Raw genomic sequence first — 57671 nt, forward strand, 5'->3', positions numbered from 1 at the left:
AAACCAGACTTAAATCTATAGTATTTTTTTAATAAAAATGACACATTTATCACAAATCACCCCTTGAAACCAAGAATATCAACCCTTAAATGTACTAAAAATATATTGTTCCGTACGGACTTACAATAGTATCATCGTCTTTCTATCACATAAATAATTAACTATCAAATATTAGCAGTAAAAACACTTTAAATTGGTTACAACAAACAAATGTTAAATTTATTGAGATTCAAGGCTAGGCGAAAATGGCACTAGTATGGCTTCTATGAAAAAAACAGATAATATATTCAGAGACTGGATAATATGAAAAAACTTAGCCCCCCTTTATAAATAAAAGAAGAACCACATTATCTACAATCTTTCTACCAAGAAAGCGCCATAGACTTATTCCCACAAGGCTTGAAATCCAATAAGGCATTACCCGAAACAGAGTCTCTGATGACACTCTTCACCCATCACTCTAACACAAGCAAGTCTTCTGCTTAGAATAATACCGATTTATTTGGGGTTAGATCCTATCAAAACATTCAATATACAAACATAAGATAAACTGGATAAGGGCGGGCAAACCCCGCCCCTACCATGCTACCAAGATAATTTTATAAACTTATTCTCCCACGGAGCGAAACTCAACGGATTCCCCGAAACTGGGTCTCCTACGACATCACAAACCGTAGTTTTCACAAAATTAATTTTATCTGAAGCTACAGAGAAAGTAGCGGACTTCCCGCCTATCTCACGCAATTGAAGCATAACAGCGTTCTCGCCTTCTACAGGCCTCATGTTTACCAACAACAAGTTCTCCGGTACGATCTTGAAAATGGAAGCCGATCGGAGAGGCTCCACCTTTTTATCTCCAGCAGGCAAAACACGGGTCAAGAACGGAATTCGGTTTTCCCAAGCGAACTTAGTCGCATACTCAATGGAGTTGTCTTTCGAAGAGTTGATGAAGTAACTCCATTGCATCTCTCCCATTTGGTCCGCATTGAAATTGGTTACCCAATAGTTGTTCATCGGCCATGAATACATATTCGTGGACTGAGGTACAGCTCCGGCTTTATACCGCCCCGTATTGATCGCCCCAAATTGCATTAATGGTATTTCTTGGCTACCCATCACGACCTGTGACTCTCCATTACGAGCCGTAGCGAAGTTTTGCACCGTGTACCAATCGTTAGAGGAGCCCGGGATTTGGTCTACACCCGCCTCAATCGATCCGCCGGGTACATCCAAATGGATCTTACCGCCTTCAACCTCAAACGGGAAAGCGATATAAACCGCTTCCGGATCTGTTACCGCTTTTTTACGCAAGCGATAAACTACCTCGATTTTCTTTGTTACGTTAAATACACGGAATTCCACCATCAAATTATTCGGCTCACGTCCCGCTACAGTCTCTCCCCGAAAACGATATGTATCCCAAACATCGCCTTTCTCATATTTCTCGAAACGCATCTTCTCGGGACGACGGCGGAGGAATTGGGGAGCACGATATTGTTCCATCGGATGACGACTATCGATAATCTCATAAATAAACTCTCCCATCTCCCATTCCGCATCCGGCGTAACCAATTGTTTGTTCAAATCCTTATCATATAATTTACGAATCGTACCTTTACGGGTATTGAAGTCGATGGCATACCAAGGATTCTCCACATGTGTTTCTTTTAATTCCGTTGCGCCCTGTATTTCCGGACGTGGCGCATCCTTCACCTTTATATAATACTGTGCGTATCCCAAAGCCGGGACTTCTTTCACGTAAAAGTTCCAATAAGTACCATCGGAACGGCTTTCGCCAGCTTGTGCGGGAATTACGTTGCCAGCCGCATCCACGATCTCGAAAGCCTTGTCTTTCGGAAGAATCTGATGATCGACATAAGCTTTAGCGATACCACTATAACTCCAGTTGAGCGTATTGAATACAGCGATAGACGGAACGTCGCTTTTAGGCACGAATGATTGTAATATACCCATAGTAGCCTCTCCCAGCAAACCTGAATGGCGATAGGCTTCCCACGCATACGATTGTTTCAAGGAGCGTTGTTCCCAAGTTTCCAGTCCATAAGCGTTACGCACGCTCTCACTATGCCCGAAAGTATGCTCATCATAGAACAAAAGAGCTTTGTTGATGTCCTGAATCCGATCATTGATGTCTGTCGGCAATTGAGCGCCTAGCATTTTGGCGAATGACAATCCGGCTTGATTCGCAATAATATCCGAGTGAGTCACACGAGATATGGCGGCTTCACGGGCACCGGAAGCGAAACCATCCGTCCACCAATCCGGCCAAGCTCCACGAATAGTCTGAATATGATCCGCATATTGGCTCTCTACCGTCTTAAAAAACTCACTGGCTACCGCCGTGCGTAATTTCGGCCATTCATACTTCTCATTCCATTTCTGTAACATCTCACAACTCTTCGTGGATGGAGGCGCATTATCCGTAAGATATCCCGAATGCTGCACCGCTAATATATCATACGGATAATTTTTCGCTTCCATTTCACCTAAATAAGTTAAAACACGCTCCTCAAACTGGTCAAAGTTATCTGTATGAATCCCGAAAAAATTACCATAGTGATAATGCTCCGCACGATAAGTCAAGACCTTCTTCCCAGAAGGTGATTCCCACCAAAACACCGTAGGTTTATCAAAGCAGATCAACGCCCGATGGCCATGGGTTCCCATATTCACATATTTCACGCCGGCATCTGCGAAATACTCGCTGAAACACCAACCGATACCATTCACGTCGTCTTGCATCGCAACCTCGGCACGCATCCCATTTTCTCTAAATTGCTTGATCGGATAAAGGGAAGCGGCAAGTGTCTGCTCATCCGGTAATTCGTCAAAATTCAAGAACATCGTAGCTAATTCAATACGGCCCTCTTTTACCCGTTGCTTCAGGCGAGCGATCTGTTCCACAGGACGACATTTCAAATATTCGCTAACCGCCCAAGCGATCTCGCAAGTCCAACGGAACTTAGCGAAATCCGGATAATTATCCGTAGCGTCACAATAATCCAACGCATAATCAATGTATCGAAGCTGTTCTGCCAAGATTTCCATTTGGGAACGGGTATAACCGATATCCGTATGGGTGTGTTGCACCATATTCATCTGCCAATGTCGAATCGGTTTTACGGTCACCGTAGTTTCCTCTTTCTCTTTCCCACTTGTCAACGTCAACGGTAATTGGCGAGTCGTGCTAACCTCGGGTATCTCGATTCGGAATACATTATCCCCGGACACCAGTTTCTCTTTATGGCTTTGCTCGCCTAAACGGATCGTCACTGTAGAAGGTTCTCCTTCATGTTTTACGGAGATCTCGACCTTTTGGGTCAGTCCGTTTTTCGATTTATAAACCGCCGGTAATACACGGCTCTTGATATCCGATAATCCCGGAGACGCATGAACCGACAATGTCCCGATCAACAAAGCCAATCCTGCTGATAAATAAGTTCTTTTTTTCATCTTATCGTGTTTTTATTGATATAAGTCCTATATACAACATACATATTAATAATAGCATCAAGCCGGCTACCTGTCCGAACATATCGGCTATGCCTCCCATACAAGGCGTAATCAAAGCGCCTCCTGATACACCCATAATCATCAAGGCCGAGACCTCGTTCGATTGCTCCGGCCGATGTTCCAACGCAAAAGAGAACAGGATCGAAAACACATTCGAGCAAGCTAAGCCAACCAGTACGATCATAACGCCCATGCCCCACAAGCTATCCGAGATAAGCAATCCTACGAAAGCAAGGATAGCGATAAGCATGCTTCCCCTTAAGAAGGGTCGTGACGAGATCCTCGCCAGCAATATAGCCCCCAAGAAAGAGCCTCCGGTACGAGCGGCGAAATAAAGGCTACTCCCTAATCCAGCCTCTTGCAACGGCATGGATAACTTTTCCATCAATAGCTTAGGGATCGTCGTATTCAGACCGACATCGATCCCGACAATACACAGAATCCCCAAGAAAAGCATCCGTATCCTAGTATCTTTACATAAAGCTAACGTAGAGGCGAACGAGGCTTCTTGCTCCTCTCCTTCCTCTTTACCCGGAATAGTCGTTATCAACCAGATGATAGATAACAAGGTAGTCACCGAATAGACAATGAATATCAACTTCCAATCTCCCCAGAAAGAAGAAGTTACACCTGCGATAATCGGCCCTAAGAAGGAAGATACCGCCTTAATAAACTGCCCTAAAGTAAGCACGCTCGTTACTTTATCCGGATTTACCACCCGCGCTACCATCGGATTCAAGGACACTTGCAAGATCGTATTTCCAATTCCCAGCAAAGCGAACGCAAACAAGATACAAGCAAAGTCATAGAAGAATAGAGGTATCAGCATCGCCAAGGTTGTGATAGCCAAGGCTACGACTACCGTATTCCTACGCCCGTGCCGTCCCATCCAAATACCGGTAGGGACAGAGAACAGGGCGAACCAAAGAAAGACCATCATGGGCAATAGGTTCGCCAACGTATCGGACAAACCAAAGTCCATCTTCACATAATTCGTGGCAATTCCCACGACATCCACGAATCCCATCACGAAAAAGCCGAAAAGGATCGGGAATATAGCGGAGTTCGTACTTTTAGTTTTCATATCGATCTTTTGGTTGGTTACCCATTTCTAAAACTAAATGTCCACCTTGAACAATCTCCAAGAAAGGAATACGAGTATCCGTCAATGGTTTCCCGTTTAAGTCCATGGATTGCACGTAATCATTTTGCTTACTATTATTACGAGTCTCGATCACGAATTCCTTCCCTTTATAATAGCGGTCATTCAGCTGGATCGTAATCTTATCGAACAAAGGACTACCCAAAGCGAAAGAAGGCGCTTGATCCGTCAAGCCTTTCATATCGAATAAGCCTAAGGAAGAGATCACGTACCAAGCCCCGAGCTGGCCTTGATCCTCATCTTGTCCGTAGCCATAACCGTGGATGCCATCCGTACCATAGAACTCATTCAAGATCGCCCGCACCCATTTTTGCGTAAGCGAGGGACGACCAGCCTCGTTGAACATCCAAGAGATATGCAAACATGGTTGGTTTCCTTGGTTATACAAGGTCTGCAAACCGGCGAAAGCCCCTACTTCCGTGCCTCCGCTAAAGATTAATTTACGAGACACCGTGAAGATGCTATCCAACCGATGGTTAAACACGTCCGCACCAACTTTAGCGACCAAGCCTTTCGCATCGTGCGGTACATAGAATGTATATTGCCAAGCGTTACCTTCTTGGAATCCACGCCATACTTGCATCGGATTGAAGTCCTCGATAAACGTACCATCCTTCTTTTTAGGACGGACAAAATTACAGGAAGGGTCATAGACACGCTCCCAGCCTTTCGATAAGTCCATCAAACGGTTATAATCGTCCGTCTTACCCAGTTGCTTCGCCCATTGGGCCACGGCCCATGCGCTATAAGCATATTCCAAGGTATGGGAAGCGGAAAACATGAAAGCCTCGTCCGGCCCGGCCCCTTTATCCAAATGAGGTACATAACCATATTCCACGAAATAACGGGTATCGATCTTTCCCGCGCCCAACGGACGATTCTCCCCATCCAACTCATTCTTCAAGCAAGCCTCATAAGCCGTATTCACATCGAAATCCCGGATGCCACATTGATAAGCGCCAGCGATAATCGTACTTAATAAATTCGTACCAACCCCGGAGACATAACGGCTATTAGCGATTCCATCCGCCAGCCAGCCGGCGTCCTTGTACACCAACAAATGGCTACTTATATAATCCGAATAATATTCCGGATAGGCCAAAGCCCAAACCTGTGTCAGATTCCATTGCGCTCCCCAAGCGGCATCGGTATTGTATAAGTTATGTACCGGTTTCCCATCTTTCAAAGGGATTTGTCCTACCGAGCCATCATTTCTCGGATAAGCGCCATTCACATCGCTAGCCAATCCACGCCCCAATAAAGCGTGATACAAACCGGTATAGAATTTCACCTTATCCTCTCGCACTGGAGTCTCTACCCGGATACGTCCCAAATATTCTTCCCATGTTTGGCGAGATATTTCCCTTGCCTCGTCAAACGAAAGGGTAGCGGCCTCAGTCTCCCTATTTAACCGGGCATTCTCCACGGATGTATAGGAAAGACCTACTTTAGCGGTTACCGACTCTTGGTCTTGGGTACGGAAGGTCAGATAAAGTCCGGCCCCCACACCCGTCGCTTTTCGCTCATCCGGACGGATATCCGCTCCATTGAAAGCGCCATATCCAACGGGAGCCTTATCCAGCACCGCCGAGAAATACAAAGGAACCGATGCTCCGGGTTGATATTTTCTCACATATTCAGGCTCGGTAATCACCCAGCCCTCAATACGCCCGTCTTCCGTAAAAGTAATTTCCGCATCCCGCACGGCTCCGCTCTCTCCTTGGCGGTTTCCTATATCGAACAAGATACGGCTATCCTCTCCGGCCGGAAACGTATAACGCTGAATAGCGACACGAGGGGTAGCGGTAAGCTCCGCACGGATCGAGTAATCTTTCAGAAGGACGGAATAATAACCGGCCGTAGCGATCTCGTCCGCACGATCAAAACGAGAACGATATCCCATACCGGTCGAGTCGTCTACCGCCCCGGGTATCGTTTTCAATGAACCCGTCGTAGGCATCAAAACGATTCCGCCGATCTGGAACTCATGCAAGCAGGGGAAACCCTCGATCGATTGATCCCGATAATCGTAACCGGTAGCCTCCCAGCCGGATTTATTCCCGATATGCCCGTTCGTAGAAGGGGCCGGCTTGGCCATACCGAAAGGCATCGCTCCCGGGGTAAAATGAAACCAACGGCAATGCGCCGTGCCGATCCGAGGCTCTACATACTGGGCTAGCTCCTCTTGCTGGACCTTCTTGCCTTGTGTCACGCAGGATGTGAAAACCCCGCACAGGAACAAGAGGAAACAGACCGGCTTCATACTATACTTTCCCATAATTTATTTAGATAGATGGTTTAACGCAAAAACATAAGCACCCATAGCGATCGAGCGGTTGGCTCCTTGCTTGCTGAAGGTCACTCCTATCCGTTTACAAGGATCGTATCCTACCTTGCGACTCGTACCCGGAACCAGTACCTCGACAGCCTCTCCCCGGGCAAAAGCGGCGAAGCTCTTCTCGTCGTCCAAGTCATACACCTCCTTTTGCAAGCGCCCGAAACGAGTACCGTCCATCATCCCCGTCAGCGCGTTCATCTCCTTCAACAAGGCCGGCAAGATGTATTTAGCGGCACCGGACAAACCACCGCCTATCACGATAAGCCCATCGATCAAGGTAATGGCGGAAGCCAACGCGTCCCCAGCCATCTCACCCAACTCCTCGAATGCGGCGATAGCCGCTTCCCTATTACCCGGACGGATACCCTCGGCAATCTCAAAGATCTCTTTCGGAGTACGCGCTCCCATATCACCGGATCGTTCCGCATAGACACGCATCACCGCTCGTATGCTGACGCTCTCCTCTACGATATACTCCGGGTATTTCTTATTCCGCAGGCACCAGACATATCCTCCCGCCGCGTTATCACCCCGCAAGAGCTCTCCATCGATGATAACCCCGGCACCGAAACCTGTCCCTAGCGTGACACCTAGCAAGTTCTTATATTGTTTCACACTTCCCGCCTCCCGCAAACGGCGGTTGATCTCCGGGAGCACTCCCGTCAACGCCTCTCCGTAAGCGAACAGGCTTCCGTCGTTATTGATAAATACCGGTATCCCGAAGATATCCTCCAGAAACGGGCCTAACGCTACGCCACCCCGGAAAGAGGGGAAGTTGGGTAAATCGCCTATAATACCGGCTTGATAGTCTGCCGGACCGGGAAAAGCGAAACTGATAGCGACCGGAGTTTCCGGCAAGCCTGCTTGAATTGCCTTAAAACCCTCTACCAAATTGCCTAAACACTTATCTAAACAATCCGCACATGCCGGAAGAACTACCGGATCGGCTATCTCTTTTCCTCCTTGGATGGCAGAGAAAACAAAATTCGTTCCTCCCGCATCCAATGTCATTACTATTCTATTGTCATTTGTATACATCATATATTCCTTTTCTTTATTTACCCATGTTCCGCCAGTGCCACCGTGGTGGCACAGTTGTGCGATGCCTATGGCACGGTGATTATTGCCTAAATCGTACGTAAGCTTTTATAGTACCACAGTATTTACCTACGGACGATCCATACGGGCGGATCGTATATTCACCCACGCAAGCCGGAATGATAAAAGTCTCCGCGTAATGAACGATGAATGGTTCAAAAGCGTTTGTCGGACTCTCCACGATCAACTCATCTCCCTTGATTACATTTAGCACTTGCACCCCTCCATTCGTATTGTGAGGCACGATATCCGTGAACCAATGACGGCGGGTCTCGATGAACTCGTTCTCATGCAAGCCGGTCCGCTCCTCCCGCCAACCGTCTCCCTCGGCGATCATCTCCACTTGGTTGATCAAGTTATGACGGACAAACTCCGTTTGCCGCTCCCATTGGATCACTTTCGAGCCGTGGCCGATATTAATAGGTCGAGGCAGTCCGTCCAATCCCAAGCGGCCCCAGTCCCAAAGCTTAAAGGTAAAGATACTTGGGGTAGCGCTAATCTCCAGCACCATGGCACCGGCTCCCGAACAATGGACCGTTCCGGCGGGGATCAGATAATGATCATGGCGTTTGGCAGGCCATTTGTTGACATATTTCTCCGTATCGAAAGGCTTTCCGGTCTGTTGGGAGTCGTTTAGGGCAGCGATCATCTCGTCCGGGTTGACACCGGTTTTCAATCCCAGATAAACGGTAGCGTCCTCCTCGGCATCCAGCAGGTAGTAGCTCTCGTCCTGCGTATAATAAATCCCGAACGTATCCCGGATATATTGGGTGACCGGATGCACTTGCAAACTTAGGTTTCCTCCTCCCATCGTATCCAAGAAGTCGAAACGGATCGGGAAATCTTGTCCGAAACGAGCCTCGACCGGCCCGCCCAGCAAGTCTCTCGTCTTATAGAATACCAAGTCATTGGAAGGGATCTCAAACAGCTCTCCGGCAACTTTCAGGTATAAACTATTTTCCTCGGGCACGCAATCAAAACACCAGCCGAAGTTATCTTGCTTTTTATCCAGATCACAGACCTCTTTCATCCATTGGCCGCCCCAAGGAGCCGGATCAAAGAAAGGTACTACCCGGAACGGAGTATGCGCCGTTTTCTCTAACCCTTCTTTCAAGGTCTCCCCGGAAATCATCTTAGGTGTTCCGACGATATGGGTATCCAACCAATAATCGACCTTGGGAAGGACTTTCTTCTTCAGATTATCGCAAACAATCCAATCAATAAAATATCCTCGCTTATAATGGTACGACGGGGCTTCCTCCCGGTTTTCCACACCTAGCCCGTTCACCTCTTTTCTACGGGAACGCATCTGGATCTCCCAACGAGCCATGTCTGCGTAGATCAATTTGTCCGGAGCGGGAACGATCTCGGCGGCGGCATGGCCATAAACGATTGTCCAGCCTTTTCCATCACGCAAGGACTCCCGGCAGGCGTTCACCTTCTCCTCATCCAAGAAATCCGTATAAGAGAAATGAGCCCGGCGGCCAAACAACCGGTCATCCGTCAGATAAGGATAGGTCATCGCCTCTATATCTTCTGCCGATTTAAATAAATCTCGCGTATTGATAAAACGATCGGGCACGAGCGCTTGCAGTTCACGCATCAACTCCTCGTGATGAACCCCTTGGTAGCATTCCACCACCCAAACTTGTGATCCATTCGTTTCCGCATGTATCTCCGCCAATCGCTTCCGTATCGATTCCCAGCCTTTCCACAAGGTACCGTCTACAACGGTGGCCGGCATTTTATCATAATTACTTTTTCTCATCTCTTTTGATATTTAATATTGCACGCTTGTATTTAACTCTTATTTTTCTCTGCCCAATCCCTTAATAATTCAATCGCCTTAGATAACACTCCGGCCGACCCCTTGAAATTACCAGAGCCACTGGGGACACCGCCTTTGCCATACCATTCGTAGAATCCGTCATTTTGGATCACACGCTCGATCATCGGATGAATCTCCGCATAAGCCTCCTCAACCATTCCATTAACGACAAGCTGCTGGATCATCCGACCGCCAAACCAAGTCCAATCCCCGCCATTCTGATACAGATAAGCCTTTGACATTCCTCCATGGAAAAAACCATCCGGATACACGGGATATAAGGTAAGACCAATGCTTGGCATACCCGACAGGCGAACATTCTCAAGCATCTGGGCATTTACGGTACGTATCTCGTCTTTCGATAATAAGCCGGCCTCTATAGCGATAGCCGTCCCACCATGATAATGAATGGCAAGTTCATCAAAACCTTCCGGAATCGAAGATTTCTCCGGATAAATATGAGGAATGAACTTCTGGCGCTTTACATCCCATAGATGAGCCCGCACATTTCTCTCGATTCCCTCACGCAGACTTTTCCAACGGGAGGCTTGCGGAGAATCAGGAGCCATTTCCAACAAATAATCCAAGGCTATTATGAACATAGCGTTATCATATACATCGATAGCTGGATCCGACAAATCATTCATATCACATCCGAAATCGTCATTCGGCTGTACATCGCCCCAATCAGCGGTCATTGCTCCATAAAGCAATCCATATTTCTCATTATATCGTTCCCGCATCAGATAATCTACCATCGCGTTCATTCGCTCGAGAACGGTCTTCCCGGCAACTTTCTCATTCAATATCTCCCGATCACCCGTCTTACGAATGTATTTACCTACGATCTGAATCAAGGAAGACTCTTGGTCCGTCTCTACCGTATTCTTAAAAGCGACATGTTTCGGAGCGGCATTCGAATAATAAGGCGTATCATCATACCATGTAAAATCTTCTTTCAGCACATAACCATCGATCATCTCATCATTCGGCTGTTGAAGAGCGAAAAACAATAAAATAGCTTCCCGCAGTTCATGCGGATCGCTTTCCTCGCAAGCTACCTCAATAAACGTATTCATATCCCGTGCCCATATCTGCGAATAACCGCTCCCTGCGTTAAAGCCACTACGAATGGTCGCACGAGCCATACTATCCACCTTATGTAAAGCCGTGTCGGACAATATTTGATTGGCCAATCGCTGTTTCTCGGTCAATCCCGTACAGGATAAAAAAGATACAAATACAAAAGAAACTACAACTAGAATTTTATTCATGGCATTATGTTATGATTTATGTCGGCAAAATTATTTCAATAATCCAGAAAGAAATGCTACATTTGTTCCGATTTACTTGTACAATCTTATGATTTATAGATCATGGTCAAGATAAAAGAAGGATTTAAGGGAGAACGGCTCGTTTCTTTACCCGAGGAACTATTGGCAAGCTACCGGAGGGAACCGCTCATCAATAATTTATATGTACGCAAGATAGGTTTCTTCCCACGTGTTAAATATCATTTTCTCCAAAAAGAACATGGCTGTGACTACGCCATGCTTATTTATTGTACGGAGGGAAAAGGATGGTATCGTATCCTCGGTAAACAATATACCGTGGAGAAATACCAATATATCATCATCCCTCCCGGTATCCCCTACTCATTCGGGGCAGACGAGGGAGATCCATGGACTATTTACTGGTTACACTTCCAAGGGAAGCTTTGCGATCAATTCCTGCCGTCGCATCCGGTTCCGGTCACTATTTCGCCGAATGAATATTCCCGTTTACAAGATCGGTTACGGCTGTTTGAGGAGATATATAGCAGTTTCTCCATGGGATATATTAAAGAATATATGATTTATTCCTCCATGTGCCTTTACAATTTTCTGGCCTCTTTCATCTATCTGGAGCAATTCCGCCATATCATGATTCCCTCGCAAAAAGAATATCCGTTCACGGCACGGGTTATTCATTATATGCGTGAGAACATCCAGCAGAATCTTACCTTGAAGGAATTAGCGTCTTATTTCAAATATTCCCCTTCTCACTTCTCGGCTCTCTTCTTTGGCGAGACCGGGGTCTCGCCCATGAATTACTTCATACGCTTGAAAATACAGAAGGCTTGTGAATATATCGAGCTAACGAATATGAAGTTGAATGAGATCGCCACGCATCTGGGATTCGAGGATGCCGCCTACTTCTCGCGTACGTTTACGAAAGTTATGGGTTGCTCTCCTTCCGTTTATCGTAAAAAGGAGATGGAGATATAGAATTCGTTTGGATTTCTAGTATTTCTCATGAGAATAAAATATATTTGTACAATAGATATTTAAACGAACATAAAGTAAGTAGTTACTATGATAGACCTAACACAGTTCACCCCTTGGACTCTCTTTACGGATCTTGGATTCATTTCGATACTTCTATTGGTTGGCAAATTCATACGAGTCAAGGTAAAACTGATACAACAATTATTCATCCCACCCAGCTTGATCGCAGGCTTGCTAGGACTGGCGTTCGGACCTAATGGACTGGGGTGGATTCCGCTTTCCAATGACTTAGGTACTTATGCGGCTATCCTTATCGCCTTGGTGTTCGGCGCGTTGCCTTTATCTTCCCCGAACGTCTCCATGAAAGAAGTAGCGAAACGAGTCGGGCCGATGTGGGCGTACGCTCAGGTGGGTATGTTATTGCAATGGGCATTAGTAGGCTTGTTCGGATTGTACGTGATCAAGCTGATCTGGCCGGACCTGAATGACGCTTTCGGCATTATGCTGCCGACAGGCTTTTATGGCGGACACGGCACAGCCGCCGCTATCGGGTCCGCGTTCGAGGGATTGGGCTGGGACGAGGCACGCAGTTTAGGCATGACAACCGCTACCGTGGGGGTTATTTGCTCGATCATCGGAGGTTTACTGATGGTCAAATGGGCGGCCAAGCATAAACAAACCGCTTTTATCTCGGATTTCGACGATCTACCGGACGAGCTGAGAAGTGGGTTGCTGCCAGAGGATAAGCGGGATTCCATCGGAGAAGCTACGACTTCCTCCATATCCATCGATACGCTGACTTTCCATGTGGCTTTGGTATTTGTCGTGGCTTTTTTGGGATATATGGTTAGCCAAACCGTAAAGGTGTATTATCCGGTATTGGAGTTACCTGTTTTCAGTTGTGCCTTTATCATTGGATTAGTATTAAAGAAATTCTTCGACGCGACAACCATATCCAGATATATCTGCCCGCAGACGACCCAGAGGCTGAGCAGTTCCTTCACGGATATGCTGGTAGCTTGCGGTGTAGCGTCTATCAAGCTAGGGGTGATCGTAAAATATGCCTTGCCGCTTATCGTACTCATCATAGCGGGCGTGGCGATCGTCTGGTGCATAACATTCTTCTTAGGAAGAAGATTAGCCAAGACCTTTTGGTTCGAGCGCATGATTTTCGCTTGGGGATGGTGGACCGGCACGATGGCCATGGGCATCGCCTTGCTGCGGATCGTCGATCCGAAACTTTCCAGCAAAGCGATGGATGATTATGCGATGGCTTATCTGCCTATCGCTCCCATAGAGATCTTATTGATCACCTTCGTCCCCATCCTTTTCGTAAACGGATTGGGAGTTTGGTTGCTATTAGCCTGCTTGGTCCTTTCCCTACTGATCTTGCTACTGGCGTGGAAGATGGGATGGTGGATTACTCGCTCTTGATACTATTTACCGGGTTCTCGTTCGCCGCTTTCCAGTTCTGGAAACTCACGGTCAATAACGTGATTACGGTTACGATCAATAAGGCGATTAAGAATACCCACCAATGAAGCGGAGTCTTATAGGCGAAACCCTCGAGCCACATCCTCACGCCCTGCCAAGCGATCGGCGCCGCTATCACGAAGCAAATACCTACAATCCTCAGATAGGCCTTATTAAACATCAGCAGGATCTCCCCTACCGTAGCTCCATGTACCTTGCGGATACCTATTTCCTTACGGCGGTATTGAGTCTCGAACACCACTAAGCCAAATACCCCGACCAAAGAGATAATAATCGCCAGTAGACTAAAGACCGTAACCAGATCGCGCAGGTTCTCCTCTTTCCGGTAAAGATGATTAAAGATCTCATCATAGAACTCGATATTGAACGGATAGGAAGGGTCTAATTCTCTCATCGTCTCCTGGATGTGTCCTACTACGGCATGAATGTCCGATCCGGCTTTCAAGCGGATATAAGAGATTGGCAAAGAATAACCAAAGTTTCCGACCAAGAAAGCGATATTATCCTCTCCACCACGAAGCGAGGTGAATTTCACATCGTCGGAGAAACCGATAAGATGACCGGAAGAATAGCTATCGAACGCGTCACCCACTTGCATATCCAACCCCTCCATCGCCGTACGATTGAATATATAAGACACATGATCCGAAAGTTCGTCCGCCTTTGAGAAATCTCTCCCTTCTATAACCGGAATCCCCATCACCCGCAAGAAATTGGAAGATGCTATAATTATGAAATACTGAAAGTCCTTACCCTTATAATTACCGCCATTCGTGTTATACCCGTCCTTAGAGCCCACTTTCTCCATAGCGAAAGCTACATCCTCGATCCCCGGATTCTCTTTCAAGCGATTCACATATGTATCGTGATGCTTATTGTACATTGTCTCATTCAGCTCCACGATAGCTACCTGATCCTTATCGAATCCTAAAGAGAAATTCCGCATATAACTATTCTGGATTTGTACAAAGCAAGCCCCGATAATCAACACGATCGAAACAACGAACTGGACACAAATCAATGTCGTACGTAACTTACGCCCGGAAGGAGATAACCCGAAGCTGCCCTTCAGCACCAAGGCCGGAGGAAAAGAAGTTATATAATAAGCAGGATAAATACCCGCCAGCCAACCGATAACTAACGCTACGATGCCACACAAGAAAACGATCGGAAGATTTGAGACCAAACTCAAATCGGCCTCGATAAAAGGTAGCGCTTCCGCCCAATCCAATCCCCAAACGATAACGAGACTTACCAGCCATGCTATAAAACTAATAAGGGCTGCCTCTATCAATAAAGATCTGCGCAACAAAGTATCCGAACTACCCAATACCTTCTGCGTATTGATACTTTTGATTCGCAACGGAGTCAGAGAAGTGCTAAAGTTCGTGAAGTTAATAGCCGCGACAATGACGATCAGAAGGGCTATACCGAACAATAAGGCCGTGACTTCCTTGTTTCCGCTCCGGAATGTACCACCGTCTTGCGTCTCATTCATATAATAAATATCAGTCAGCGGAACGAGCCGGATCTGTTCTCCTTCATGGTAAATCTTCTTGAAATCAAAATGACGGTTGAAATTATCGGCAACCTCATCTGCCATGGCAGGATTATCAAGCAATAAATAACAAACCCAGTTACTTGAGCTAAAATTATTGATATTATAATCCGGATCGATCGCCGTATAGACCACGTTCCGAAGCTGCGTGTTCTCCGGGAAATCCTTATAAACCGCGCCAATCGTAAAGAGCTTAGCCGATTTAGTCCAGATATTTTCTTCCGCTCGCAACGTCTTACCAACCGCAGAGATATCTTCCCCAAACAACTTGTCAGCCAAGCTTCGGGGTACCATTACTTTCTCGGGATCTTTCAAGCAATCGATATCGCCTTCCACGATCGGGAACGCGAATATCTTCGGTAAACTAGCGTGGCAGGTTGTCACGATTTCCTTAAACCCAAACGGTTGCCCGTTTCTATCCACCGAGAGATAAACGCCATTCTGGCCAAAAGAAGGAGTCAACAATGTACCCGCCTCTATATGCGGGGAAGATTGGATGACAGCCTCCACAAAGGCACGGGGTAATATTGTCCCGAAAGTACCCGGAATGGTCAAGTCCACCCTAAAAATCCGCCCGGACGTAGGATGGCAACGGTCAAAAGTCCGCTCAAAATTAATCTGTATCAAAATCACGATAAAAGCGGCGAAAGCAACCGCAAGACCGGCTACGTTCAATGCGGTCGCCATTTTAAACCGCCTCAACACACTTAGAAAGTTTCGAATAATCGTTTTCATTTTATTATAGTTTCATTTATTATTCCGTTTTAATACTATCCACCGGATTCGCGTTCGCCGCACGCCAGTTTTGGAAAGTTACCGTAAACATCGTTATTAAGGAGACAATTAATAGAGCGAACGCAAATATCCACCAATAAATAGGAGTTTTATAAGCAAAACCCTCTAACCATTTCCGTACGCCATAATAAGCCAAAGGAGCCGCTATGATAAAGCAAACGCAGACAATACGGAAATAAATCTTATTGAACATAACCAAGATCTCATGGACCGTGGCCCCGAATACCTTACGAATACCGATCTCTTTCCGGCGATACTGGGTCTCGAATATAACGAGGCCGAATATACCGACAATAGAGATAATCACAGCCAACAGGCTAAACAATAAAATCATCGTACTTAAATTCCGTTCTTGATGATATAAATGATCGAAAATCTCATCATAAAATTCTACCTCACAAGGATATGTGGGATCTAAGTGGGCTACTGTCTTACGGATATGATCCACCACGCCCATGATATCGCTTCCCGCTTTCACACGAATAAAAGAATAAAGCATCAAACGAGGTTCATTAATAACAAAACCTAATTCGGAGACGCTTTGTCGCAAGGAAGTAAATTTAACATCATCTACAAATCCGATGACGGAACCATCGGCCGATTCCTCCTCAAGCCATGGAATCCGCATGATATCATTCGGTTCCATGTTCCATTTATCCCGCATTTGTCTATTGAATACATAACTATAGTTGTTACCTCTCTCATCAGACTCGGTAGGCATCCGCCCCCCAATCAATGGAATACCCATTACTTTGAAGAAATTCCAAGAAACAGAAAGAGACGTAAAATTAACACTCTGCTCTTTATATACACCTCCCCACGTACGATAGCTATCCTCCGATCCAAACTTCTGGGAACAGAACGCCACATCCTCTATTCCCGGATATTCTTTCAATCCACCCACGTAGCTATCCTTATGGTCATGCATAATATTCCGGTTCAGCTCGACAACTACTACCTGATCTTTGTCGAAACCCAAAGAATATTTTTGCATAAACCTATTTTGTTGACGAACGAACATGGCTGATATAATCAATACGATAGAAACGATAAACTGAAAACCGATCAATGCCGTACGCAACTTCTTCCCAGAGGAAGAAAGCCCGAAAGAGCCTTTCAATACTAATGCCGGAGGGAAAGAAGTCATATATAAAGATGGATAGATCCCCGCAATAAGACCTATTATAACAGATAATACAGCTAAGCCACCTACTAAACCGGGGTAAGCAGTCAATGTCGTATCCGCTTGCACAAAATACAGCCATCCCATATGTCCTAATCCCCAAACGATAAACAAAGAACAAAGGAAAGCAAGCAAACTAATACCCACGGCTTCAAATAACAGGGAAGCACGTAATATGCCAGCAGAACTCCCCAGAACTTTTTGCGTGTTGATACTCTTGATGCGCAAAGGCGCCAAAGAGGTACTAAAATTCGTGAAGTTGATACCCGCCACAATAATCACCAGAAAAGCGATCAGCATCAGTAACCGGGCTTTCTCCGCGCTACCGCTTTTCACTAAACTTCCGCTGGAATCCTCGTTCATATAATAAATATCGGTTAGGGGGACCAGCTCGGCATGTATATCTTTCGCCATATCCCCATATTGCTTCGAATAGTCAAAATGGACATCAAAATTCCCAGCCACTTCTTTCGGGGAAGCAGAAGGATCTAGCATCACGTAACAGAAATAGTTACTACTTATCCAATTCGTCAGCGCGTAATCCGGAGACATCTCCGTATAAATCACGTTCTTCAACTGTGTGTTTTCCGGGAAATCCTTATAAACACCTCCTACGACCAAATATTTCACGCCCGGTTTTGTCCAGATCCCACCATCGGGAACGATCTGCTTTCCAATTGCCGATTCCTTTCCAAATAACCGGTGAGCCATACTTTCCGGTATCAAGGCTTTTTCTGGTTCCGACAAGCAAGAAGATTCTCCTTCACGCATCGTAAACTGGAACATCTGGGTAATCTCCGGATGGCAAGTTATGATCGTCTCCTTGAAACCTTGCTTTCCCTCTTTTCTTGTAACAGTCACATACATCTCTCCTATATACGGATTGATTAACGTACCGGCCTCAATATGCGGGGAAGAGTGGATAAACGACTCTATCAACGGGCGGCAATGGATCATGCTCGCTCCATCCGGGAAAGAAAGTCCCATCCGATAAATCCGGGTCGAGTTCGGATGACAACGATCGAAGTTATGCTCAAAGCTTACTTGCATCATGATAATTAAAAACGCGGCGAAAGCGACCGCTAATCCCGCTACATTCAAAAAGGTAGCTACCTTGAAACGTATTAATACATTGATGAAATTGCGTATGATTGTTTTCATAACTTGCTCTATTTTATTGATACTAAAATCGACCCAAAAAGAGTATTCCTTAAATAAGATGGCTGATATTCATTCGTTTCAAGATATTCAAAGAAACCTTGTTCAACGCAATTGTCTCAACCTCTTCCGTACGGAAAAACTTACTTAAACCTTCGATCTTAATCATGGCTGTATTTGTTTTAATTTATTATACTCAAATCCATCTAATAATATTCAAATAACGTGCCAAACTACATATTAAACTAATACTCAATAAATTAATTCTCAATTCATAAAACAGAAGTGTCCAATAATTGGACACCATTGTACAATTATTGGACACATGCTTTTCTATGAAAGCAGCAATATGATTTTACAAAAATCTTCTATTCATTCTTAATACTATGTACTGGATTCTCATTCGCCGCACGCCAGTTCTGGAAAGTGACAGTCAATATCGTGATAACCGCTATGATAGCAAAAGCGATCAAATACACCCACCAATACATAGGAGTCTTATAAGCGAAATTCTCAAGCCATCGATGTACCACGTAACCGGCGATCGGCGCCCCCAAAACAAAACAAACACATAAGATTCGTATGTATGTCTTGTTAAACATCACGATAATCTCCTCGGTAGTAGAGCCTAATACCTTACGGATACCGATCTCTTTCTTCCGGTACTCACTATCGAATACGACCAAACCGAATACCCCTACCACCGAGATAAAGATCGCAATTAAACTAAATAAGGTAATCAATGAACTGAGGCTTCTCTCTTTCTCATAAAGTCCGTTCAATACCTCATCGAAGAAACGGACATTAAACGGATATTCCGGATCAAATGATTGAAGCGTAGTCTTGACATGTTGCATAGCCCCCCGTAAGTCAGAGCCGGCTTTTACCTTTATATAAGCGTAATTAGGTTGGTTTCCCCAATTATTAGTACCCCATACAAAAAAGGCCATAGGCGTTACCTCCGTACGGAAAGAGGCGAATTTAACATCCGGCATAAAACCGACAATCTCCATACTATCTATTAAAGATCCTATCTCCAGCCCATATTCTGTCCGGGCACGTTCGTTAAAGACAAACGTGCCATAACGTTTCGCCTTATCTTCCTCCCGGAAATCACGACCTTCCGATATTTTCACATTCATCACCTTCAAAAAAGAAGGTTCAACCGGTAGACATTGGAATTGTATATCCTTATCCCGGTATTTACGTCCCCATCCCATGTATTGGTCCTGACTAGAAAGGAGCATCTCCGCATATGTAACCTCTTCGATACCAGAGAAAGATTTCACTTGGCTGGCGAAGGCATCCCGACTTTTCCGGATATTGTTATTCATATTCGTAATAATTATCTCATCCTTATCATAACCGAGAGGGGTGTTTTGCATATAATAATTCTGCAAATACATGAATGTAGCACCAATAATTAATCCGAAAGAAGCTACATACTGCACTCCTATCAATGCATTTCGTAATTGACGTCCCTTCGGAGACAAGCCAAAACTACCTTTCAACACTAAAGCCGGTGGGAAAGAAGTCATATAATATGCTGGATATATACCGGCAAGAAGCCCGGTAGCTATTGAGATAAAAGCTGTAGCCAAAACCAATCCGATATGCATTGATAACGAAATATCGGCATTTATCAATGAGGCTATTTCCGTCTTCCCTGCAATATAAACTAATAGCAGTCCTAACAAATAAGAGATTATACTTATTAACACCGCTTCTAAAATCAAAGCAAAACGGATCACAGATTCTTTTCCCCCTAATACTTTTTGTGTATTAATACTCTTAATACGCATCGGGGTAAGTGCCGTACTGAAATTCGTGAAATTAATTCCGGCGATTATCACGATCACGATAGCTATGGCAAATAATATCATCAAAGTTTGCCTGCTGGCTTTCGGGGTCTGGTCATATTTTACATCAGTCGTATAATGAACATCAGGCAACGGATTAATACGGAAAGTCATTCCAGATCCCCCCCATGAGAAACTATTATCCTTTATTAGAGCTGGATCAAAATGTGCCTTGAAATTTTCAAATAGCCCCTCGACATTCTTCGGATTGTCCAAACGGATATAGAAAATATAATTCCAGTTTCCCCAGCTTTGGGCGTTTTCCTTCGGGTCCATCTTTTGATAAATACAATTCCGTACAGATGAATTCCGTGGATAATCCTTATACACTCCACCTACCGTTAGATGATCTCCATTCTCAAACTTCAATTGCTTGCCTACAGCCGATTGATTCCCAAAAAACTTCTGAGCCATGCTCTGCGGCAACAAAACAACGTTTGGCTCCTGTAACGCCTCCGGATTTCCTTCCTGAAATTTAAAGTCAAATACCTTCGTGAATTCAGGATAAACATTTATACATTGTTCCTTAAAAGTATTCCGTACACCATTCTCTTCTACAGAGAAAAACAAGTCCCCTCCCCAAGGATTCGCCAAGGTCCCAGCTACGATATGAGGCGAGGATTGGATAAAAGCATCGGCCAGCGGACGGCAAATAACTGCCTGCCCACCATCCTCAAACATAGCTTCTACCCGAAATATAGATTCCGTATCCGTATATCCTCGGTCAAAATTCTGATCATACTCGACTTGCATCATAATCAAGATGAAAGCAGAAAAAGCCACAGATAGTCCTAATACATTTAAAAGTGTCGCCATCTTGAAACGGCACAATACACTCAAGAGATTCCTCAAAATAGTTTTCATACGTAATTTTATATTACCTGTTATATTATTCGTTCTTAATGCTACGGACCGGATTCTCATTGGCGATATTCCAAGATTTCAGGATCACGCATCCCCAAATGATCGCTAGAACCAGTAGAGCCGTAGATATGAAAATAAAAACAGTCAGCGGTATCTTATCCGCGAATTGCCTCAACCAGCTCTCTCCTACGACTCGTGAGGCGATCACTCCTAAAAGGATAGCAGGGAAAGCCGTGACCAAAACGTCCTTAGATAAAAGACGTAAAATATTCGGGGCCGTCGCTCCATTCACCTTGCGAATCGCTATCTCCTTGCTCCTACGGTGCATCTCGTCCGTAATATATCCTAATAATCCCATTAAGGTGATCAGCAAGATAGCGATCGAGGCAACAAAGACACCGTCACGGAAATGACGGGTTCCCTCATACTGAGACTCTATAATCGTTTTCAGCACCGTAAAACCGACATCCTCATCCGGGAATAGTTCCGCAATCCGATCATTCATTTCCCGCAAATATTCCGGAGTTAGCTCGGAGACACGAACCGTAAAGTTACAATAACTCATCCGGTCACTACCAAACATGATGACCGGTAACTGGGGAGTGAAGAAGGAATTCACCATGAAATCACGGGTTACACCCACTATTTTTCCCTTTAAATTGCCCTCATCATCATAAATATATTTACCGATCGCACCATCCGTCCACCCACGCTTACTCACGAATGACTCATTCACTAAGATATCCCCGTCACCTTTTAGTGGTTGCCCCTCAAGCAAGGGGATTTTCATCAGAGAGAGATAATCGGCGTTATAGTTTACCTGCCGGGCCGTAAACAGCCAGTTTTTCTCATTATCCAGAATAGGGAAACCACCATAACCACTTAGAATGTCCATTGACGAAAGCCCCGTAGCCATGACATAAGGTAACTTCTTGAACTCGGCGGTAAGTTTGGCCGTTTTCGGATCATCCATATTATTCAAGGGGGCATACACTATATTTTCCGGATCATATCCTAAATCATTATTCATTAGCCGATCATATTGCAATAACACGATCACCAATAATGTAATGACAAACGCTATTCCCCCAAACTGGATAAAGAGCAAACTCCGCTTCCATCCCTGCTTACTCGAAGTAGATACCCGGAATACTTGGGTAACCGGGATAACGCTGAACAAACGGGCCGGTAGCAAGGCGGACAAAATGAATATAGCCAAGATCATGATCGCAGGAAGCCATATAGTCTGCGCATTCAATAAAGTGCCCAAAGTAGGAACAGCCGCCATATCCGCTACATATTCCCGGAAAGCGAATAAAAGCAATGCCATACATACAAGAGCCACAACAAATAAAGCCGCCGTCTCAAACAAGAACATATTGAAAATGTCCTTACTGGAAGCTCCATTACATTTGTGTACTCCTACGGATCTCGCCCGGATCGGCAGAGAAGATACCGAGTTCAAGATATAATTCATCGCCGCCACGAATAACAAAGCGAAAGCCAGTACGCTCATGATCACCACCATCCGCTTCACCTCGGTACTTTGCGTATATATCTCCGAGACCGGCTTGATATAAAGCTCCATCTCAAAACCTTGTTTCCTCTCCCTTTCTACATCTATATATTTAGGCAATAAAGCCGGTATTTTCTGATTGATTTGTTTCGGGAACACACCCGGTTTCAGGCGGATATAGCCCAGATAACTATCGTCGGCACCCCAACCGGCATAGGCACCGAACTGGGTTTTCATATTAATGAAAGAAGCGACAGCGTCAAAACGTAAATGACTATTTTCCGGTATGTCACGGAATATCCCGGCCACCGTATAAGGATAGTTTTTTCCGTACAGCAGTTGTTTCCCGATCGGATCTTCCTTGCCAAATATACGTTCAGCCATTTTTTCCGATAAGAAAACTTGATCTTCGATTCCCAACAAACGGTCATCCCCCCTTAGCACCTTGATTCCCATCGTACGGAAAAAGAGGGAATCCGCCATCATCAAATGAGGCTTGAACCGATCCTCACCATGATACAATACGGCCCCGTACCTTCTCCGGCAAACCGTCGCGTACTGTATCTCGGGGAACTCTTGCCGCAAAGCCTCCGGGATCGGGGCAAATAGGATACGAGACTCATCTTCCTCTCCCGTTTTATCATCATTGTATCGCACATGCACGCTATACAAATCTTCCACTTGGTCAAAAAATGTATCGAAGCTCAATTCAAAAGCGACCCTAGCGAACAGGATCAATCCCACTCCAAGTCCTAGTGTCAAGGACAGAACCTTGATCACATTTCCCCCTCGGCCTCGAAGTAAATAACGGATTGTATAATATAGCTGTCTCATCGATTTGTATTTAAGTTAAATTGAAAGCTAACCGACCTTCACAGGCCAATTAGCTTATAAAAAACTCTTGTGTGTATGTGTTTATGTCATGTTGACTAAATAAATTCACTAACGGAAGAAACAACGCTACCGTCGAATAAATTGATCACACGGTGAGCGAAACCCGCGTCGTGCTTGGAGTGCGTCACCATTACGATCGTCGTTCCCTCCTTATTCAGCTCGGTGAGCAGCTGCATAACCTCGGCACCATTCTTGGAATCCAAGTTACCCGTTGGCTCATCGGCTAAGATTATCTTTGGGTTGGAAACTACCGCACGGGCAATCGCCACACGCTGCTGCTGACCTCCGGAGAGTTGCTGAGGGAAGTGAGCCGCACGGTGGCTGATATTCATTCGTTTCAAGATATCCGTTACCATCTGTTTACGCTCCGACGCCTTGATCTTTAGATAAGTCAACGGCAGCTCCACGTTCTCAAAAACGTTCAACTCGTCTATCAAGTTGAAGCTCTGGAACACGAAACCGATGTTTCCCTTACGGACCTGCGTACGCTCTTTCTCTTTCAAGTGTCCTACCTCTTGGTCGCCCAAGTAATAATTTCCCTCGGAAGGGTTATCCAGCAAACCCAGAATATTCAACAACGTAGACTTACCGCAACCGGAAGGTCCCATGACAGCGACGAACTCGCCATCTTTTACCTCCAAAGAAACCTTATTCAACGCAATTGTCTCAACCTCTTCCGTACGGAAAAACTTACTTAAACCTTCGATCTTAATCATGACTGTATTTGTTTTAATTGTTATCTAACTGTTTAATTTACCATATCTAATTCAAATAGTGTGCCAAACTAACTAAATATTTAATTATCAAACAAGTAGTATTTTACTTTCCAAAACAGACTGTCCAATTATTTGACAGTGGTGTACAAAATTTAGACACTACTGTCCAATATCTTGACATAAAGAAACACCTCCCAGCTTCACAGATGAGAGGTGCTATTGTTGACTTATCTACATAGTAAAACCTACATGTCACTACTTGATCTTATCTCTATATCTTTTTCCTCCGGCATGTCGAAGTTCTCAATGACTGTCAAGAGAAGCTCCTCTTCATCAACATTTATAGAATAAGAAACTGTATTTTTACCCTTCGAGAAACGGATAAACCAACTAACCACCCCATCGTTCTCATTCTCGATCACTTGATAAGCCTCTTCCTTGTCCCGCTCAAAAGCGGATTTAATTTCTTGTTGTAATGCGGCGTGGCCCTCCACGACGAAAGAAGAGACTATCTTATATACCTTTTTAGTTTTCGGATCTTTATTCGTTACTACGCTTTTATCGATCGTCTTATCCGCTTTACATTTCTGCACGACAGCCTCCAAATTCTTCTGTGCCCATAACTCTGTACTGAAACTTCCCACCAAAAGGCATAATACCACCCAAAAACATTTACTTGCTTTCATAACTTCTTTTGTTTATTAGTTAATTTACTATTTATCCAATTCCAAGATCTTATAAACCTCCTTACGTACCTGAGTATCCGGAATATTCCTCAGTAGAGTCTCCCGTTTCTTCTCGAACCGCTTATTCATCCTTTCCGGCAAATAAGCTATTTCATCCGCATTTCTTAAGAGCTGATCCGCATTCTTCTCCATCGCTTCCGCCGCTCGGGATATGACCTCCAATTCGGGTTGTATCTTCTTTATATCTGTCATTACGACACCATTGCGCACGATGTAGCTTCCCTCATAAGGGTTAAAAGAAGCATTTTGATTCATAAAGACCGTATTCACCAAAAACAACAAAAGAGAAGCCGCCACGCAAACTGCGATTGCCCATCCTATTTTTCGTTTATAAGAAATTTCCTTAGCGGGTAGCCTCAATTCCGGAGTCTCGCTAAAATCCAAGGCAATGCCACTCTCGAAGTATCCGAATACCTCCCGATAACGTTCCAGATGGGCGGGAATATCCGGACGGGCGAAGAACTCATACAACACTCGCTCCTCCTCGTTCGAGGTCTGGCCCTCGAAGAAGCGGTCTAATAAATCCTCTATAGACTTGTATTCCTCTGTTTTCATAACGTCTGCATTTTAAAGAATTGCTCTCTCACCCGTTTACGGGCACGGGAAAGATTCATACGTACCGCCTCGGGGGTACTTCCAGTCAACCCGGCGATTTCCTCTACCTCGAAACCATCCACGTGTTTCATGCGAAGAATGGTCTGTTGAAGTCCCGGTAGTTTATTGATAAGCCGCATTACATGCTCCAAACTGTCTTTTTGTTCCAGCTGGGTATAAGGCGTGGAGGCATCGCAGATAAAGAATTGTTCGCCCGCCTCACCTTCCGTGCGTTCACGAACTTTCATCCGATTCAGGCAAAGGTGCTTTGTGATTTGTACAGACAAGGCCATTACATTATTATAATAGTCTAACTCGCCACGCATATACCACAGTTTCAAAAAGACTTCCTGCATGATATCCTCGGCATCCTCCGGGTTATCCAGCAGCCTTCTCGCGTAAAGGAATAGTTTCTCCCGCAAAGGCAATATCTCTTTTTTAAACTGTTCTTGTTCCATTCTATCTTAATGACAATCGAGAAAAGAAAACGTAACATGGCTGGAGAAAATAAATTCAAGGTCTTTGTCATTCTAGTATTATAGTCGTGCCACCCTTATGGCACGATAATGCCACGGCGATGGCACGATGATGCCATAGCGATGGCACAACGATGCCACGCTGGTGGCACAGCCGTGCCACTATAACGGCACGGGCTTGGCACTGTAAGTTATTACTAAATAGCCCTATACATCACAGATACGGATACACTTCTCCAAGGAAGCGATCTTGTCTTCTTGGGCGGGGACGAACTCCTGCCCAACGAAGCCTTTATAGCCTGTCTCCATAAGAGCCTTGATGATAGCCGGATAATAAAGTTCCTGCGTCTCGTCGATCTCGGCACGTCCCGGACTACCTCCGGTATGGACATGGGAGAAGTATTGATTATATTTCCGGATATTCTCGATGATATTCCCCTCCATGATCTGCATATGATAAATATCATATAGTAACTTAAAATTAGGGGAACCGATACGGCGACAAAGCTCCGCCCCCCAAACCGTATGATCGCACAGATAATCCTTATGGCCGACACTGTTCAAAAGCTCCATGGTCAAGACGACCTTATGTTTCTCCGCTAACGGGATAAGGCGCTTCAACCCCTTCTCGCAGTTCTCCCAGCCTTGCAAGTCCGTTACGCCATTACGTCTGCCGGAGAAACAAATCAAGTTTGTCAATCCAGCGTCCGCCACCATCGGGATCACCTTCTCATAACTGGCGACCAACTCGTCATGCAAGGCCGGATCATTGAAACCTCGATCTATTCCAAGCCCGGCCCCTTGCGCCATCGCCACCGTCAGGCCATGTTTTTGTACGATCGGCCAATCTACCGGGTCCAGCAACTCAACGGATTCAATCCCTATATGCTTGCAGATCTCACAGAACTCGTCCAGCTTATAATCGCCGAAACACCATTTACTTACGGAGTGGCGGACATTTCCTTTCAAGGGTTCCTTCACGTCTGTTTTCTTTTTCGCGGCGGCTGCCGCCTCAATACCTGTAGTCGCCAAAGCCACGCCTCCAGCTAAAAATGTCTTGATAGCCGTTCTTCTTGATATGTTTTCCATGTATTCGAATTTGATAGTTAATAGGAGACAAATATAAGAAAAATCGGATATAATATCCTGAGGCGTTGGTATTACATCCAAAAACACTACTTTTGCATCGGAAGTCACTCTACATGAAAAACACATCATATACAAAACGATCTATTTATCTGATCCTATTCTTTATAATAGGATGCACTTCATCCCTATACGGAATGGAAGGCGCAGGTGTGTATTTCAAGGCGAGCCTATGCGGAAAAATCTATAAGCATTTATCCTTTCTTGTAGAAGAGGACATCCGTCCGAGAGATGACTTTAAGGAAGCGGAATGGTTCCTCACCACCGTTGAGGTAAACTACAAGTTTAATAAATATCTTCTGGCAGGAAGCGGATATATGTCTCTAGCACGATACAAGGCATCCGACGAGTTACGAAACCGATATTATCTCTATGCTACGGGGACTTATTCGGCCGGACGTTTTACCCTCTCTGTCCGGGAACGTTTTCAAAGTACCTATAAGGTTCACGCCGAACATCCCAAGAATTATCTGCGTTCGATGCTGACCCTCTCCTATAAGATCGGCAAGAGTGGTTTCTGTCCTTTTGCCTACACCGAGGTCTTCAATGATACGCGAAATAAGATGCGGTCCGATAAGATCCGTTTCTCCACAGGAAGTAATTACCAACTAAACCCGAACAATAACCTCCAACTCTATTATCGCTACCATATATTTAATGTAGACGATCCCGTGAATTACCGCCATGCGATCGGTATCTGCTATACCCATCGTTTTTAATAAGAATTTTCGTACCTTTGCGCCCCGAGTGCTTGATAAACCTCGTTAAAAACAAGAAGACATGCAAAAAACAGTTACAGTACCTTTCATGCTGCTAGGTATACTTTTTAATATATGCCTTGTAGCGTCCAATCTTTTAGAGACAAAAGTAGTGCAAGTAGGCGGTATAACGGCTACCGCAGGTTTGATCGTATTCCCGATCTCGTATATCATCAATGATTGTATAGCGGAAGTGTGGGGATTCAAGAAGGCACGGCTAATTATCTGGAGTGGCTTCGCCTCTAATTTTCTGGTGATCGCATTCGCGCAATTGGCGGTATTATTACCGGCCGCCCCTTTTTGGGAGGGTGAGGAAGGTTTCAATTTCGTCTTCGGGATGGCCCCACGTATAGCGGTCGCCAGCTTGATAGCGTTTTTGGCCGGTTCTTTCCTGAACGCCTATGTGATGAGCAAAATGAAAATCGCCTCCAACGGAAAGAATTTCTCGTTACGAGCGATCGTATCTACCCTTATCGGTGAGAGCGCCGATTCCCTGATCTTTTTCCCGATCGCCTTCGCCGGATTGATCCCGGCCGGAGAATTGCTTATCATGATCGGGACGCAGGCGGTACTTAAATCCTTGTACGAGGTTATCATCCTTCCCGTCACCATCCGTGTCGTAAAGTACATCAAGAAAGTAGACGGGAATGATGTGTATGATCTTGGTACCTCGTATAATATCCTAAAGGTTAAAGACATTTAGGCCGGGACCAAACAATGACCGGCCTTCATTTGAATAGATGCGACCAATCCTCCCTTTGCTGCGGCATATAGGACTTCATTCCCAATAATTCAGCCGCCCGGCAATTCACGGAAGCGTCATCAATCAGCATAGTCTCCTCGGCTAAAAGATTCGAGTCCTTCAGTACGTACTCAAAAATATCCGCGTTCGGCTTCAGCATATGCAATTCGTAAGAGAGGTAAATCTTATGGAAGAAATCTTGGGCACAAAGACCTTGATAAGAGAAATAGGTATCTTCGGACCATTTCCAATGAAGCTCGTTCGTATTGCTCAGAAGCATCGTATTATAGCGTTCACGAAGCTCCAATAGCAGACGCAACTTATTTTCCGGGACGTCTCCCAACATGGCGATCCATGCCGTGTCGATTTGTTCGTCCGTCAGGGGCTTTCCCGATAAGGCACGAATATCATCGCGAAACTGTTCCACCGAAATCGTTCCCAACTCTAATCGCTCAAACAAGTCCTTATGTTGATAGTTATTCGTGATCTGTTCCCGGATATTCTCCACGCCCAGATTCTCGAAAGCCTCGATACAACGGTTGCGAGTCAAGTTAATAAGCACACCGCCCAAGTCTATAATCAAGTTCTTTATGCCTTCCATATCATTTCTTTTTATACCAGCTACGACGTCTACGATGTCGTCTTTTCTGTTGATAACGATTGATCCGCTTGTAAACGACCCAGACAAACAACAAGCCGAAAACAGCGAATATCAATATAACAATCCAAGAGTTAAGATTGTCACCTTTTACCCGGCTCCACATTTCCAGAACCACCTCTGTCTCGTTCCCGAAATCACGGATCATGGCACAACGTTCCACGACCTTCCGGTCCGGATATTGAGCCGGGTCTATCTGGATACGCTCCGCTCCCGGTCCGAAGAAATAACTTACGTCCGAGAACTCGGTCAGCGTCGTATCGATCTTTTCCGCCAATATTTCCGGGGTAGCCACGGTGCTGACATATCCGGTCACTTCCATATTACGGCTGACGATGTCCGGACGGCATAGATAGTCCATAAAATAACTGGCGGCCTTCACGTTGCGAGCGTATTTAGGGATCGCCCAACCATCGTACCAGATATTACTACCCTCCAAAGGAACCTCATACCCCAGATCTACGCCTACGGCACTCGCCTCTTCCATGGCCCAGACCGCGTCACCGCTCCAAGTGAAATTCAGCCACGCCTTTCCTTTCGTCATCATCTCCTTACCGAAATCGGCCTCCCAACCGGCGATATTCGGTTTCATTTTCTTTAAGTATTCCTCGGCGATAGCGATCATTTCCGGGGAGCTATCGTTCATCAATTGCTCCACCGTGATCGTACCATTCGCCAATTCCCTCGCATGGGCGTATATGATAGCGGTTCCATAAGCGTCACGATAACTATCCTTCATCAAGATCTTATTCCTGAAACGAGGGTCCCAAAGGCATTTCCACGACATTACCTCGTCCCTCGAGACATCGGCTTTATTATACAACAGGCCGGCGGTTCCCCACATATAAGGAACCACGTAGTCGGTAGTCTTACGGCCCGGCTGACTTAACTTATTCAGTTCCTCTTGGATATAGGGAGAGACATTGTCGATATAATCCGGTGTCTTCCCGAAATTACGGTCGATCGGTAGCAAGAGATTTTTCCGCAGCATGCGCTCAAGGATATACTCCGAAGGGCAAATCAAGTCGAAATCCTCATGTCCCCGCTCGATCTTGGTCAACATGATCTCGTTGATATCAAAGACCTGATAGATAATCCGGACTTCCTCACCCGTCTGTTCCTTATACCATTTCGGGAAATCCGTCAGGACGTCCTCGTCGATATAATCTCCCCAGTTATAAATCTTCAAGATCTTGCTTCTCTCCTCGTCCGAGCGCCCGCAAGAAGTGAACAGCCCCATAAGCAGGGCCAAAACAGACAGAATCGATATAAATTTCTTCATTTTCATTTACGCTCGCTTCGCTTTCTCAGCACGTTTATTTATAACAATCAACAATACTAACACGGTTACGAATATAATCGTTGAGAGGGGACGCAACTCCGGGGTCAAACCTCCTTTCCGGGCATCCGCGTAGATAAAGGTGGAAAGGGTTTCCAAGCCCTCATTACCAATTGTAAATATGGTCACGGCGAAATCGTCGATAGATAGCGTGAAGGCAAGGATAAAGCCACTGATCATGCCCGGACGGATTTCCGGGAAGATCACCTTCCGCAAGGCCTGAAACGGAGTCGCCCCCAAATCCAACGCCGCCTCGTAGATATTCTGGTTCATTTGTTTCAAGCGGGGCATGACGCTTAATACCACATACGGCGTACAGAACGTGATATGCGCCAGCACGACCGTCGTCAAACCTTGAGAGATCCCTAAGCTGACAAACAACAGGAACAAGGAAATACCGGTAATGATATCCGGATTCAACATCGGGATGTTATTGACAAAACTCACGGCATTGCGGGCCCTTGCCTTCAAATTAAAGATCCCGATAGCGGCTACGCTCCCCAACAAGGTAGATACCGTAGCGGCTATCATGGCGATAGCGAACGTATTCCAAAGTGCGCTGACCAACGAATGTTGTACGTTGCCGGCAAAAAGAGAGCTATATAATTTCGTGGAGAACCCGGTCCAGTTACCCAGTACTTTCGCCTCCGTAAACGAGAAGATCATGATAATCAAGATTGGCGAGTAGAGCAATAATAACAAAGCCCATAGATATCCCTTAGCTAAATATTTCACCATCAGATAAGCCCTCCCTCATTCGCCGAATCACTGCTCTCATTGCTGAACAATCCCGTGATTCCGATTAATAACAACATGATAAGAGAAAGCGCCGCCCCGTAGTTCCACATACCGTTATTGATATTCTCCTGTATGGTCGTACCGAAGAGCTTGATATTGTTCATCGTCAACAACTCGGCGATGGCAAACGTAGAGATGGTCGGCATAAACACCATCATGATACCGCTCATCACTCCCGGCATCGATAGTGGGAATACGGCCTTGATAAATACCTGCGACGGATTCGCCCCCAAGTCTTGCGCCGCCTCTATCAAGCTGTGATCCATTTTCTGGAGTGTATTATAAATCGGGTAGATCATAAAGGGCAGGAAGTTGTACACCATACCAAAGATCAAGGCCCCCTCTCCCAGCGGGAAATTCAAGAAATCGAACAAAGCCACGGTAGCCAACGTACGGATCAAGATATTGACCCACATCGGAAGGATAAACAAAACGACCATCGTACGGGAAGTATTAAATCGGGCTTGGCTCAATATCCAAGCGGCCGGATATCCCAGCAGCAGACAAAGTATGGTCGTTATCAAAGCGATCCCGACTGAATACACGAAGGTGTTTATCGCCTCGGGATGGATCATAAACTTACGGAAATTGGCGAAGGTAAACATCCCTTCGTCATTCGTAAAGGCGTAATACACGATCAAGAGGAGCGGTATCACGACAAAGATGGCCAAGAACAGGACATAAGGAATGGTCCAGTTCCTTCGTCTCATAAAAAATGCAGAAAACGTATTGATCACTTCCTTCCCTTTTTAAGCATGAATAATTCGAATTTTATCCGGGGCGATCGTTATGCCGACATGGTCTCCATCATCCCATACATCGTTGGTATCGACAAAGATGTCCTCGTCCCAATCCGTAAACACGGTCAGATGATAATGGTTGCCTTTGTAGAGGATAAATTTCACCTCTCCGGTCAGGCGACCGTCTTCCTCGTTATCCTCCAAGATCACATCTTTAAAATCGATCTCGACTTTCACAGGCGTATTTGGCTCTATATCGGTTACTTCCTTGCATTCGAACGTACAGCCTAGGAATTCCACATGCGTAGCGTCAATGAGCTTTCCCTCGAAGGTATTGCAAATACGCTCTTTCTTCATTACATGGATATCGAAAGGCTTGATAAGAAGCCCGACCTCGCTACCCGCCTCGAAGCAATGGTAATCCTGTACCATGAACTCGTATCCGTTCGGGGTTTGCACCATCATCTCATAATGCACGCCCTTAAAGATGGAGGAGGTTACCGTACCCGTCAGCATCGCCGCCTCCGACGGCTCGAAGATGTAAATATCCTCAGGGCGCAACACGACATCTACCGGCATTTGCTCCCCGAATCCCTCATCCACGCACTCGAACTCATGACCGGCGAAAGAGACTTGCTTATCCTTGATCATCGTTCCGTTCAAGATGTTACTCTCACCGATGAAATCAGCGACAAACGAATTGACCGGCTCGTTATAAATATCGATCGGGGTACCGATTTGCTGGATCTTTCCCTCGCTCATGACAACGATCGTGTCGCTAAGCGTCAGCGCTTCCTCTTGGTCGTGGGTCACGTACACGAACGTAATGCCTAAGGACTTATGCATCTCTTTCAATTCCATTTGCATGTCCTTGCGCATCTTCAAGTCCAAGGCCGCCAACGGCTCATCCAGCAATAACACCTCCGGCTCATTCACGATAGCGCGAGCGATCGCCACACGTTGCTGCTGGCCACCGGAAAGGGAATCGACATCCCGATCCTCATAGTCTGTCAACCCTACCATTTTCAACGCCTGTTTCACTTTCTTCTCGATCGTGGCGGAAGGAAGTTTCTTCAGCTTCAGGCCAAAGGCGATATTATTGTACACATTCAGATGTGGAAATAAAGCATATTTCTGGAATACCGTATTTACGGGACGTTTATGCGGCGGCGTCTGCGTAATCTCCTTCCCGGACATCGTGATAACGCCCTCGGAGGCCGTCTGGAAGCCGGCTATCAAACGCAACAGGGTAGTCTTTCCGCAACCGGAAGGCCCCAAAATGGTTACAAACTCGCCCTTGCGGACCTGTAAATTTACATCATTCAGCACGGCCTTCTCGCCAAAATACTTCGATACGTGCTCCACGCTGATAATGCGATCCGATTTTCGTATTGACATTCTCGCTTGATCTAATTAGAATTAAACAATCATGAACAATGTTCTTATTTATTTTTGCGCGAATGTACAGATTTTAATAAGGCCGGGCACTATCGTTTTTACAAAATCTGACCTTACACCGGGTGAGAAGCGTCGCATTTCTCCAAGATTCGACCTCGCGCCCGACGCGGGCGGGATATTTGGGAAATATTCAATCCACGTATATCCGGTAGCTCCCCGATCCCAATCGGTACACAGCCTTCCCATCCTTCAATCCCACGGGCGTGATCCCCTCCTGCCCTTTCTCCATACGAACGGACTTCTCCGATTTGGCGGGCAGATATAAGGTAGCCGTCGTATTGGCGGGGATGGTCGCCTCGTATATATAGCCCCTCTTTTGGATTTGCCATCCACTCTCGATACGGCCATAGGCGGAATCGTAATGACCCCGGATGAACGAGAAGGTTCCGCCGATACGGGGTTGAAGGATGATGTGCTTATAGGCGGGTTGTTCCTCATCCCGCTGGATACCCAAGGTATAAGCTATCATCCACTCCTCGATAGCGCCATACGAATAATGGTTGAAAGAGTTCATATCCACAGGGCCGAAGCCATTTACCAACGTGTAGGAATTCCAACGTTCCCAAATCGTGGTTGCGCCTTGCAGGACAGGGTATAGCCATGAAGGATAGGCGGTTTGCTCAAATAATTTATAGGCGACATCGTCATAACCATTGTCGGATAATACCAAATTCAGGTAAGGCGTACCGATAAAGCCAGTCGTAAGCGTATAATTATGTTTCTTGATATTCTCTACCAGATGCCGGATCGCCAAGGGTTTGTTTTTCTCATTGAACAGATCAAACTGGAGAGGAACCACGTATGAGGTCTGCGTATCTACGATTTTCGCCTCGGTAGCCGCCGTTCCGGGCCACATACCTACTTGCGAGTCCTTACCAAAGATAGATTCCACCGTCGGGGCGAACGTGCGTCCTTCCTCGTTTACAAACAGGTCGTTAAAAGACCTCTTCACGTTCTCGTAGAAAGTACGGAAACGCCTTTGGTCCGCGTCCTTCCCTAAACGTTTCGCTACCTGCTCCATAATCAAAGCGTCGTAGGCGGAGTAAGCGGTGTTCGTCAACATGGAATTCGTCGGCTCGATAGCCAGCCAATCGCCGAAACCACCGAAGGGCTGTACATAGCGTACGGCACGACGCTCCAAATAATCCATATAAGCGACCATGGAAGCGTAATGCTGTTCCAGAATACGCACGTCTCCGTATTGTTGATACATTTGCCACGGTACGATCACGCCGGCTTCCATCCATCCCATGGCACCTCCGCCATCCTCCGCGCCGTGTGGAGGGAAACCGACCACGGGTATATAGTTCGCGTAACTACCGTCATCTCCTTGATTATCCCGAACCGAGTAGAGCCAACGGGTGTAAAACGGATCGACATTCATATTATAAGTAGCCGTACGAGCGAATACCTGCGCATCCCCTGTCCAGCCCATACGCTCATCCCGTTGCGGACAATCGGTCGGAACCGACAGGAAATTACCCCGTTGGCCCCAGATGATATTGCTGAACAAACGGTTGACACGCTCGTCCGATGTCTCATAACCGCTCGTCCGCGCACCGATAGATTCCAGCACGATCCCTTTCACCGCCTCCAAGGGTAACGGCTTGTCCAACCCGTGAATCTCCACGTAACGGAAACCATGGAACGTAAAGCGAGGCTCATACGTCTCACCCGCCGCATCCCCTTTCAAGATATAACGATCCGTGGAAAGGGCGCTCCGGTAATTATCCGTATAGACTTGCCCTTTCTTCTCCTTATACATCGCGATCGTGTACGGGGCGACCGGCTCGGTAGGGATCGTTTCCGGATAATTCATCTCCCCGAAACGGATCGTGATTTCCTGTCCGGCCTTTCCCTTGAAAGTCAGACGGGGAACACCGACCATATTCTGCCCCATATCATAGACATAGACGCCGGGAATAGGCTCTACCATGGACTGAGCGGTCAGGGTCACATTATTTTGTATCGGACTGCCTACATATCCTTGGATCTCCACATTTACCGGAGGAGCGGCGAATAAGGTCGCCGGTTTCCATGACGAGTCATCAAAACCCGGAGCATCCCAGCCGTTCACCTCTTTCCGGGCATCATATTCCTCTCCATTCTGAAGGCCGTTAAAAGTGATCGGTCCCCGGTCATAACATTTCCAGCTATCATTCGTAACGATCGTCTCACGAGTACCGTCGGCATACTCGATCACGATCTTTCCCAATAAGGACTGGCGGGTTCCGTATTGATCCTGCCAACCGGTAAGGAAACCGCTATGCTCGCTCCACCATCCGGCGCCCAACATCGCCCCGATACCATTATCGCCTGGTCGTAGCAAATCCGTTATATCATACGTATTATACATGATACGGTAACGGTAATCCGTCCAACCCGGATTCAGATAATCCTTTCCAACCTTCCGCCCGTTCACCGAGAACTCGTAGACACCCCTAGCGGTAGCATATAAACGGGCGCTCTTGACCGGTTTCTCTATCTTTATCGCTTTCCGGAGCATGGGAGCGGATACGTTCTCGCCCGGATACCAGACATTGAGCTTTCCCTCCCCTTTCTCCACATAAGTCTCGGCAGGATTGTACAGAAGCGTATTCCACGTATCCTCGCTGATACGCAAGTTGGAGAATGTAGCGGTCTGCCCTTTAGGTTGCAGGAAACCGATCGCATACAAGCGGCAATGATAAACCAACTCTCCATCCGGATAAGGATACACGGTGAAAGCTCCTTCCTTGCCTCCCCAGAAATCACCACGGCTCTTCCGTTCTTTCTCCTCGGGAGTCAAAGAGGAATTCACCAAGGTCTTTCCATCGATCTCTATATCCACGAAATATTTCAAGGCATATTGGGCCGTCGTCACCTTCAACCGGATATGATGTACCTTATGTTTATCCGAGGCTGGGATGATAGAGGCCAGACTTTCCGCCGCATCTTGCCTCGTTTTTCCATCTGTGGTATGACGTAAAATGAAACGGGCGTCCCCCGAACCATTCAAATCCAGTTCAGCAGACACATAATTATCAGCGTCCCTCGCCCCAAAGACAAATACGGCTTTATCATTACCCTCGGCCACCCGCACATCATAGTCGATCACATAATGCGAGCGATATTTGGAGAGTTGTGTCTCCGACGAGCCGATCCAACGGGCGCCACTCCATCCGGAACCCAGAAGACCGGTCTCGAACCACGCAGGCTCGGTGGAGGTAATTTCCGTTCCCGATTCATCCCATACGGAAACTTTCCAATAATAGCGAGTGGAAGGTTGCAATGCTTTTCCTTGATAAACTACGCCGACCGATTCCCCGGAAAGAACCTTTCCCGAATCATAGATATAACGCCCGGCAGCCAATTGCTCCGGACTATCGGCCACCCATAACCGATAAGCCTGCCCACAGGCCCCATAGCGATCGGACTCCATCTGCCAGTTAAAACGTGGCTGACTGACATCAATTCCCAGTGGATTGGTTTGATACTCAACCTGTAGGTTCTTCAATACGGTAACCGCACCCAGAGGTAGCCATCCGGCCAGCAACCCTAAGATTATAGACAAAATACATCGTGTGCTCTTCATAATACAAAGAATTAAAATGATAACGGTACAAAAATATCCATTATCATCTTAACTCTTTGTTTCATTTTTGGGAGAAGATGTAGCAGTTTTGACACTACTCAATCTCTCCTACCATCTTGGACGGGTCTACCCAACGATCAAACTCCTCGGCGGTCACATAACCGGACTCGATAGCCGCCTCCCGCAAAGTCTTATTTTCTTGATAGGCTTTCTGGGCGATAGCGGCGGCCTTGTAATATCCTATTTTCGGATTCAAGGCGGTAACCAGCATTAAGGAGCTATCCAGATGGCGTTTGATGTTTTCGTTCACCGGGGTAATGCCTTTTACGCAACGTTCGCTGAAATTCAGGCAACCGTCACCGATCAAGCGGGCGCTTTGCAAGAAGTTCGAGATAATAACCGGCTTAAATACGTTCAACTCGAACTGCCCGTTGGAGCCGGCTATCGAGATTGTCACGTCGTTACCCATTACTTGAGCGGCGAGCATCGTCAATGACTCGCATTGCGTAGGATTCACCTTTCCCGGCATGATGGAGGAACCCGGCTCGTTCTCCGGCAAATGGATCTCACCGATACCGGCACGAGGACCTGAGCCCAACATTCGTATATCGTTCGCGATCTTCATTAAGCTGACCGCTACGGATTTCAAGGCTCCATGCGCCTCAACCAAGGCATCATGGGTAGCTAGGGCCTCGAATTTATTCGGAGCGGTTACAAAAGGAAGCCCAGTCAACTCTGATATCTTCTTAGCGACACACTCGTCATAATTGACCGGGGCGTTAATACCGGTCCCAACCGCCGTACCTCCTAAAGCCAACTCGGAGATATGCGACAGGGAATCCTTTACTTTCCGTATACCATATTCCAATTGAGCCGCATAGCCACTGAACTCTTGCCCCAATGTCAATGGAGTGGCATCCATAAAATGAGTCCTCCCGATCTTCACGATCTTCATGAACTCCTCACTTTTTAGCGCCAACGCACGATACAGACTCTCCAATCCCGGGATCGTCACCTCCGCAGTCACCTTATAGGCGGCAATATGCATAGCGGAAGGAAACGTATCATTGGAGGATTGCGATTTATTCACGTCATCGTTCGGAAGCAGCACTTTCTCCTTATCCGTTAGCTTTCCTCCGGTCAGCACATGCGCCCGGTTGGCGATCACCTCATTGACATTCATATTCGTCTGGGTCCCGCTCCCCGTTTGCCATACGATCAAGGGGAAGGAGTCATTTAATTTACCCGCCAAGATCTCGTCGCATACCTTACCGATCAACTCGCATTTCTCCGGAGACAAGACGCCGGCGTCTTTATTAGCCAAAGCCGCTCCTTTTTTCAAGTAAGCGAACGCCTCTATCACCTCTTTGGGCATCCGGCTAATATCGGTGGCGATCTTGAAATTATTCACGCTCCGTTGTGTTTGCGGCCCATAATAAACGTCCACCGGCACTTCCACCTCACCTAAGGTATCTTTCTCTATTCTATACTTCATGACACATAAGTTTTATTAATCTCTTCTATGTATAAACTATCCGGATATCGAATTGTTTATGTTACATTCACAAGTATATCATGAAAAGACATTTATCATGGAACAGAATTCAGATCATAGAAAAACGGCTTATTTCGCCTCCGATGTTTTTTAATAGTTTTTCTTCTCGTCAATAATGTATTCGGGACGGGCCTTGATCTCGTCAAAGAGGATACCGACATATTGCCCTAACACGCCGACCGTCAATAGCTGCACACCTCCAAAGAAGATAATGGAAGTCATGATAGAAGTCCAGCCAACCTCGGCGTTACTAAAACCATAGATCTTGCCCAACGTGAACCAAACCGCCAAGATTATACCGACCAATACGGATATAAACCCGAGACTCGTCGCCAAACGCAACGGCTTCTTCGAGAAATAAAGCATTGCCGTCGACGCAAATTTCAGCATCTTACTAATCGGATATTTCGTCTCGCCGGCGATACGCGCCTCACGCTCATAATAAAACGGCACTTGGTGGAAGCCCACCCAGCTTATCAAGCCACGGATATATTTTCCCCGTTCCTTAAAACGGTCGAACTCATTCATCACCTTCCGGTCCACTAAACGGAAATCTCCTGTATCCAGCGGGAAATGGACCTCGCTCATATAATTCATCACCCGGTAAAAAGCCTTGGAGGTGAACAGCTTGAAAAGACTCTCCCCTTCCCGTGACTTACGGACGCAATAAACCACGTTGGCATCCTCTCTCTCCTGCACTTCCAGCAGATCCGGAATCAATTCCGGCGGATCCTGCATATCGGCGTCGATGATAATCGCCAAATCAGCGTCACAGTTATTGATACCCGCCGTTACCGCCGGTTGATGACCGAAATTCCGGGAGAAGTGAATCACCTTCACATGAGGATCGGTAGCGGCTATATGATCCAACAAAGAACGTGTCTTATCCTGACTGCCATCATTTATATAGATAATCTCCGTAGGGTTCGGCAACTTTACCAAGACCTCTTTCGTACGCCGATACGATTCCTCGATCACGGCTTCCTCGTTATAACACGGGACTATAACCGCTAACTTCTTCATGCCTTTTAAGCTTTAAAGGTATAAAACTTATTTACTAAAAAATTAATCACCGTATAGAAAGCCATTCCAATCAAGTGGTTGTAGTAATGATCGATCGTAAGTCGGGAATTCAAGATCAGTACCAATCCGTACTGTAAGGCATAACAAATAATGAAAGCGATCGTGAACCGAACCGCCCCTTTCGTCCATCCGGTGGAACTTCCCTTGAAAGTCCATTGCTTGTTCCAGATGAAACTGTTTAATATGCCTGCCACATATCCCGTTAAGTTAGATAAACCTTCCCGGCATCCGAAGAGTTTCATCATCACCCAGATAACAATCATCGTTATCAAGGTATTGCTCAACCCGACTACACCATACTTAATAGCTTGCTTAATCGTCTCCATTCTTACTTATAATCTCGGAAATCTCCTCGGGTGTCAATTCCTTGACATTCGTGATCGTGAAAACATTCGAGAGGAAATCGCCGTATTGGTTACATTCATTGATCACCCGGTCCAACGTGGCTTTTATATCCGTACGTACCGGGATCAAGAACACCAGCTCCACATACTGCTCACCGATCGTCAAACGCTCGATCTCGCAGTCCGTTTTCGGCAGATAATAAGCGAACTCCCGCTCGATTGTCTGCCGCTGATATTCTTGGAAAGGTTTCTTGCCTTTAGACGTCATCAAGACATAGAAACGCAGCTTCTCCCCTTTTCCTCCCAAGCCGGTCGAGATATAAATTTGTTTCTCGTCGGAGAAATCGGACTCTAAGGAGATACGAGACTCCATCAAAGCCATGTAGGCCCAATCTGTCACTTCCGGGTCCGGATGCTGGGTGTATTCCTCCAACAAGCGGTACGCACGGACGGATTTCGAGGTAGCCAATTGAGATAACAAATATCTCTTCTCGGTCTTGTCCGTGGTTTCCTCCGTCAACAAAGTGTTGTACAGGGTCTCGCACTCATCCTCCGATAAGGGACGGGGAGGCCGGTTTTCCTTCCGTACGTTTTCCGAGTATTTGAAATACTCCATCTGAAGTTCAACCGGCACACGCTGTTCTAGTATATGGAAATGTCCCTCCATCCTGCTGAAGGAATCACGGAACTTTTTGAATACATCACCTTCTTCTTTCATAGATCGTCTTTTTTCGTTATTAAACTCCCATAAACAAGAAACAAGAACAAAGGTAATGTTTTTTCCGGAATAAATAAAAATAACGTTATTTAAGCTCCCGCATAAATTAAGAACCCAAGTCCGATCACGAATAAAATAAACATCCCGACATTCAGACGATTGGAAATGGCTGGCGCTCCCTTGAACTCTTTCCAGATAAGGATGCCCCATAAAGCGGAGACTAGCGTGGCTCCTTGCCCCAATCCGTAAGATATAGCCGCTCCCGCCTTCTCTGACGCTATCATACTGAAAGATTGACCGATACACCAGATAACACCCCCCAATACACCCACGAGATGCGTACTCATATCTCCTTTAAAATAACCGGATATGGAGACAGGCTTACCTTCCACCGGATGTTTCATTGCCAATGTGTTAAATAAGAAATTACTAACAAATACTCCTATGGCAAAAACAAATACGGCGGTATAAGGCGTCAACTTCCCGGGTGCCGGAGAAGCGAAATTCTCCATGTCCATGGAAGCGGCGACAAAACGATAGAAAAAGGCCATGATCACGCCGGCCACAACCGATATAAGGATCCCCTTCCCCGATACTTTCTTGGTACCGACCAAGGCTTTCTTATAAGCCAGGCCATTCAAGATGATGGCGACCGTGATTAAGGCTACACCGATAAAGATATAAGTCGGTTCCCCCTTCGCCGCCCCGAAATAGTTAACCAATACGCCTAGCACCAAGGCCAATCCGATCCCTACCGGAAAAGCGACCGACAATCCGCAAATGGCGATCGCCGCAGACAACAAGATATTGGCAGCATTAAAAATAATACCGCCCAAAAAGGCACTCCCTAAACTAGCGAGATTCGCTTGCGCCAAATCCGGCAGGAAACTGCGTCCTTCCGTCCCGATGCTGCCCAAGGTAAAGCCGGAAATCAGAGAAAGGAGCAAGACACCAATCACGTAGTCCCAATAGAAGAACTCATATCTCCAAGTCTTGGAGGCTAATTTCTGCGTATTCCCCCACGATCCCCAACAAAGCATCGTAACGACACAGAATATGACAGCTAAAGAATAATCTTGTACGATATACATAAAATACTATTTAATAGATGGTTGATGCATCATATAATTCTCTATCAAGGAAGCGACCTCCGTAGGCGGCATCTTCTCGATCAAACGAAGATCACGGCCATTGGGATTTGCCACCCAATTGTTAGTCCCCTCATCATCTACGACATGAAAGGTACCTCGCTCTACATCGAAATAAGGCTCATAACCTTTTATAGCGACCAATACCGCCGTATGATCCCAGCTCATGCGCCCTTCCGGGTCTCCCTCCGTGAAACAAAGGGCATACGCATCTTTTACAGGACTGTTCTCCACGTTCATTTGCACCAGTTTCTTTCCGGTCAAGATTACGTTCCCGATCTCAAAACCGCTAAAGACAATCTCTGTAGGCCATTCCTCCGCTACGACTTTCGAGGCAGGGACATCGCAATACACATTGAATTCTTTACCTTCCGGAAACAGGCCCGCCATAGAAACCAAACGTTTCACTTTCTTGGCGACTAATTCCTTTCCGGAGAGATTGCTATATTCATCAGCTCCCGATTGAAGCAAGTCCCTTAAATTAGAGAAGAAACCAATCGTACAAATAACAACGCTGGTATCCGGTTGTTCGCTCAGAATCTTACGATACACCTTCAGAGCATCCGGAGCGTCGGAAGTCTTCGCCGTATGATGCGGATAGTTAGCGGGTAACTCGTCAGTCCACTTCGTTTTATGCCAAGTAGTCAAGGAAGCCCCCGGTTCGCTCTTTGGTGCCCCTACCGGTATGTCCGGACGGCTGAAATAAGTATTCAACACCTCAATGCAAGGTACCACCCGCTCATCATGGTTGGAGGAAAGAGTCGCAAGGATATTTACCTGACCGCTATCCGCCAAGGCATGCATCAAGGCCATAGCGCCCACATCATCATAGTCCGGACCTAAATCGGTATCTAGAATAAGATTTACCGGTTGAGGCTTATCGGTTTGAGGAATATTTTTCGACACATTTCCCTTACAGGAAATCAACAAGGCAAATAAACCCATCAGAAACAATGATTTCTTCATAATCTTTATAATTTTATTGGTGAACAATCTCTTTCGGAGCATCCGAGTAAATCAGTATCTCGCTGAAATGAACGGAGACATCATTACGTGGATTTAGCCATTTAAACGTAGCCGTATGTTTTCCCTTGGGCAGCTGATACTTCCAGAACAGGTCGTTCCTACGAGTCGTATAGGATGCCGGAAGGTTCGCCGTCTCAACCAGCTCCCCATCTAGGTACATCTCTACTTTCGCTACGTATTTATCATCTTTAGCGTTCACAAAGCCTTTGAATACGGCGCCTGTTCCCTCAAAAGGCAATTCTCCTACATCGGGCAAATTCTTATTAACCGCCACTTTCTCTATCGGATACATACCCTCGAAAGCCTTCTCGTAACGAACGGCTACAGGTTGCTGGCATTTGATCGTCACCTCGTCACCTGAAACGGAACCGCCGTTGCGCTCTATCACTTGCAACGCTTGATCGAAGCCCATTTGGTAAGTCTTATTCAATGAGATGGTCGTATAGGCAAAATCCATATTCTCCACTTCTCTCAAGTTCTTCATCCAATAATCCGGTATATGGCTATAACCAAGGATTGTTCCTAAGATACCACCCGCGGAGGCTGGGTTGCAATCCGAGTCTTGTCCGCAACGGGTAGAGATATCCAATGTTTTATAGAAATCTCCCTCACCATAAAGCAAGCCGATAAGAATGTATGCGCTATTGATCACGGCATCGATATTGAACGGAACAAAAACACCATCCGGACAACCAATATCCGAGCTCCATTTCTTCTCACATTCAAACCAAGTGCGTTTCCAATCGTCCGGATATTCCTTATGCCAGCGGATCACATCGCTCATACATTTATAATAGATACTTTGCTCCGGTATCGTCTTCAATGCCTCAGTCACGATAAACTCGATATCATCCGAGATAAACGATAACGAATACATCGCCCCGACATACACACCGCCGTACCAACCATCTCCATAATTCATGATATGCCCGATCTTATCAGAAATCTCGGAAGCCGTATTCGGCATACCCGGCGACATCAGTCCGGCATAGTCCGCCTCGATCTGATAATCAAGATCATCCGCATGCGGGTTATTCAGCCAATGACCGGATGCCGGAGGCATGATCCCTTGTAAAATATTATAACGTGCCGACTGGTTAGCATGCCACAACGTATATCCTGCCGTAGCGAACGCCATGGCGAATGAGTCTACAGGAGCATCCAATCCCAACCGGTCAAAGACATCCACGAACGTAAGGTCCATATAAACATCATCGTATAATCCGGGAACATTCTCGTACCACCATTTGATATACCCGTCCGGCCATACGATCGGTACGTATTCCTGAATCATCGTTCCGTTATATTTGAACTCCGTCGGACCGCCATACGTACAGCCTATGGTTTGTCCGGCCCAACCTCCCTTAATCTTATCCATCAACTTTTCTTTACTAATCGTAAACTCAGCGGGAACCGTCGTTTGATCCTTTGCCGAGGGTTGTTGGGAACATGAGGTCGCCCCTACAAATAAAGAGGCAGCCGCTATCATCGCAAATACTGTTTGTTTCATAATATTAGATTGTTTTTTAGATTAATCAAAGATATCTACCTCATTTCGATAAGGAGCGGAAGATTGCGCTCCCACACGAGTCACGGAAATGGCGGAAGCTTTGCAAGCGAATCTCACGGCTTCCCTTAAATCCCGCCCCTCGGCCAAAGCAACCGTTAAAGCACCGTTGAAAATATCCCCGGCTGCAGTAGTATCAACGGCTTCCACTTTTATCGCAGGAACCATATCTACCATGGAATCACAGTAAATCAAAGCTCCTTTTGAACCTAAAGTAATGATTACGTTCTGTACCCCCATCTCCATTATAACTCGCGCCGCCTTCTCCGCAGAAACCTCATCCGTGATCTTCACGCCGGAGATCATCTCCGCCTCTGTCTCATTCGGGGTAATCATATACAGATGGCGGAGTAACGCAGCCGACAATGGTTGAGCTGGAGCCGGATTCAATATTACCCGTTTGTTCTTCTTCGATGCCATCTTAGCGACAAACTCGACAGTATCCATAGGAATCTCCAATTGCATTAAAATCAAATCGGCTTTTTCTATCGCCTCTTCCGATTTCGCTAAATCAGAAGGTAATAGATTAGCATTAGCTCCGGAGGCCACCACAATACAGTTTTCAGCATGAGCATCCACCGTAATCAACGCTACGCCAGATGGATTCTTCGGATCTGAGAAAATATAGGAAGTATCAATCCCCTCTTCCTCAAATAGCTGCTGGGATTGATGTCCGAATATATCACTGCCTGTTTTACAAATAAACGAGACCTGTCCCCCTAACCGCGCAACAGCAACCGCTTGATTCGCTCCTTTCCCACCCGGGTTCATAAAAAATGTTCCGCCTAATACCGTCTCTCCCGGACGAGGGAGATGATTCGTCTTTATAACCATATCGGTATTGCTACTTCCAACAACCAATATATTATGATTCCGTAAGTCTTTCATGCTTTTCTCTTATTAATCATTCGTTTAACAAAAATATCATATATTCCGCTTGGTACACCAGATTTCATGTTAATTTAAATTCATTCACCGATGTCGCAAATATAAAAAGATCCAAAATATAAAAATCATCAATTAATCTTCATCGTAGATAAACCCAAATCGATATATTTGCATCATACAATTTCTCATATTCACTATATATCAAACACTTGATAACATCAAAAGTCCATGAATAACACATACATATTATTAATGCTTGTCAACACCTTGACAAAAGCTGAGAAAAGATATTTCCATCTTTGCGCAAACCTTCAAAACGGTGATAAGGTATACCTCACCCTTTTTAATCTAATAGACGCTAATACGTCTCCCGAACAGCTGTATACACGCTTTTGTCAGATTCAAGACGGGAAGAGTTTCGAGACCGCAGTCAAACATTTATATCGGGTACTTCTAGAATGTTTAGTTAGACTAAGAGAAAAACAGGATGTCCAAACAAGAATTTTCAATTATATATCAAAGGCTGGCGTATTATTCGAACGAGAAATATTTGATGAAGCTTTCATTGAATTAGATAAAGCAAAAAAATTAGCGATCACTTATGAAAATGATTCCTTGCTTTTATTGATTCGGAGAACGGAACTGAAATACTTAAGCGCTCTTGATTTTAAAACAATCTCAGAAAAGCAGCTGGTAAACAAGCAAATGAAAATCAATGAAGTATTAAAATACGCAAGAACCCTTAATCAACATACACAGCTATACGATATTCTTAAACACCGTTTAATTAACAAAGGCTATATCCGTTCCGACAAACAAAAAGAGGATTTAAACGATCTCGTATTGAGCGAACTCCATTTAATCGCAAACAATTCCTACCAAGGATTCGAAGCGCAAAAGTTACATTTGCTATTCCAAGCCACTTATTATCTTAACTCCGGCAATTATAAATCGGCTATCCGATATTACCAAGAGCTTATCAACTTATTTAACGACAACCAACATTTAATATTAAATCCTCCTATCTACTATTTAAGTGCCATACAAGGTATTTTAGACAGTTTATGTATTGCCGGATTATATCATGAAACTCCCTTTTTCCTTTCTAAACTAGAAGAATTAACACAAAATGAGTACTCCACTGAATTCATCTTACATCTGAAAACCTTGATATATATCTACAAATCCAATAGCTTGTTACAAGCCGGAAACTTTGAACAGGCCTTAGAGCTAAGGGATAAGCAAGAAAATGAATTACTAAAAAAAGTAACATCATTAGGACTTGAGTCTCAATTACGGTTATATCTAAGCTTCGCTGTATTAGGCATGTATACGAAAGATTATGTACAAGCTCGCAAATACATGAAAAAGATATTTAGTTTGGGAAAGTTATTTTGCGCATTTCCTTCTTACAAGATAGCAAGATTGGTAAATCTTTTACTCCAAGCAGAATTAGGCAATTATGATTTCTTTGAGAACGAAATTATTTCCATCAAAAGAAACATCCGCTTCGAGAAACAGACTTATATCACAGAAAAGTTAATATTCAAGTTTATACAGGGCTATCCGCTTCCATCATACGAGAAAGCTAGAAATAAACGCTGGCTACAATACCAAAAAGACATTCAAAAAATCGAACAAGATAAATATGAACGCCAACTTTTAAAGACATTTGATGTCCTTGCTTGGATTGAGAGTAAATTAACCCAACGGTCGCTGGCAGATATTCTTGCAGAAAAAGCTCACTGATAGATTAATGCCAGAGCAAGTCATGACGTATGTAAAACCCGGCTTTCCATAATACCACTCATCTGCTGCAACGCCCAATCCACCAATCCTTGGATATGGGGAATAAGACTTAATCCTCTTTCCGTTAAGCAGTATTCTACTCGGGGAGGAACTTCCGCATAGACCTTTCGTTCGATCAGACCATCCGATTCCAACGTGCGCAAGGTTACGGTCAGCATACGTTGCGATACATCCGCGATGGTTTTATGGATATCACTAAAACGCATGGTACCGTTAGCACTTAAAGTGATAAGCACTAGCATAGACCATTTATCTCCTAGCCGGCTCAATACGTCTCTCACGGGGCAATTCCCCGTCGGATGAAAGTTTTTCATTTTTTAACCTTTTCTATTTACTTGAATCTCAACAATGGTTACATCCATGTAAGTTCCTTATTTATAAGTGCCTTCTTGTTTTCTCTAAAAAAGGGGCTTACTTTTACGCCACAAAAGTAATAAACTTACGAAAAATAACTATTGTATCACTTAATAATTTACGATTATGGCAAAGAAAGTAGCAGTTTTAGCGGTAAATCCAGTAAATGGATTTGGTTTGTTCCAATATTTGGAATCATTTTTCGAGAATGGCATTACTTATAAAGTATATGCGGTAGCCAATTCAAAAGAGATCAAAACGAACTCTGGCATAGCTTTGACAGTAGACGATGTGATCGCTAATTTAAAAGGGCATGAAGATGAATACGACGCAATGGTATTCGCTTGTGGCGATGCGGTTCCTGTTTTCCAGCAGAACGCTAGCAAACAATACAATATCGATCTAATGGATGTGATTAAGAATTTCGGGGAAAAGGGTAAGATTATGATTGGACATTGCGCTGCCGCTATGCTCTTCGACTTCACCGGAATCACGGAAGGAAAGACGCTAGCGGTACATCCGTTGGCTAAACCTGCCATTAGCAAAGGACAAGCTACAGATGAGGATTCCGTAGTCGATGGCAATTTCTTTACAGCGAAAGAAGAACATTATATCTGTACTATGATGCCTCAAGTATTGGAGGCCTTGAAGAAATAAGTTCTAGGACAAATAAAGCCAACTATTTGAACAAGACAAAATGTAAGGGATGGACTATTCGCATAAATCCTCCCTTACAAATTTCAAGTTAGTTAGAAAAATCGGTTACAATCCAATACTTTATCTGTACTTCCAAAGTATCTTAGCTTCATCAGCAAAGTATCTTAGGTTCGTCGGCAAAGTATGTTAAGTTACTTTGCCGATGAAGTTAACTTCATTGCCGATGTAAGTTGTCTATAACATATCCACCGGATTCTCATTCGCCGCCCTCCAACTTTGGAACGTGACCACTCCTACCGTCAGGATACTGATCCCTAGCAATGCGACAAAATAAATCAAATAACCGACAGGGGCTTTCTCCATAAAATTACTGGCCCATCTCTCCATAAAATAATAGGAAACCGGAATCGCGATAACAAAACTAATGAGCAAGACCTTTAAATAGACTTTATTCAAACGATATAGTATCTCGCTCACGGAAGATCCATACACCCGCCTTATACCAATTTCTCGCCGCTGATAGTGGACATCAAACAATACCAGACTTAAAATACCTGCCAATGCCATCCAGATAGATAAAACACTGGATAAAATAACCCGGTCGCCAAACTGGATTTCTTTTTCATACAGATGCCGGGAAAATGTATCGCAAAACTCAAAATCGGATAAACATGAAGGAGAAAGTTCGCTGAGCATGTCCCTAATATAAAGTAAAACATTTCCTTTATCAGCCCCCGGCATCAACTTAATATAAGCGTAAGGCATATAAAATTCCTCATTCGTCACAAAAGCGACAGGATAAGTAGCTAGCAGCTCCGATGCTTTATGTGTGGAAGCGATCACCACCTCATCCGTAAATCCTAATACCCGGGCATCATTCCCCCAAAAGGTTTTCATACGGTCACCCACATGAAGGTTTAATTGCCTTTTCGCTTTTTGGTCAAAAACCAAAAGCAACTCTTTATTCCTCCCATCTTCCATCCTTGAGACACGCCCTTCGTTCGCGGTAATATCCATAAGGGATAAAAAATTAGGTGATACATTCAAATAATAAAAATAAATAGTCTCTCCATTAAACTCTGCGGCCCCGCCACGATTCTCATTGGTCGCTCCTATCTTACTAGCGGCGAAAGCCACATCCTCAATTCCCGCATAACCACGCAAACGGTTGGTAAAATTCTCTTTATATTTCTCGGTTATCTCCTTATTCAATTCTACGACAACTACATTATCATTCCCGAAACCAAAGGAATGACTCCGCATTGTCTCTATCTGCTTATAAATAAACAGTGACAGGACGATCAATATAATTGAAACCGTATACTGAAAACCAACCAGACATTCCCGCATTCTTTTTCCCTTTGGAGACAAACCGAAAGAACCATTCAGCACGATTCGCTGAGGAATAGAAGTCGCATAAATAGCCGGATATGCACCGGCCAATAGTCCCGCACACAAAGCCATAAATAATCCACCCCAAAAAACTATTCCCTTCATATGAAAGCCTCCTCCAATGCAACCTTCATAAACCAATAACAGCAACAAGGATATAGCATAAGACAATAGCGCAAAAAGAAAAGACTCTAACCAAAGAAATCCACGCAACCGCCATACCGAGTCCCCTAGAATTTTGCGGATGTTAATACTTTTTATTCTTGCCGGAACCAATGCCATTGTAAAGTTTATAAAATTAATCACTGCTATCAATACCACTAGAAACGAAGCGCTAAACAACAAATCCGTTTGTCTTTTATTCCCTGATTTTATGTAAGTAACACTATTCATATCATTCATATAATAAATATCGCATAAATTCACCAAACGGGTCTGTACCTCTTGGAGCCTCTCGTATTGCTTGAAGGGAAATGCTTGGTTAAACTGGGAGCAAATGAGATCTTTTTGTGACGGATCATCTAAAAGGACATAACAAAGGAAAATCCAGTTATCCCAATCATCCATACAATAAGTCGACGATAAAGAAGTATAAATGGCATTATTCAATTGTGTGTTTTCCGGGAAATCTTTATAAACTCCTCCTACGACTAGTGATTTTCGTTCCTTGCTCCAAATCTCTTCTTCCGCAAGCAACTCCTTACCAATAGCCGATGACTCGCCAAATATCTTCCGGACCATACTTTCCGGCAAAAGGCATTTCTCCGGATCATCTAAGCAATCTAGTGAACCTTCCACCAATTGGAAGTCAAATATAGAAACGATCCCCGGAGTACAGGTTATCACCGGTTCCTTATAACCTTTGAGAATCTCGTCCCTCCCGATCGTAAAATAAACTTCCCCTACGTAAGGATTTATGATCGTACTTACCAATATATGTGGAGAAGACGAGGCAAATGCTTGGGCGAAAGGCAGGATTTGCGTAGGCCATTGACTTTTACTCGTTACACAATCCAATCGATAAATAACCTCGGCTTTCGAGTGTATTTTATCAAAAGTTCGTTCGGATTCCGTACGGATAGCTACGCTATTAAATAAAGTAAAGGCGATTACGAGGCCGCATATATTTAGTGTTGCCGCCATTTTATTTGCCTTCAACGTGATAATAAAATTTCGATATATAGAGTTCATGATACGCTTGTTTTTCGTATAAAATAAATTGACACAACTCTCCTCTATGCCCTTGAAGACAGGGCATAATCATGTCTAATTCAGCATACGACAAAGCACATAGCAAGAGTATCGTTCTTGCCAAAAGACGGATTTTAATCGAACATAACTTACCCTCCGTTCGTAAAACAACAAAGCTACCGACAGGGTAAACAAAGCGAGGAAAAAAGTCAATGAGGCAATAAGGTACAAAAGTTTCTCCCCAAAAGCGGAGAAAGACGTCAAAGGAGTTATGATTTCTTGAAAAGAGATGAAAGCAGCCGGCTCTTTATTCGCTATTGAAAATAAAGATGTAGAAGCACACACCCGTACCTCCTTTTGGGAGAAAGAATCGTTGGCGACCACAGTCAATGCGGCAAAAACGACCATGCACAAAAACATTGCCTTTAACCACTTCATAACAAGAACAAAATTGATCAAAGGCAAATGTATGGATTTTCACTCAATAAATCCAAACAATAAGCATGCAAATAACACGAATATGTAAATCATTGATTATCATCATCCTTAAAAACATGATTATATTTCTGAAAAAACACGTACATGTTTTCCACAAAAGTCGTACATGTTTTTCGGAAAACACGTACACGTTTTTACCGGGTCATACGACAGAAGACAAGAACAAATATAGAAATAGACAATAACCCTCCTTATCATGATGAGAATTTCCCTCATCAGTCCCGTGTAGGTTTGAGGCTATATCAAAACCCAAGCCCCAACTCAAAGGCGAACCGGAAACTATCCGTCGAGCCGAACCAAGAATATTTAGTGGTGAACTTATTCAAGAAAGTAAGCCAAATCCCGCCACCATAGGAAGTATGCCAACTATGGGAACGCTCACCGGGAAACCAGACCCGCCCATAATCAAAGCCCGCGAATAGACCATATTTTAAGGGAGTGAACGGATTCTTTAGTTTTCCCATGTCCAAGCGTAAATCCGAGTATTGGTAAAAGGATTGCTTTCCGATAAAACGGTTCTCACGGAATCCCCTTAAATCAATCGTGGCGGCTTGATAGAACTCATAGTCATTATCGAATAATACCGTTCCCTTCATCAAGGAGGCCCAAGTAAAACGATCCGAGAACCGTACGTTCCATGAAAGGCTTCCCTGCGCATAGGGGAAATTACGTTCCGGCTTTTTCAAATTCATTTTCCATCCGGCCGTCCATTCGGTTTCCAATAGGGGAAGCCACGAATAAGGCTGTTTCGTTATCCGGTAAGTAGCGCCAAGACCTACGAAATAATTCGTGCGGAAAATAGGATGATCTTCTCCATAAACCGTATAAATATATCGATCATCCGTACGTTTAGCCTTGTACATATCCAAAGAGCCAAAGAATGTCATCACCTCTTCTTTCCTCAAATCCATCTCGAAGGATGGATTAAACATATACGTCCGGAGCTTCACCCGGTTATAATTCTTTTTCTCCTCTTTATAGCCCGCCGTATTATTTCCAAATCCGAAGAAGTTCTCGAAGTTACGGGGTGAAGAAATGGAGGCATTTAGGTATAAACGTCTCCGGCCATCATAATTAGGGAAGATACCTGCATACATGAACCCTTTCAAATAATTATACCCGATCCGATGCTGATAGGTGAATGGGGCTCGTTTAAAGCCATACATCGTATATGTAAAGAACGTACCCAAACTAATACCTTTATCCGAATCATATATTCCCCACGGGGTAAAAGATATCTTATGGTATTTTATCTTTTGGTAATCATATTTATAATCTTTATCGTAGACATGTATTTTCCGGTTATGATTCAATTGGTATTGGTTCTCCCCCTCTCCGGAGATCAAGTATATCGGAAAATCTTTCCGTGTATTTCCCTTCACTTCAAACGTATCGTTTCCCGCAAGCCCATATAGCCACAGTTCCTTGGTTTCTTTGCCGGAGAATTGTTGTTCCAACCTACAGTCTCCGGTCTCGGGATCATAAATCCGTAAAACAGTCCGGTCCGGCGCTTGCCGCTCGATCAAGAAATAATCGGATTGATTGGTTCCGGCAACCACTGGCGTACGTTGCAATAAGCGATAATATTGGCTGGCAACCGCTTCCAGCTCTAGCCTCCTTCGTTTCAACTTTTGTTTAATCAGTTCTATCTCATCATGTTTTACACCTTCCGGCAAATAAGTAAAAGCGCTATCGATCAAAGAGTCGGTCATCTGTTTCCGAATTTCTTGGGCTTGGCGTATCCAAACCGACTCATCACTGCGGCCTGCTACCGCCATATCCAGCGCAAAAGCTAGCTTATTGATTTTCTTTGTATCCTTTAAAATCAAGCTATCATAATTACAGATAAAATCCAACGATAACATCTTCAACATTTGCTTGAACAATACTCCGTCCACCTTCGTGAAAGCATGATTCCTATCGATCACGATCGGGGTATAAATTACGCTATCATTGACGGTATGTGATTGCCACTCCCAGTTTTCGTTCATCTTATTCCAATCTCCGATCCACATATCGAAAATACGTTCCCGAATGTATAGATTTTGATCCGCCATATAGTTTTTACTCACTTGAAGGCTGTCTAGAAAGTCTTCCGTGGTATACAAATTAGACCTTAAATTAATATCCGGAACATTGATTAGATTGACCAGCCTATCTTGTATATCGCTGCCGTCCGCAACTGTGTCTTTCCGTATGTGGGAAGGAATATAGTAAATACGGGAGGGAGAAAAACTCAATCCCGCGGACTTCGCTAAATAATCTGCGACCAAAAAGGTATAGGGATTGATAATCGTATAAGCATCTCCTAAGAACTCATCCAAATATGTATTCTTAAAATCAGTCTTATTATATATTTCCCGGAAAAACTTCGACTCCAAGAAACTTGTAGAGCCACCCAAGGGCTTTAGCAAATACAATTGCTTACGCTTATTCTCCAACAATAATCCGTGAAACCCTTCCGCTTGCCCGACGATATCCATCCCACCCCCCAACGTTTCTATCGTAGCCGAAGGAACCCTGATCGGGATCGTATAAAGGTGACGATAATGCCTCCCCCACATCCAATTATAGATCTTGCTTTTACCACTATCCGCTTGCGGATAAATGGACTTACGTACCCAATCTTGAGATTGGGAATAAAGCAAGCCAGGCATAAGCACAAAGAGTATGAGTATGATATATTTATAGGACGACCGCATGGACAATTTCTTTCTATCTCTGTTTTACTAATAACAGGGGTAAGACAAGAGTTGTTTTGTTTTTTTAGCCTAAGAGAAGAATCAAGGACTTGACGTATAAACAAGCGATAATTATATATTTTTGGTAGACAAATCTAAAATCATGCTATAAAACATTATTCAGAAAGGTTATAAATACAAAGAAGAAAGTTACTTTTACACGCAATTTCAATAATATTGATACGCATGAAGAACATAAATACACTGTCGGGCTTGTCTGTTGCTAACTTCAGCAAGCAAATTGACGGGAAAGAAACGGCGCTTTATACCCTGTGTAACAAGGTTGGAGCAGAGCTAGCGATCACGAATTATGGAGCGAAAATCGTCTCACTGATGGTTCCGGATAAGAACGGAAAAATGACCGATGTCGTTACTGGCCATAATTCGATTGAAGAGTACTTAACATCAGAAGAACCTTATTTCGGTGCCATTTGCGGTCGTTATGGAAATCGTATCGCCGCTGGAAAATTCACGATCGACGGTGTTACTTATGACAAATTAGCCATAAATAATGGCCCCAATAGCTTGCATGGCGGAATCAAGGGATTCAATGCGGTCGTATGGGACGCCAAACAAATAGACGAGCAAACCATTGAGTTGAAATATACCTCCGCCGATGGCGAGGAAGGTTTCCCCGGAGAACTAAAGACAACCGTAACTTATCATCTGACAAATGAGAATGAGGTCGTTATCTCCTATCAAGCCTCTACGGACAAACCTACGGTCTTGAACCTAACCAATCATTCTTATTTTAACCTATCCGGTGCGGGAGATCCTTATATAGGAGACCATATCCTCACGATCAACGCCGACTATTACCTGCCTACGGACAATACGGCAATCCCGTACGGACCTAAAGAGAAAGTAGAAGGTACACCGATGGACTTCCGGACTCCTCATGAGGTAGGCGAACGAATCAATGACAATTTCGAACAGCTTATATTCGGTAAGGGATATGACCACACGTACATATTAAATAAAGAGGACAACGAACTTTCTTACTGCGCTCGCTGCTCCTCCCCCAAGACCGGTATCGTAATGGAAACTTATACGACTCAACCGGGCGTGCAATTATACACAGGTAACTGGATGACTGGGAATTTCGAAGGTAAGAACGGACAACGCTACCCGGAACGGGCCGCTTTATGTCTGGAAACCCAACATTTCCCCGATAGCCCCAACAAACCGGAATATCCGACAACGGAACTCCGCCCGGGCGAGGTTTTCCAAAGTACTACTATTTATAAATTCAGTGTAGAATAAGAGAATAATTTAAGTAATCTAATAATCTAAAACAACAAAAAAGAAATGGAATCAACAGCAAAAAAGAATTACACATTGCCTATTATCATGATGGTGGCTCTCTTCTTCATGATATCTTTCGTGACGGGTCTACAGAACCCATTCGGTATCATCGTTAAGAACCAGTTCGCTGCCAGCAACTTCATGTCGCAGCTGGGTAACGCGGCTAACTTTATCGCCTATGCCTTCATGGGTATTCCGGCCGGTATGCTATTACAGAAGATCGGTTACAAGAAAACCGCTTTGTTAGCGATCATCGTAGGTTTCTGTGGTGTAGGTATTTCTTATCTTTCCGGTGTGGCTGGTAGCTACGCTGTTTATTTGACAGGTGCTTTCGTGTCCGGTTTCTCTATGTGTATGTTGAATACCGTAGTAAACCCGATGTTGAACACGCTAGGTGGTGGTGGAAACAAAGGTAACCAATTAATTCAGGTTGCCGGCTCCGTAAACTCTATCGGCGCTACGATCGTTCCGGTATTGGTTGGTTATTTGATCGGTGACGCTGCTAAGGCTCAGATCAGTGACGCTAACCCGGCATTGTTCTTGGCTATGGGTATCTTTGCCATCGTATTTATCGTATTGTTCTGCATGCAAATTCCGGAACCGCATATGGTTAAGGAAAATGAAGCCAAGACTCCGGACAAGCACAGCGCGCTTTCTTTCCGTCACTTCATTTTAGGTGCCATCGCAATCTTCTTGTATGTGGGTGTCGAAGTAGGTATTCCTAACTTCATGAACTTGTTCGCTACTTCTTCTGAGATCGGTATCGATCCTACAGTAGCCGGTTCTATCGTGGGTACATATTGGTTCTTGATGATGATCGGACGTCTGTTCGGTGCCTCTTTCGGAGCTAAGATCTCTAGTAAGGCGATGTTGTCATCAGCCGCCACGGTAGGTATGATCTTTATCTTGATCGCTATCTTCGCCCCTGCTACGACAAAAGTTAGTATGCCTGTATTCTTGTCTGATATCTCTTTCGGTATGGTTGAGGTTCCGGTTGGAATCATGTTCATGGCTCTTTGTGGTTTATGTACTTCCATCATGTGGGGTGGTATCTTCAACTTGGCAGTAGAAGGTTTAGGTAAATATACGGCAGCCGCTTCCGGTATCTTCATGGTAATGGTTTGCGGTGGAGGTATTCTTCCGTTGATCCAAGGAGCCGTAGCCGACGCTGGCGGTTTCATTACTAGCTTCTGGGTGGTATTCCTAGGATTGGCATATTTGCTATATTACGCTTTGATTGGTAGCAAGAACGTAAACAAAGATATTCCTGTTGAATAATAAGGACAGGACATAATATAATAAAGAAGAAATTATCCGGCAGAGTTTTCTGAATGGATAATTTCTTCTTGTTTATTCAATTATTTACCTTAATCAAATTAAGTATCATGCAACAAAAAATCAGAACTAAATTTAAAGAGTTATTTAATACCGAAGGTAGCTTATACACATCTCCGGGACGTATTAACTTGATCGGTGAACATACTGATTATAATGGAGGTTTCGTTTTTCCGGGTGCCGTAGATAAAGGGATGATCGCCGAGATCAAACCGAATGGGACGGGCAAAGTCCGGGCGTTCTCCATCGACTTAAATGATTACGCTGAATTTGGCTTGACCGAGGAGGACGCTCCTTCCGCAAGCTGGGCAAGATATATCTTTGGCGTATGCCGGGAGATTATTAAACGAGGTGGTAATATCCAAGGTTTCGATACCGTATTCGCTGGAGACGTGCCTCTGGGCGCTGGAATGTCTTCTTCCGCCGCATTGGAAAGTACTTATGCTTTCGCATTGAATGACTTATTCTCATTGAATATCGATAAATTCGAGTTGGCTAAGATCGGTCAAGCTACAGAACATAATTATTGTGGCGTGAATTGCGGTATCATGGACCAATTCGCTTCCGTATTCGGCAAGGCCGGAAGTTTGATCCGCTTGGATTGCCGTTCTTTAGAATATAAATATTATCCGTTTAATCCGGTTGGTTACAAACTCGTGTTATTGGATTCGGTCGTTAAGCACGAGTTGGCATCCTCAGCCTACAACAAACGCCGTAAATCCTGCGAGAACGTGGTAGCCGCCATTCGCCGCAACCATCCGGAAGTA

The 57671-nt window shown here is 44.9% G+C and carries 42 protein-coding genes and 1 pseudogene (1 of these 43 running past the window's edge); 10 read left to right on the top strand and 33 right to left on the bottom strand.

Annotated features, from left to right (window positions below):
* Positions 1-585 precede the first annotated feature (585 nt).
* The 6 genes from D7V92_RS05760 to D7V92_RS05785 form a co-directional block, all read right to left on the bottom strand.
* Positions 586-3474, bottom strand: a complete 2889-nt coding sequence (locus tag D7V92_RS05760; RefSeq protein WP_008774287.1) for a hypothetical protein — start codon at positions 3472-3474, stop codon at positions 586-588.
* Position 3475: 1 nt separating this feature from the next.
* Positions 3476-4618: a sugar MFS transporter gene (locus D7V92_RS05765; RefSeq protein ID WP_008774286.1), complete on the bottom strand. Its 1143-nt coding sequence runs from the start codon at positions 4616-4618 to the stop codon at positions 3476-3478.
* On the bottom strand, positions 4608-6974 hold the full coding sequence (locus D7V92_RS05770) for a GH92 family glycosyl hydrolase (protein ID WP_008774285.1): 2367 nt from the start codon (positions 6972-6974) through the stop codon (positions 4608-4610). The genes D7V92_RS05765 and D7V92_RS05770 overlap by 11 nt, the downstream gene beginning before the upstream one ends.
* A gap of 3 nt (positions 6975-6977) precedes the next feature.
* Complete coding sequence (locus D7V92_RS05775) at positions 6978-8075, bottom strand: ROK family protein (RefSeq protein ID WP_008774284.1); 1098 nt, start codon at positions 8073-8075, stop codon at positions 6978-6980.
* A 79-nt stretch (positions 8076-8154) separates the two neighbouring features.
* Entirely contained in the window at positions 8155-9900 is a 1746-nt protein-coding gene (locus D7V92_RS05780) for a class I mannose-6-phosphate isomerase (protein ID WP_121772487.1), read from the bottom strand.
* A gap of 32 nt (positions 9901-9932) precedes the next feature.
* Positions 9933-11234 (bottom strand): hypothetical protein, encoded by a 1302-nt coding sequence (locus D7V92_RS05785; RefSeq protein WP_008774282.1) that lies wholly within the window; start codon positions 11232-11234, stop codon positions 9933-9935.
* A 102-nt stretch (positions 11235-11336) separates the two neighbouring features.
* On the opposite strand from D7V92_RS05785, the gene D7V92_RS05790 reads away from it, so the two are divergent.
* Both D7V92_RS05790 and D7V92_RS05795 read left to right on the top strand, forming a co-directional pair.
* Entirely contained in the window at positions 11337-12227 is an 891-nt protein-coding gene (locus D7V92_RS05790; protein ID WP_008774281.1) for an AraC family transcriptional regulator, read from the top strand.
* Between the two features lie 87 nt (positions 12228-12314).
* A complete protein-coding gene (locus tag D7V92_RS05795) occupies positions 12315-13661 on the top strand; it encodes a sodium/glutamate symporter (RefSeq protein ID WP_005858025.1) in 1347 nt (448 codons plus the stop codon).
* Here the strand turns inward: D7V92_RS05795 and D7V92_RS05800 are convergent.
* The 10 genes and pseudogenes from D7V92_RS05800 to D7V92_RS05845 all read right to left on the bottom strand — a co-directional run bounded on the left by D7V92_RS05800 (position 13648) and on the right by D7V92_RS05845 (position 27169).
* Positions 13648-16014: an ABC transporter permease gene (locus D7V92_RS05800; protein WP_121772488.1), complete on the bottom strand. Its 2367-nt coding sequence runs from the start codon at positions 16012-16014 to the stop codon at positions 13648-13650. The two genes, D7V92_RS05795 and D7V92_RS05800, sit on opposite strands and share 14 nt — an antisense overlap.
* Positions 16015-16033: 19 nt before the next feature.
* Complete coding sequence (locus tag D7V92_RS05805; RefSeq protein ID WP_121772489.1) at positions 16034-18418, bottom strand: ABC transporter permease; 2385 nt, start codon at positions 18416-18418, stop codon at positions 16034-16036.
* 82 nt (positions 18419-18500) lie between these two features.
* Positions 18501-18584: pseudogene (locus D7V92_RS22195) on the bottom strand (ABC transporter ATP-binding protein); the annotation flags it as partial.
* A 199-nt stretch (positions 18585-18783) separates the two neighbouring features.
* The gene (locus D7V92_RS05810; RefSeq protein WP_121772490.1) at positions 18784-21138 is read right to left on the bottom strand and encodes an ABC transporter permease; all 2355 of its coding nucleotides are present in this window, start codon (positions 21136-21138) and stop codon (positions 18784-18786) included.
* A gap of 25 nt (positions 21139-21163) precedes the next feature.
* Positions 21164-23488: an FtsX-like permease family protein gene (locus tag D7V92_RS05815; protein WP_121772491.1), complete on the bottom strand. Its 2325-nt coding sequence runs from the start codon at positions 23486-23488 to the stop codon at positions 21164-21166.
* 95 nt (positions 23489-23583) lie between these two features.
* Complete coding sequence (locus tag D7V92_RS05820) at positions 23584-24264, bottom strand: ABC transporter ATP-binding protein (protein WP_005858035.1); 681 nt, start codon at positions 24262-24264, stop codon at positions 23584-23586.
* A 245-nt stretch (positions 24265-24509) separates the two neighbouring features.
* Positions 24510-24950: a DUF5024 domain-containing protein gene (locus tag D7V92_RS05830; RefSeq protein ID WP_005858037.1), complete on the bottom strand. Its 441-nt coding sequence runs from the start codon at positions 24948-24950 to the stop codon at positions 24510-24512.
* Positions 24951-24977: 27 nt separating this feature from the next.
* A complete protein-coding gene (locus D7V92_RS05835) occupies positions 24978-25565 on the bottom strand; it encodes a hypothetical protein (RefSeq protein WP_005858039.1) in 588 nt (195 codons plus the stop codon).
* The gene (locus D7V92_RS05840; protein WP_008774275.1) at positions 25562-26062 is read right to left on the bottom strand and encodes an RNA polymerase sigma factor; all 501 of its coding nucleotides are present in this window, start codon (positions 26060-26062) and stop codon (positions 25562-25564) included. Before D7V92_RS05840 ends, D7V92_RS05835 begins: the two co-directional genes overlap by 4 nt.
* A gap of 225 nt (positions 26063-26287) precedes the next feature.
* Positions 26288-27169, bottom strand: coding sequence for a hydroxypyruvate isomerase family protein (locus D7V92_RS05845; protein ID WP_008774274.1), 882 nt, complete (start codon positions 27167-27169; stop codon positions 26288-26290).
* A 113-nt stretch (positions 27170-27282) separates the two neighbouring features.
* Here D7V92_RS05845 and D7V92_RS05850 point away from each other — a divergent pair, with 113 nt between their 5' ends.
* Entirely contained in the window at positions 27283-27945 is a 663-nt protein-coding gene (locus tag D7V92_RS05850) for a DUF2490 domain-containing protein (RefSeq protein ID WP_008774273.1), read from the top strand.
* 61 nt (positions 27946-28006) lie between these two features.
* Entirely contained in the window at positions 28007-28687 is a 681-nt protein-coding gene (locus D7V92_RS05855) for a queuosine precursor transporter (protein WP_005858047.1), read from the top strand.
* Between the two features lie 25 nt (positions 28688-28712).
* Here D7V92_RS05855 and D7V92_RS05860 read toward each other — a convergent pair whose 3' ends face one another.
* From D7V92_RS05860 to rbsK, 14 genes are all read right to left on the bottom strand, one after another.
* Positions 28713-29327 carry an HAD family phosphatase gene (locus tag D7V92_RS05860; RefSeq protein WP_005858049.1) on the bottom strand — a complete coding sequence of 205 codons (615 nt, stop codon included), beginning with the start codon at positions 29325-29327 and terminating at the stop codon, positions 28713-28715.
* A gap of 1 nt (position 29328) precedes the next feature.
* Positions 29329-30666, bottom strand: a complete 1338-nt coding sequence (locus tag D7V92_RS05865) for an ABC transporter substrate-binding protein (protein WP_121772514.1) — start codon at positions 30664-30666, stop codon at positions 29329-29331.
* 6 nt (positions 30667-30672) lie between these two features.
* Positions 30673-31461, bottom strand: coding sequence for an ABC transporter permease (locus D7V92_RS05870; RefSeq protein WP_005858053.1), 789 nt, complete (start codon positions 31459-31461; stop codon positions 30673-30675).
* Positions 31461-32258 carry an ABC transporter permease gene (locus D7V92_RS05875; RefSeq protein WP_005858055.1) on the bottom strand — a complete coding sequence of 266 codons (798 nt, stop codon included), beginning with the start codon at positions 32256-32258 and terminating at the stop codon, positions 31461-31463. The genes D7V92_RS05870 and D7V92_RS05875 overlap by 1 nt, the downstream gene beginning before the upstream one ends.
* A gap of 12 nt (positions 32259-32270) precedes the next feature.
* Positions 32271-33659, bottom strand: a complete 1389-nt coding sequence (potA, locus tag D7V92_RS05880) for a polyamine ABC transporter ATP-binding protein (protein WP_121772492.1) — start codon at positions 33657-33659, stop codon at positions 32271-32273.
* A 190-nt stretch (positions 33660-33849) separates the two neighbouring features.
* Entirely contained in the window at positions 33850-37293 is a 3444-nt protein-coding gene (locus D7V92_RS05885; protein ID WP_121772493.1) for an alpha-L-rhamnosidase, read from the bottom strand.
* A 94-nt stretch (positions 37294-37387) separates the two neighbouring features.
* On the bottom strand, positions 37388-38788 hold the full coding sequence (gene fumC, locus D7V92_RS05890) for a class II fumarate hydratase (RefSeq protein ID WP_036610622.1): 1401 nt from the start codon (positions 38786-38788) through the stop codon (positions 37388-37390).
* A gap of 150 nt (positions 38789-38938) precedes the next feature.
* A complete protein-coding gene (locus D7V92_RS05895) occupies positions 38939-39871 on the bottom strand; it encodes a glycosyltransferase family 2 protein (protein WP_005866377.1) in 933 nt (310 codons plus the stop codon).
* A gap of 5 nt (positions 39872-39876) precedes the next feature.
* A complete protein-coding gene (locus D7V92_RS05900; RefSeq protein WP_005858065.1) occupies positions 39877-40257 on the bottom strand; it encodes a GtrA family protein in 381 nt (126 codons plus the stop codon).
* On the bottom strand, positions 40244-40993 hold the full coding sequence (locus D7V92_RS05905; protein ID WP_005866375.1) for a hypothetical protein: 750 nt from the start codon (positions 40991-40993) through the stop codon (positions 40244-40246). Before D7V92_RS05905 ends, D7V92_RS05900 begins: the two co-directional genes overlap by 14 nt.
* 89 nt (positions 40994-41082) lie before the next feature.
* Positions 41083-42084, bottom strand: a complete 1002-nt coding sequence (locus tag D7V92_RS05910; RefSeq protein WP_008774266.1) for a GRP family sugar transporter — start codon at positions 42082-42084, stop codon at positions 41083-41085.
* 6 nt (positions 42085-42090) lie between these two features.
* On the bottom strand, positions 42091-43107 hold the full coding sequence (locus D7V92_RS05915) for a nucleoside hydrolase (RefSeq protein ID WP_121772494.1): 1017 nt from the start codon (positions 43105-43107) through the stop codon (positions 42091-42093).
* A 13-nt stretch (positions 43108-43120) separates the two neighbouring features.
* Positions 43121-44677 carry an ADP-ribosylglycohydrolase family protein gene (locus D7V92_RS05920; protein WP_008774264.1) on the bottom strand — a complete coding sequence of 519 codons (1557 nt, stop codon included), beginning with the start codon at positions 44675-44677 and terminating at the stop codon, positions 43121-43123.
* Between the two features lie 21 nt (positions 44678-44698).
* Positions 44699-45622 (bottom strand): ribokinase, encoded by a 924-nt coding sequence (rbsK, locus tag D7V92_RS05925; RefSeq protein WP_057329151.1) that lies wholly within the window; start codon positions 45620-45622, stop codon positions 44699-44701.
* A gap of 228 nt (positions 45623-45850) precedes the next feature.
* Between rbsK and D7V92_RS05930 the strand changes: the two genes are divergently transcribed.
* Positions 45851-47371, top strand: a complete 1521-nt coding sequence (locus tag D7V92_RS05930; protein ID WP_009017153.1) for a hypothetical protein — start codon at positions 45851-45853, stop codon at positions 47369-47371.
* A gap of 20 nt (positions 47372-47391) precedes the next feature.
* Here the strand turns inward: D7V92_RS05930 and D7V92_RS05935 are convergent, their stop codons facing one another.
* Entirely contained in the window at positions 47392-47745 is a 354-nt protein-coding gene (locus D7V92_RS05935) for a helix-turn-helix domain-containing protein (protein ID WP_005858079.1), read from the bottom strand.
* A gap of 166 nt (positions 47746-47911) precedes the next feature.
* On the opposite strand from D7V92_RS05935, the gene D7V92_RS05940 reads away from it, so the two are divergent.
* Positions 47912-48442: a DJ-1/PfpI family protein gene (locus tag D7V92_RS05940; protein WP_121772495.1), complete on the top strand. Its 531-nt coding sequence runs from the start codon at positions 47912-47914 to the stop codon at positions 48440-48442.
* A gap of 234 nt (positions 48443-48676) precedes the next feature.
* On the opposite strand, the gene D7V92_RS05945 is transcribed toward D7V92_RS05940, so the two are convergent.
* Positions 48677-51025 carry an ABC transporter permease gene (locus tag D7V92_RS05945; protein ID WP_057329149.1) on the bottom strand — a complete coding sequence of 783 codons (2349 nt, stop codon included), beginning with the start codon at positions 51023-51025 and terminating at the stop codon, positions 48677-48679.
* A 289-nt stretch (positions 51026-51314) separates the two neighbouring features.
* Here D7V92_RS05945 and D7V92_RS22050 point away from each other — a divergent pair, with 289 nt between their 5' ends.
* A complete protein-coding gene (locus D7V92_RS22050) occupies positions 51315-51551 on the top strand; it encodes a hypothetical protein (protein WP_154398172.1) in 237 nt (78 codons plus the stop codon).
* A 214-nt stretch (positions 51552-51765) separates the two neighbouring features.
* Here the strand turns inward: D7V92_RS22050 and D7V92_RS05960 are convergent, their stop codons facing one another.
* Positions 51766-54225, bottom strand: coding sequence for a hypothetical protein (locus tag D7V92_RS05960; RefSeq protein ID WP_008774260.1), 2460 nt, complete (start codon positions 54223-54225; stop codon positions 51766-51768).
* A gap of 225 nt (positions 54226-54450) precedes the next feature.
* Between D7V92_RS05960 and D7V92_RS05965 the strand changes: the two genes are divergently transcribed.
* The 3 genes from D7V92_RS05965 to galK all read left to right on the top strand — a co-directional run.
* The gene (locus tag D7V92_RS05965) at positions 54451-55527 is read left to right on the top strand and encodes an aldose epimerase family protein (RefSeq protein ID WP_009017148.1); all 1077 of its coding nucleotides are present in this window, start codon (positions 54451-54453) and stop codon (positions 55525-55527) included.
* Between the two features lie 45 nt (positions 55528-55572).
* A complete protein-coding gene (locus D7V92_RS05970; protein WP_005858093.1) occupies positions 55573-56847 on the top strand; it encodes an MFS transporter in 1275 nt (424 codons plus the stop codon).
* Between the two features lie 107 nt (positions 56848-56954).
* A protein-coding gene (gene galK, locus D7V92_RS05975) for a galactokinase (protein WP_005858095.1) crosses the window boundary here: on the top strand, positions 56955-57671 show its 5' portion. Its footprint extends 429 nt past the window's final position; 717 of the gene's 1146 nt are visible here — the first part of the coding sequence; the start codon lies at positions 56955-56957; its stop codon lies off the right edge, out of view.

It is taken from the genome of Parabacteroides sp. CH2-D42-20, from assembly GCF_003670185.1.
In the GTDB taxonomy this organism is placed as follows: domain Bacteria; phylum Bacteroidota; class Bacteroidia; order Bacteroidales; family Tannerellaceae; genus Parabacteroides; species Parabacteroides distasonis.

Coding starts and splice junctions, on each gene's coding strand:
- D7V92_RS05760 (WP_008774287.1), bottom strand. CDS start 3,474: ATGAAAAAAAGAACTTATTTATCAGCAGGATTGGCTTTGTTGATCGGG.
- D7V92_RS05765 (WP_008774286.1), bottom strand. CDS start 4,618: ATGAAAACTAAAAGTACGAACTCCGCTATATTCCCGATCCTTTTCGGC.
- D7V92_RS05770 (WP_008774285.1), bottom strand. CDS start 6,974: ATGGGAAAGTATAGTATGAAGCCGGTCTGTTTCCTCTTGTTCCTGTGC.
- D7V92_RS05775 (WP_008774284.1), bottom strand. CDS start 8,075: ATGATGTATACAAATGACAATAGAATAGTAATGACATTGGATGCGGGA.
- D7V92_RS05780 (WP_121772487.1), bottom strand. CDS start 9,900: ATGAGAAAAAGTAATTATGATAAAATGCCGGCCACCGTTGTAGACGGT.
- D7V92_RS05785 (WP_008774282.1), bottom strand. CDS start 11,234: ATGAATAAAATTCTAGTTGTAGTTTCTTTTGTATTTGTATCTTTTTTA.
- D7V92_RS05790 (WP_008774281.1), top strand. CDS start 11,337: ATGGTCAAGATAAAAGAAGGATTTAAGGGAGAACGGCTCGTTTCTTTA.
- D7V92_RS05795 (WP_005858025.1), top strand. CDS start 12,315: ATGATAGACCTAACACAGTTCACCCCTTGGACTCTCTTTACGGATCTT.
- D7V92_RS05800 (WP_121772488.1), bottom strand. CDS start 16,014: ATGAAAACGATTATTCGAAACTTTCTAAGTGTGTTGAGGCGGTTTAAA.
- D7V92_RS05805 (WP_121772489.1), bottom strand. CDS start 18,418: ATGAAAACAATCATACGCAATTTCATCAATGTATTAATACGTTTCAAG.
- D7V92_RS05810 (WP_121772490.1), bottom strand. CDS start 21,138: ATGAAAACTATTTTGAGGAATCTCTTGAGTGTATTGTGCCGTTTCAAG.
- D7V92_RS05815 (WP_121772491.1), bottom strand. CDS start 23,488: ATGAGACAGCTATATTATACAATCCGTTATTTACTTCGAGGCCGAGGG.
- D7V92_RS05820 (WP_005858035.1), bottom strand. CDS start 24,264: ATGATTAAGATCGAAGGTTTAAGTAAGTTTTTCCGTACGGAAGAGGTT.
- D7V92_RS05830 (WP_005858037.1), bottom strand. CDS start 24,950: ATGAAAGCAAGTAAATGTTTTTGGGTGGTATTATGCCTTTTGGTGGGA.
- D7V92_RS05835 (WP_005858039.1), bottom strand. CDS start 25,565: ATGAAAACAGAGGAATACAAGTCTATAGAGGATTTATTAGACCGCTTC.
- D7V92_RS05840 (WP_008774275.1), bottom strand. CDS start 26,062: ATGGAACAAGAACAGTTTAAAAAAGAGATATTGCCTTTGCGGGAGAAA.
- D7V92_RS05845 (WP_008774274.1), bottom strand. CDS start 27,169: ATGGAAAACATATCAAGAAGAACGGCTATCAAGACATTTTTAGCTGGA.
- D7V92_RS05850 (WP_008774273.1), top strand. CDS start 27,283: ATGAAAAACACATCATATACAAAACGATCTATTTATCTGATCCTATTC.
- D7V92_RS05855 (WP_005858047.1), top strand. CDS start 28,007: ATGCAAAAAACAGTTACAGTACCTTTCATGCTGCTAGGTATACTTTTT.
- D7V92_RS05860 (WP_005858049.1), bottom strand. CDS start 29,327: ATGGAAGGCATAAAGAACTTGATTATAGACTTGGGCGGTGTGCTTATT.
- D7V92_RS05865 (WP_121772514.1), bottom strand. CDS start 30,666: ATGAAGAAATTTATATCGATTCTGTCTGTTTTGGCCCTGCTTATGGGG.
- D7V92_RS05870 (WP_005858053.1), bottom strand. CDS start 31,461: ATGGTGAAATATTTAGCTAAGGGATATCTATGGGCTTTGTTATTATTG.
- potA (WP_121772492.1), bottom strand. CDS start 33,659: ATGTCAATACGAAAATCGGATCGCATTATCAGCGTGGAGCACGTATCG.
- D7V92_RS05885 (WP_121772493.1), bottom strand. CDS start 37,293: ATGAAGAGCACACGATGTATTTTGTCTATAATCTTAGGGTTGCTGGCC.
- fumC (WP_036610622.1), bottom strand. CDS start 38,788: ATGAAGTATAGAATAGAGAAAGATACCTTAGGTGAGGTGGAAGTGCCG.
- D7V92_RS05895 (WP_005866377.1), bottom strand. CDS start 39,871: ATGAAGAAGTTAGCGGTTATAGTCCCGTGTTATAACGAGGAAGCCGTG.
- D7V92_RS05900 (WP_005858065.1), bottom strand. CDS start 40,257: ATGGAGACGATTAAGCAAGCTATTAAGTATGGTGTAGTCGGGTTGAGC.
- D7V92_RS05905 (WP_005866375.1), bottom strand. CDS start 40,993: ATGAAAGAAGAAGGTGATGTATTCAAAAAGTTCCGTGATTCCTTCAGC.
- D7V92_RS05910 (WP_008774266.1), bottom strand. CDS start 42,084: ATGTATATCGTACAAGATTATTCTTTAGCTGTCATATTCTGTGTCGTT.
- D7V92_RS05915 (WP_121772494.1), bottom strand. CDS start 43,107: ATGAAGAAATCATTGTTTCTGATGGGTTTATTTGCCTTGTTGATTTCC.
- D7V92_RS05920 (WP_008774264.1), bottom strand. CDS start 44,677: ATGAAACAAACAGTATTTGCGATGATAGCGGCTGCCTCTTTATTTGTA.
- rbsK (WP_057329151.1), bottom strand. CDS start 45,622: ATGAAAGACTTACGGAATCATAATATATTGGTTGTTGGAAGTAGCAAT.
- D7V92_RS05930 (WP_009017153.1), top strand. CDS start 45,851: ATGAATAACACATACATATTATTAATGCTTGTCAACACCTTGACAAAA.
- D7V92_RS05935 (WP_005858079.1), bottom strand. CDS start 47,745: ATGAAAAACTTTCATCCGACGGGGAATTGCCCCGTGAGAGACGTATTG.
- D7V92_RS05940 (WP_121772495.1), top strand. CDS start 47,912: ATGGCAAAGAAAGTAGCAGTTTTAGCGGTAAATCCAGTAAATGGATTT.
- D7V92_RS05945 (WP_057329149.1), bottom strand. CDS start 51,025: ATGAACTCTATATATCGAAATTTTATTATCACGTTGAAGGCAAATAAA.
- D7V92_RS22050 (WP_154398172.1), top strand. CDS start 51,315: ATGAAAGCAGCCGGCTCTTTATTCGCTATTGAAAATAAAGATGTAGAA.
- D7V92_RS05960 (WP_008774260.1), bottom strand. CDS start 54,225: ATGCGGTCGTCCTATAAATATATCATACTCATACTCTTTGTGCTTATG.
- D7V92_RS05965 (WP_009017148.1), top strand. CDS start 54,451: ATGAAGAACATAAATACACTGTCGGGCTTGTCTGTTGCTAACTTCAGC.
- D7V92_RS05970 (WP_005858093.1), top strand. CDS start 55,573: ATGGAATCAACAGCAAAAAAGAATTACACATTGCCTATTATCATGATG.